Source organism: Marichromatium sp. AB31 (genome assembly GCF_003718685.1).
Classification (GTDB): domain Bacteria; phylum Pseudomonadota; class Gammaproteobacteria; order Chromatiales; family Chromatiaceae; genus Marichromatium; species Marichromatium gracile.
Window position 1 is genome coordinate 1 of record NZ_RHFI01000011.1, and the last position, 56,826, is coordinate 56,826.

Annotated in this window: 44 protein-coding genes, 1 tRNA gene, 2 pseudogenes and 1 CRISPR repeat array (1 of these 48 only partly in view); of the genes and pseudogenes, 23 read left to right on the forward strand and 24 right to left on the reverse strand. The window is 68.8% G+C overall.

Features of this window, described 5'->3' with window-relative positions:
• Window positions 1-344 (forward strand): annotated as a pseudogene (locus EBL84_RS09820) (ABC transporter ATP-binding protein); the annotation flags it as partial.
• A gap of 25 nt (window positions 345-369) precedes the next feature.
• The gene (locus EBL84_RS09825; protein WP_123140649.1) at window positions 370-2,241 is read left to right on the forward strand and encodes a bifunctional UDP-sugar hydrolase/5'-nucleotidase; all 1,872 of its coding nucleotides are present in this window, start codon (window positions 370-372) and stop codon (window positions 2,239-2,241) included.
• Window positions 2,242-2,247: 6 nt separating this feature from the next.
• Here the strand turns inward: EBL84_RS09825 and EBL84_RS09830 are convergent, their stop codons facing one another.
• Window positions 2,248-2,646, reverse strand: coding sequence for a cobalamin biosynthesis protein (locus EBL84_RS09830; protein ID WP_123140650.1), 399 nt, complete (start codon window positions 2,644-2,646; stop codon window positions 2,248-2,250).
• Here EBL84_RS09830 and EBL84_RS09835 point away from each other — a divergent pair.
• Window positions 2,645-4,003 (forward strand): cobyrinate a,c-diamide synthase, encoded by a 1,359-nt coding sequence (locus EBL84_RS09835; RefSeq protein WP_123140651.1) that lies wholly within the window; start codon window positions 2,645-2,647, stop codon window positions 4,001-4,003. The genes EBL84_RS09830 and EBL84_RS09835 overlap by 2 nt on opposite strands.
• Here EBL84_RS09835 and EBL84_RS09840 read toward each other — a convergent pair.
• Both EBL84_RS09840 and cbiE read right to left on the reverse strand, forming a co-directional pair.
• Window positions 3,886-5,373: a GGDEF domain-containing protein gene (locus EBL84_RS09840; protein WP_123140652.1), complete on the reverse strand. Its 1,488-nt coding sequence runs from the start codon at window positions 5,371-5,373 to the stop codon at window positions 3,886-3,888. The two genes, EBL84_RS09835 and EBL84_RS09840, sit on opposite strands and share 118 nt — an antisense overlap.
• Before the next feature lie 54 nt (window positions 5,374-5,427).
• On the reverse strand, window positions 5,428-6,675 hold the full coding sequence (gene cbiE, locus EBL84_RS09845) for a precorrin-6y C5,15-methyltransferase (decarboxylating) subunit CbiE (RefSeq protein ID WP_123140653.1): 1,248 nt from the start codon (window positions 6,673-6,675) through the stop codon (window positions 5,428-5,430).
• A gap of 194 nt (window positions 6,676-6,869) precedes the next feature.
• Between cbiE and EBL84_RS09850 the strand changes: the two genes are divergently transcribed.
• The 4 genes and pseudogenes from EBL84_RS09850 (at window position 6,870) to cobJ (ending at window position 9,405) form a co-directional block, all read left to right on the forward strand.
• Window positions 6,870-7,496, forward strand: a complete 627-nt coding sequence (locus EBL84_RS09850) for a precorrin-8X methylmutase (RefSeq protein WP_123140654.1) — start codon at window positions 6,870-6,872, stop codon at window positions 7,494-7,496.
• Window positions 7,497-7,501: 5 nt separating this feature from the next.
• The gene (locus tag EBL84_RS09855; protein ID WP_123140655.1) at window positions 7,502-8,233 is read left to right on the forward strand and encodes a precorrin-2 C(20)-methyltransferase; all 732 of its coding nucleotides are present in this window, start codon (window positions 7,502-7,504) and stop codon (window positions 8,231-8,233) included.
• Window positions 8,233-8,550: pseudogene (locus tag EBL84_RS17575) on the forward strand (precorrin-3B C(17)-methyltransferase); the annotation flags it as partial. The gene EBL84_RS09855 and the pseudogene EBL84_RS17575, both read left to right, overlap by 1 nt.
• Before the next feature lie 129 nt (window positions 8,551-8,679).
• Window positions 8,680-9,405, forward strand: coding sequence for a precorrin-3B C(17)-methyltransferase (gene cobJ, locus EBL84_RS17580; RefSeq protein ID WP_369957870.1), 726 nt, complete (start codon window positions 8,680-8,682; stop codon window positions 9,403-9,405).
• A gap of 68 nt (window positions 9,406-9,473) precedes the next feature.
• Here the strand turns inward: cobJ and EBL84_RS09865 are convergent, their stop codons facing one another.
• The 4 genes from EBL84_RS09865 to tcuA form a co-directional block, all read right to left on the reverse strand.
• Window positions 9,474-10,238, reverse strand: coding sequence for a cobalt-precorrin-6A reductase (locus tag EBL84_RS09865; protein WP_123140656.1), 765 nt, complete (start codon window positions 10,236-10,238; stop codon window positions 9,474-9,476).
• Window positions 10,235-10,906: a 5,6-dimethylbenzimidazole synthase gene (gene bluB, locus EBL84_RS09870; RefSeq protein ID WP_123140657.1), complete on the reverse strand. Its 672-nt coding sequence runs from the start codon at window positions 10,904-10,906 to the stop codon at window positions 10,235-10,237. The genes EBL84_RS09865 and bluB overlap by 4 nt, the downstream gene beginning before the upstream one ends.
• 509 nt (window positions 10,907-11,415) lie before the next feature.
• A complete protein-coding gene (gene tcuB, locus EBL84_RS09875) occupies window positions 11,416-12,537 on the reverse strand; it encodes a tricarballylate utilization 4Fe-4S protein TcuB (RefSeq protein ID WP_123140658.1) in 1,122 nt (373 codons plus the stop codon).
• Window positions 12,524-13,909, reverse strand: coding sequence for an FAD-dependent tricarballylate dehydrogenase TcuA (tcuA, locus tag EBL84_RS09880; protein ID WP_123140659.1), 1,386 nt, complete (start codon window positions 13,907-13,909; stop codon window positions 12,524-12,526). Before tcuA ends, tcuB begins: the two co-directional genes overlap by 14 nt.
• 185 nt (window positions 13,910-14,094) lie before the next feature.
• Here tcuA and cobM point away from each other — a divergent pair, with 185 nt between their 5' ends.
• The 3 genes from cobM (at window position 14,095) to cbiB (ending at window position 17,331) form a co-directional block, all read left to right on the forward strand.
• Window positions 14,095-14,874 carry a precorrin-4 C(11)-methyltransferase gene (cobM, locus tag EBL84_RS09885; protein ID WP_123140660.1) on the forward strand — a complete coding sequence of 260 codons (780 nt, stop codon included), beginning with the start codon at window positions 14,095-14,097 and terminating at the stop codon, window positions 14,872-14,874.
• Window positions 14,875-15,244: 370 nt separating this feature from the next.
• The gene (locus EBL84_RS09890) at window positions 15,245-16,396 is read left to right on the forward strand and encodes an adenosylcobinamide amidohydrolase (RefSeq protein WP_123140661.1); all 1,152 of its coding nucleotides are present in this window, start codon (window positions 15,245-15,247) and stop codon (window positions 16,394-16,396) included.
• The gene (gene cbiB, locus EBL84_RS09895) at window positions 16,387-17,331 is read left to right on the forward strand and encodes an adenosylcobinamide-phosphate synthase CbiB (RefSeq protein ID WP_123140662.1); all 945 of its coding nucleotides are present in this window, start codon (window positions 16,387-16,389) and stop codon (window positions 17,329-17,331) included. The genes EBL84_RS09890 and cbiB overlap by 10 nt, the downstream gene beginning before the upstream one ends.
• A 282-nt stretch (window positions 17,332-17,613) precedes the next feature.
• On the opposite strand, the gene EBL84_RS09900 is transcribed toward cbiB, so the two are convergent.
• On the reverse strand, window positions 17,614-17,940 hold the full coding sequence (locus EBL84_RS09900; protein ID WP_123140663.1) for a multidrug efflux SMR transporter: 327 nt from the start codon (window positions 17,938-17,940) through the stop codon (window positions 17,614-17,616).
• Window positions 17,941-18,206: 266 nt separating this feature from the next.
• The gene (folB, locus tag EBL84_RS09905) at window positions 18,207-18,569 is read right to left on the reverse strand and encodes a dihydroneopterin aldolase (protein ID WP_062275180.1); all 363 of its coding nucleotides are present in this window, start codon (window positions 18,567-18,569) and stop codon (window positions 18,207-18,209) included.
• Window positions 18,570-18,668: 99 nt separating this feature from the next.
• On the opposite strand from folB, the gene plsY reads away from it, so the two are divergent.
• On the forward strand, window positions 18,669-19,262 hold the full coding sequence (gene plsY, locus EBL84_RS09910; RefSeq protein ID WP_123140737.1) for a glycerol-3-phosphate 1-O-acyltransferase PlsY: 594 nt from the start codon (window positions 18,669-18,671) through the stop codon (window positions 19,260-19,262).
• Between the two features lie 75 nt (window positions 19,263-19,337).
• Here the strand turns inward: plsY and EBL84_RS09915 are convergent, their stop codons facing one another.
• Together EBL84_RS09915 and tsaD are read right to left on the reverse strand one after the other, a co-directional pair.
• Complete coding sequence (locus EBL84_RS09915) at window positions 19,338-20,483, reverse strand: TMEM43 family protein (protein WP_123140664.1); 1,146 nt, start codon at window positions 20,481-20,483, stop codon at window positions 19,338-19,340.
• A gap of 6 nt (window positions 20,484-20,489) precedes the next feature.
• On the reverse strand, window positions 20,490-21,545 hold the full coding sequence (gene tsaD, locus EBL84_RS09920) for a tRNA (adenosine(37)-N6)-threonylcarbamoyltransferase complex transferase subunit TsaD (protein ID WP_123140665.1): 1,056 nt from the start codon (window positions 21,543-21,545) through the stop codon (window positions 20,490-20,492).
• Between the two features lie 194 nt (window positions 21,546-21,739).
• Here tsaD and rpsU point away from each other — a divergent pair, with 194 nt between their 5' ends.
• From rpsU to EBL84_RS09945, 5 genes are all read left to right on the forward strand, one after another.
• On the forward strand, window positions 21,740-21,955 hold the full coding sequence (gene rpsU, locus EBL84_RS09925; RefSeq protein ID WP_005220880.1) for a 30S ribosomal protein S21: 216 nt from the start codon (window positions 21,740-21,742) through the stop codon (window positions 21,953-21,955).
• Window positions 21,956-22,085: 130 nt separating this feature from the next.
• Window positions 22,086-22,529, forward strand: a complete 444-nt coding sequence (locus tag EBL84_RS09930) for a GatB/YqeY domain-containing protein (RefSeq protein ID WP_123140666.1) — start codon at window positions 22,086-22,088, stop codon at window positions 22,527-22,529.
• Between the two features lie 41 nt (window positions 22,530-22,570).
• Window positions 22,571-24,301: a DNA primase gene (gene dnaG, locus EBL84_RS09935; protein WP_123140667.1), complete on the forward strand. Its 1,731-nt coding sequence runs from the start codon at window positions 22,571-22,573 to the stop codon at window positions 24,299-24,301.
• Between the two features lie 73 nt (window positions 24,302-24,374).
• A complete protein-coding gene (rpoD, locus tag EBL84_RS09940) occupies window positions 24,375-26,246 on the forward strand; it encodes an RNA polymerase sigma factor RpoD (protein ID WP_123140668.1) in 1,872 nt (623 codons plus the stop codon).
• Window positions 26,247-26,293: 47 nt separating this feature from the next.
• Window positions 26,294-26,369 (forward strand) — tRNA-Ile (locus tag EBL84_RS09945).
• A gap of 426 nt (window positions 26,370-26,795) precedes the next feature.
• Here EBL84_RS09945 and EBL84_RS09950 read toward each other — a convergent pair.
• Window positions 26,796-27,377 carry a bifunctional 2-polyprenyl-6-hydroxyphenol methylase/3-demethylubiquinol 3-O-methyltransferase UbiG gene (locus EBL84_RS09950; protein ID WP_123140669.1) on the reverse strand — a complete coding sequence of 194 codons (582 nt, stop codon included), beginning with the start codon at window positions 27,375-27,377 and terminating at the stop codon, window positions 26,796-26,798.
• Window positions 27,378-27,452: 75 nt separating this feature from the next.
• Between EBL84_RS09950 and EBL84_RS17095 the strand changes: the two genes are divergently transcribed.
• The 5 genes from EBL84_RS17095 (at window position 27,453) to EBL84_RS09970 (ending at window position 34,546) form a co-directional block, all read left to right on the forward strand.
• A complete protein-coding gene (locus EBL84_RS17095) occupies window positions 27,453-27,608 on the forward strand; it encodes a hypothetical protein (RefSeq protein ID WP_190287931.1) in 156 nt (51 codons plus the stop codon).
• Window positions 27,609-27,909: 301 nt separating this feature from the next.
• A complete protein-coding gene (locus tag EBL84_RS09955) occupies window positions 27,910-29,202 on the forward strand; it encodes an HNH endonuclease domain-containing protein (protein ID WP_123140670.1) in 1,293 nt (430 codons plus the stop codon).
• Between the two features lie 245 nt (window positions 29,203-29,447).
• Window positions 29,448-29,948, forward strand: coding sequence for a GAF domain-containing protein (locus EBL84_RS17315; protein ID WP_305027528.1), 501 nt, complete (start codon window positions 29,448-29,450; stop codon window positions 29,946-29,948).
• A 48-nt stretch (window positions 29,949-29,996) separates the two neighbouring features.
• Complete coding sequence (locus EBL84_RS09965; protein WP_190287932.1) at window positions 29,997-33,365, forward strand: PAS domain S-box protein; 3,369 nt, start codon at window positions 29,997-29,999, stop codon at window positions 33,363-33,365.
• Window positions 33,365-34,546: an EAL domain-containing protein gene (locus tag EBL84_RS09970; protein ID WP_123140673.1), complete on the forward strand. Its 1,182-nt coding sequence runs from the start codon at window positions 33,365-33,367 to the stop codon at window positions 34,544-34,546. The genes EBL84_RS09965 and EBL84_RS09970 overlap by 1 nt, the downstream gene beginning before the upstream one ends.
• 163 nt (window positions 34,547-34,709) lie before the next feature.
• Window positions 34,710-35,742: a CRISPR direct-repeat array (repeat unit 37 nt; unit sequence GTCCGAACCAGAGACCCGATCTAAAGGGGATTAAGAC).
• A gap of 177 nt (window positions 35,743-35,919) precedes the next feature.
• Here the strand turns inward: EBL84_RS09970 and murF are convergent.
• The 3 genes from murF to EBL84_RS09985 are packed head-to-tail and all read right to left on the reverse strand — an operon-like array spanning window position 35,920 to window position 41,410.
• Window positions 35,920-37,272: a UDP-N-acetylmuramoyl-tripeptide--D-alanyl-D-alanine ligase gene (murF, locus tag EBL84_RS09975; RefSeq protein WP_123140674.1), complete on the reverse strand. Its 1,353-nt coding sequence runs from the start codon at window positions 37,270-37,272 to the stop codon at window positions 35,920-35,922.
• The gene (locus tag EBL84_RS09980; protein ID WP_123140738.1) at window positions 37,251-39,791 is read right to left on the reverse strand and encodes a YbcC family protein; all 2,541 of its coding nucleotides are present in this window, start codon (window positions 39,789-39,791) and stop codon (window positions 37,251-37,253) included. The genes murF and EBL84_RS09980 overlap by 22 nt, the downstream gene beginning before the upstream one ends.
• 14 nt (window positions 39,792-39,805) lie before the next feature.
• Window positions 39,806-41,410 (reverse strand): NADH-quinone oxidoreductase subunit L, encoded by a 1,605-nt coding sequence (locus EBL84_RS09985; protein ID WP_123140675.1) that lies wholly within the window; start codon window positions 41,408-41,410, stop codon window positions 39,806-39,808.
• Between the two features lie 795 nt (window positions 41,411-42,205).
• Here EBL84_RS09985 and EBL84_RS09990 point away from each other — a divergent pair.
• Window positions 42,206-47,365, forward strand: coding sequence for a RecQ family ATP-dependent DNA helicase (locus EBL84_RS09990; RefSeq protein ID WP_123140676.1), 5,160 nt, complete (start codon window positions 42,206-42,208; stop codon window positions 47,363-47,365).
• Window positions 47,366-47,774: 409 nt separating this feature from the next.
• On the opposite strand, the gene EBL84_RS09995 is transcribed toward EBL84_RS09990, so the two are convergent.
• The 3 genes from EBL84_RS09995 to EBL84_RS10005 all read right to left on the reverse strand — a co-directional run bounded on the left by EBL84_RS09995 (window position 47,775) and on the right by EBL84_RS10005 (window position 49,789).
• On the reverse strand, window positions 47,775-48,233 hold the full coding sequence (locus EBL84_RS09995) for a hypothetical protein (protein WP_123140677.1): 459 nt from the start codon (window positions 48,231-48,233) through the stop codon (window positions 47,775-47,777).
• 157 nt (window positions 48,234-48,390) lie between these two features.
• On the reverse strand, window positions 48,391-48,831 hold the full coding sequence (locus EBL84_RS10000) for an NUDIX hydrolase (RefSeq protein WP_123140678.1): 441 nt from the start codon (window positions 48,829-48,831) through the stop codon (window positions 48,391-48,393).
• A gap of 22 nt (window positions 48,832-48,853) precedes the next feature.
• Window positions 48,854-49,789 carry a DUF808 domain-containing protein gene (locus EBL84_RS10005; protein ID WP_123140679.1) on the reverse strand — a complete coding sequence of 312 codons (936 nt, stop codon included), beginning with the start codon at window positions 49,787-49,789 and terminating at the stop codon, window positions 48,854-48,856.
• Between the two features lie 127 nt (window positions 49,790-49,916).
• On the opposite strand from EBL84_RS10005, the gene EBL84_RS10010 reads away from it, so the two are divergent.
• The gene (locus EBL84_RS10010) at window positions 49,917-50,387 is read left to right on the forward strand and encodes an SCP2 domain-containing protein (RefSeq protein ID WP_005220913.1); all 471 of its coding nucleotides are present in this window, start codon (window positions 49,917-49,919) and stop codon (window positions 50,385-50,387) included.
• A 101-nt stretch (window positions 50,388-50,488) separates the two neighbouring features.
• Here EBL84_RS10010 and EBL84_RS10015 read toward each other — a convergent pair whose 3' ends face one another.
• From EBL84_RS10015 to EBL84_RS10040, 6 genes are all read right to left on the reverse strand, one after another.
• Window positions 50,489-50,986, reverse strand: coding sequence for a universal stress protein (locus EBL84_RS10015; RefSeq protein WP_082805985.1), 498 nt, complete (start codon window positions 50,984-50,986; stop codon window positions 50,489-50,491).
• On the reverse strand, window positions 50,983-52,383 hold the full coding sequence (locus tag EBL84_RS10020) for a TRAP transporter large permease (protein WP_123140680.1): 1,401 nt from the start codon (window positions 52,381-52,383) through the stop codon (window positions 50,983-50,985). Before EBL84_RS10020 ends, EBL84_RS10015 begins: the two co-directional genes overlap by 4 nt.
• Window positions 52,380-52,925, reverse strand: a complete 546-nt coding sequence (locus EBL84_RS10025) for a TRAP transporter small permease (protein WP_062273467.1) — start codon at window positions 52,923-52,925, stop codon at window positions 52,380-52,382. The genes EBL84_RS10020 and EBL84_RS10025 overlap by 4 nt, the downstream gene beginning before the upstream one ends.
• 179 nt (window positions 52,926-53,104) lie before the next feature.
• Window positions 53,105-54,118 (reverse strand): TRAP transporter substrate-binding protein, encoded by a 1,014-nt coding sequence (locus EBL84_RS10030; RefSeq protein WP_123140681.1) that lies wholly within the window; start codon window positions 54,116-54,118, stop codon window positions 53,105-53,107.
• 626 nt (window positions 54,119-54,744) lie between these two features.
• Window positions 54,745-56,106 (reverse strand): sigma-54 dependent transcriptional regulator, encoded by a 1,362-nt coding sequence (locus EBL84_RS10035; RefSeq protein WP_005220922.1) that lies wholly within the window; start codon window positions 56,104-56,106, stop codon window positions 54,745-54,747.
• Window positions 56,103-56,826: the final stretch of an ATP-binding protein gene (locus tag EBL84_RS10040; RefSeq protein ID WP_123140682.1), read on the reverse strand. It continues 1,145 nt past the right edge of the window; the window shows 724 of its 1,869 coding nt (coding positions 1,146-1,869); its start codon lies off the right edge, out of view — the gene reads right to left on this strand; it ends in the stop codon at window positions 56,103-56,105. Before EBL84_RS10040 ends, EBL84_RS10035 begins: the two co-directional genes overlap by 4 nt.

The window sequence follows — 56,826 nt, forward strand, 5'->3', positions numbered from 1 at the left end:
ATCTCAGGCTGGCGCGCGCGCTCGCCGTCGAGGCCCCGCTGCTGCTCGCCGACGAGCCGATCGCCGCCGCCGACCCGCGTCATCAGCTCCGCATCATGGAGCTGTTGCGCGCACACTGCGCGCGCGGCGCCGGGGTGGTGCTGGTGCTCCACGACCTCACCCTGGCCAGCCGCTTCTGCGATCGCCTGCTGCTGCTCCACCAGGGGCGGGCGCTGGCGCAGGGGCGGCCCGGAGAGGTGCTCGACGCGGCCAATCTGCGCGCGGCCTATGGCATCGAGGTGCTGGGCGGTAGCCACCAGGGCGAGCCCTATCTGATCCCCTGGCGTTGTCTCGACGATCACTGAGCCGCCGACGCGGCGGGAGCTGGACATGCGTATTCATCTGCTGGTGCTGGTCCTGTGCCTGTGGGGCGGGGCGGCGGTCGCGGACGACCGGCTCCGCATCCTCCACATCAACGACCACCACTCCCATCTCGACCCCGAGCCGGGCGCGCTGGATCTCGCCGGACTCGACGACGTCGAGGTCGAGATCGGCGGGCTCGCCCGGGTCGCGGCGCTGATCGCCCGCGCCCGCGCCGCCGACCCCGAGGTGCTGGTGCTGCACGCCGGTGATGCCATCACCGGCACGCCCTATCACAGCCTGTTCGGTGGCGAGGCCGATGCCGCGGCGATGCGTGCGATCTGTTTCGACGCCTTCGCCCTCGGCAACCACGAGTTCGACGGCGGCGATGCCGGACTCGCCCGCTTCCTGCGCGCGCTCAATCCGTCGGCTGGCGCGGGCTGCCGCACCCCGGTGCTGGCGGCCAACGTGGTGCCTGCGCCCGGCACCCCGCTGGCGCCGCGCGGCGAGGCGCCGCTGATCGACTCGCACGTGGTGCTCGATCGCGGTGGCGCGCGGATCGGCATCGTCGGGCTCGACATCGCCGGCAAGACCCGGCGCTCGTCGAGCCCGCTGCCGAGCACCCGTTTCCTCGACGAGCGCGAGACGGCGCAGCGCGAGATCGACGCGCTCACCGCCCAGGGGATCGAGCGCATCGTGCTGCTGACCCACTACCAGTACGCCAACGATCTGGCGCTGGCGCGTGCGCTGCGCGGGGTCGACGTGATCGTCGGCGGTGACTCGCACAGCCTGCTTGGCGACGGCCTCGCGCCCCTCGGGCTGAACCCGGTCGGTCCCTATCCGAGCCGGGTGCATGATCTCGACGGCAATCCGGTGTGCGTGGTCCAGGCCTGGCAGTACGCCGCTCTGGTCGGCGAGCTGGAGGTGGTGTTCGATGCCGCCGGACGGGTGCGCGCGTGCACCGGAACCCCGCGTCTGCTGCTCGGCGACACCTTCAGCCGCGACGGCGCGCCGCTCGACCCCGAGGTCGAGGCGCGGGTGCGGGCGCAGGTCGCGCGCACCCCGGAGCTTGTGCCGATCGCGCCCGACCCCGCGGTGGCTGCGGTGATCGCCCGCTATGCCGATCAGGTGAAGGCGCTCGGCAGCCAGGTGGTCGGCGAGGTGAGCGAGGATCTCTGCTTCGAGCGCATCCCCGGCGAGGGCCAGAGCGCGCGCTGCGACCGACGCGCCACCCAGCTCCACGGCGGCGACATCCAGCAGCTGGTCGCCCAGGCCTATCTGGCGCGTGGTGCGCACGCCGACGTCGCGCTGCTCAATGCCGGGGCGGTGCGTATCGATCTGCCCGCCGGGCCGCTCACCCTGGCCGATGTCTATCGGTTGTTGCCCTTCGGCAACACCCTGGTCGAGCTGGAGTTGAGCGGGCGCGAGCTGCGCGCGCTGCTCGAAGGGGCGCTGGCGAGTTTCCTCGACGGTCCCGGGTCGAATGGCGCCTATCCCTATGCCGCCAACCTGCGCTGGACCCTGGATCTCTCGCGCCCGGCCGGCGAGCGGCTCTCGGCGCTGAGCTTCCGGCGGCGCGGCGAGACCCACTGGCGCCCCCTGGGCGAGGACGACCGACTGAGCCTGATCACCAACAGCTTCCTCGCCGCCGGTCGCGACGGCTACGAGGGTCTTGCCGCCATCGTCGGGCACGACATCGGCACCACCGACGCCCAGGTCTTCATCGAGTATCTGCAGCGTGATCTCGGCGGCGCGGCCCCGGGCGCGGCGCTGCTCGCCGTGCCGCCCCGGGTGAGGCCGCTGCCCTGCGCCGAGTACAGCACCCAGCGGTTGATCGGGCGCGACGGCGACGCGCGTCGTGCGGACCCCGAGGTGCCTGCGGTGTGCGCGAGCGCGGGCTGAGTCGGCTCAGTCGGCGCAGCCGGCGATCGCCAGGGTGAAGGCCTTGCCGGCGGGGTCGCGGTGGATCTGGCGGGGGAGCAGCAGCCGACCGTCGCCAGCGGCGAGCAGCGCCGCGGCCTCGGCGACGCTCGGCGTGGCGACCGCCGTGGCGACCCGCGCCGAACCGCCCGGCACCTCGACGGCGGCCAGTCGCGCGGCCGCGAAGCCCTGCAGCGGCCAGCCGCGCGCGGTGGCGAGTGCGCGCAGCGCGGGCTCGGCGCACTTGTGATCGAGGCTGGCGATGGCGCGCACCTCGATCGCGCCGAGTGGCCCGAGCGCGGCGTCGATGGCAGACTCCAGGCTGGCGCGCGCCACGCCGCGCTGGAAACCCACCCCGATCGTGATCGCCCGTCCGGATTCAGCCATGTCGAACGCCCCCGTCCATCACTGTCCCGCACTCTTCCTCAGCGCCTGCTCCTCGGGGCAGGGCAAGACCACGCTGGTCGCCGCGCTGGCGCGTCATCATCGTCGTCAGGGCCGGCGGGTGCGGGTGTTCAAGATCGGGCCGGACTTCCTCGACCCGATGATCCACGCCCGCGCCAGCGGCGCCGAGGTCGAGCCGCTCGATCTGTGGATGGTCGGCGAGACGGCCTGCAAGGCCAAGCTCCATGCCGCCGCCGGCGCTTCCGACCTGATCCTGGTGGAGGGCGCGATGGGGCTGTTCGACGGCACCCCCTCGGGCGCCGATCTGGCCGAGTGCTTCGGGCTGCCGGTGGCGGCGCTGATCGATGCCCGCGGCATGGGCCAGACCTTCGGCGCGCTGGCGCTGGGGCTGGCGAGCTACCGCCCCGGGCTGCGCTTTGCCGGGGTCGCGGCCAACCAGGTCGCCAGTGCCCGTCACGCCGAGATGATCGCCGCCGGGATGCCCGCAACCGTGCCCTTCCTCGGCGCGCTGCCGCGTCTGGCCGAGGCGGCGCTGCCGAGCCGTCACCTGGGACTGGTGCAGGCCGCCGAGATCGCGGATCTCGAACGTCGTCTCGACGCCGCCGCCGAGCGGATCGCCGACAGCGCCCTGGCGCGCCTGCCCGAACCGGTCGCCTTCCACGCCCCGGCGGCGATCGAGCCGCCGCCCCGGCTGCTCGCCGGGCGCCGGATCGCGGTGGCGCGCGATGCGGCCTTCTCCTTTCTCTATGCCGACAACCTGCGCCTGCTGGAGACGCTGGGCGCCGAGGTCGTCTTCTTCTCGCCGCTGGTCGATGCCGGGGTGGAGGCCGATGCCGTCTACCTGCCCGGTGGCTACCCGGAGCTGCACCTCGACCGGCTCGCTGCCAATCAGGCCATGCACCGGGCGCTGCGCGCCCATGTCGAGGCCGGGAGGCCGCTCTACGCCGAGTGCGGCGGCATGCTCTATCTGCTCGAGCGGCTGGTCGACAAGGCCGGTGACGGCGCTCGGCTCGCCGCGCTGTTGCCGGGCGAGGGGCGGATGCAGCAGCGTCTTGCCGGGCTGGGGATGCAGGCGCTCGGCGGGCTGCGCGGTCACAGCTTCCATCACTCGACGATGCAGGGCGCGCCTGCGCCGGTGGCCTTCGGCACGCGTCAGCGCGACGGCGCCGAGGGCGAGCCCTTCTATCGTCACGGTTCGATCCGCGCGAGCTATCTGCATCTCTATTTCCCCTCCTCGCCACGCGAGGCCGCCGCGCTCTTCCTCCCCGATGCGGGCGACGCGGCGGGCGCGATGGCGCCGTCGCTGACCCGGTCGCGGCCCTCGCGCTTGCTGCGATAGAGCGCGCGATCGACGGCCTCGATCAGGTCGTGCTTGTCGACCGCTCGGGGCTGTCCCTCGGTGCTGATGACGCCGAGGCTGATGGTGAGTCGCAACCGCTCGCCGGGCACCTGGAACTCGTCCCTGGCGATGTCCCGGCGCAACCGTTCGGCGAGCGCCATCGCCTGCGCACGTCCGGTCTCGGGAAGGATGACGAGGAACTCCTCGCCGCCATAGCGCGCGAGCTGGTCGGTCTCGCGGATCGCCTCGCGGCAGCGCCGGGTGAGGATGCGCAGCACCTGGTCGCCGGCCTGGTGGCCATGACGGTCGTTGACCTGCTTGAAGTGGTCGATGTCGAGCAGGATCAGCGATAGCGGGCGTTCATAGCGCGCGGTGCGCGCCAGCTCGGCGTCGAGCAGCTCCTGCATGTAGGCGTGGTTGTGGGCGCCGGTGAGTCCGTCGCAGCGCGAGCGGGCGAGCAGCGCCTTCTGTTCGAGCAGGGCGGCGATGATCGGGCGCAGGGTGATGACGGTGAGCAGGTAGATCGCCGTGGTCGAGGCGAGTATCGCGACCAGGAGCGGCAGGATCTGGCGTTCGATCGGACGCGCGTGCTCGGCATCATCGACGATCAGCAGGATGCGCCAGTCGGGGTAGCGTTCGAGCCTCTGCTGCCTGATGGTGAAACCGTCGGTCGGGGTAGCGGCGTCGAGATGCTGCATCAGTGCGGCGCTCATCCGTGGTGTGATCTTCTGTGTCGAGCAGTAGCTGCTGCGTACCTCGCCGAAGATCAGGGCCAGCCCCACGCCGGGTCGGGTCTGGCGATCGACGGCCTCGTGCAGCCGTTGATCGTGCATCACCAGTAGATCGGTGCCGATGCGTCGGCCCGTCGCGTCGTGCAGTGGTGAGCAGTAGTACAGCCGGTGTCGCGCCTCGTCCGCCGCGAGCAGTTCGATACGGTCGTCCGGGGCGGTCGAACACTTCTGGTCATAGAGCGCCGGCACCGCGACGCCCGCGCTGTAGAGACGGCTGCCGTCGGGGGCGTAGCGGGCCACCGAGACCAAGTCCTCATGGGCGCCGATGGCGTCGGCGAGCTTGGGCCGGCTGAAGGCGACCAGCGCCTCGCGATCGATCTCGTCGCGCAGATAGGCCGCCTGGCGCGCGCGGATGGCGCTGCGGCTGGCGACCTGGCGGGCGATGTTGCGCTGGTCGTCGAAGATACTGTGGATCAGTGCGCTGCTTTCGGTGAGCTGGAAGGTGATGCGCTCGTCGTGGATGTACTCCAGGTGCTTGATCAGCGGGCGCATGCCCAGCAGATAGAAGCTCGCGACCAGAAGGGTCACGGCGAGCCCGACGATGACATAGATGTTATGGATGTTCTGGCGGTGTTGCATCCCGGGCTTCGGCTGTTGCTGATGCCGCTCCGGCGCATGTCGGCCGGACCTGGTTTATTGCTCGGGCTTGATCGCGCTCAACAGGGTCACCGGCATCGCCGTGCGCCAGCCGTCGAAGGCGCCGAGCGGGCTGGCGTGGGCCACCGAGATCCGTGTCAGCTCGCCGCCGATGCGCCCGCGCAGCTCGACCAGGAAGGCCTCGCTCTGCAGGGTGACGGCATTGGCCACCAGCCGTCCGCCGGGTTTGAGCGCCGCCCAGCAGCGCTCGGCGACCCCGGCGCGGGTCAGGCCGCCGCCGATGAAGATCGCATCCGGCGCCGCCAACCCGTCGAGCGCCTCGGGCGCGCGTCCGGCCACCAGCATCAGGTCAGGCACCCCGAGCGCCTCGCGGTTGGCGGCGATCAGCGCCTGACGTTCGGCGTTTGCCTCGATGGCGATGGCGCGCGCCCTCGGCTCGGCGCGCAGCCACTCGATGCCGATCGAGCCGCTGCCGGCGCCGACGTCCCACAGCAGCTCGCCGGGCAGCGGTGCGAGCCGCGCCAGGGTCGCCGCGCGCACGTCGCGCTTGGTGAGCTGGCCGTCGTTGGCGAAGGCCGCGTCGGGCAGCGCGCCGCGGCGTGAATACGACTGCCTGCCGGCGTCGGCACGGCACTCCAGCGCGATCAGGTTGAGCCGGGCGCACTGCTCGATCGACCAGTCGGTAGCGCGTCCCTGCAGGCGACGCTCGACCGGACCACCGAGGTGCTCGAACACCGTCAGCCGACTCTCGCCGTAGCCGCGCGCCGTCAGCTCGGCGGCGAGCGCGGTCGGGGTCTCGCCGTCGGCCGAGAGCACCAGCAGCCGCGCCCCCGGGGCGAGGTGCAGGTTGACCCGGGCGAGCGGACGACCGTGTGCGGGCACCACGGTGATCTCGTGCAGCGCCCAGCCGAGCCGGGCGGCGGCGAGCGAGACCGAGGAGGGCGCCGGCAGCACCCGCAGCGCGGCGGCGCCGAAGCGTGCCGCGAGGCTCGAACCCGCACCGTAGAACATGGGGTCGCCGCTGGCGAGCACGCAGACCGCTCGTCCGCGCAGCGCCTCGAGCTGGGGGTAGGCGTCGCTGAAGGGGCTGGGCCAGGGGCGCAGTTCCTGCTCCGATCGCGACTCGATCAGGCCGAGATGACGCGCGCCGCCGAAGATCACCTCGGCCCCGGCGATCGCCGCGCGCGCCGCCTCGCCGAGCCCGGCGAGTCCGTCCTCGCCGATGCCGACGACGGTCAGCCAGGTCGAGTTGAGAGGGGCGCTGGCTGGGGTCGGGTCGGTCATCGCAGGCTCGGTCGGTCGGGGTGGATTGCAGGGTGGCGCCGGAGTGGCCGCCCGCTGGCGCAGGCATTATAATCAATCTTTTGCTGAACATGCCTCCCTCTTCCCCCAGGCAGACCACCCTCGGCCATGGCTTGTTCGTCGGGATCCACCGCGACCCCGACCCCTCCCGTCTTGCCGCTCGATAGAGATTTGCGATGATCGAATACAACCGCGACGCCCACGACATCTACCGCCAGTCCTTCGCCATCATCCGTGCCGAGGCGAACCTGGCACGCATCCCCGCCGACCTCGAGAAGGTCGCGGTGCGCGTGGTCCATGCGTGTGGCATGCCCGACGTGGTCGAGGACCTGCTGTTCTCCGAGGGCGCCGGGGCCGCCGGGCGCGCCGCGCTCCAGGCCGGTGCGCCCATCCTCTGCGACAGCCGCATGGTCTCCGAGGGCATCACCCGGGCGCGGATGCCCGCCGACAACCCGATCATCTGCACCCTGCAGGATCCGCGCGTGCCGGAGCTGGCACGCGAGCTGGGCAACACCCGCACCGCCGCCGCGCTGGAGCTGTGGCGCCCGCACCTGGAGGGGGCCGTGGTGGTGGTCGGCAACGCCCCGACGGCGCTGTTCCGTCTGTTCGAGATGCTCGATGCGGGCGCGCCGCGCCCGGCGCTGATCCTCGGCTTCCCGGTCGGCTTCATCGGCGCGGCCGAGTCCAAGGAGGCGCTCGCCGCCGACAGTCGCGGCGTGCCCTATATCGCCCTGCGCGGGCGGCGTGGCGGTAGCGCCATGGCGGTGGCGGCGGTCAACGCGCTCGGCAGCGAGCACGAGTGAGCGACATGGGCAAGGGCCGTCTACTCGGCCTGGGCATCGGCCCGGGCGACCCCGAACTGCTCACCCTCAAGGCGCTGCGCCTGTTGCGCGCCGCGCCCGTGGTGGCCTACTACATCGGCAAGGGCAAGCGCGGCAACGCGCTCGCCACCATCGAGCCGCATCTCTGCGAGACCCAGGAGCGCCTCGCGCTGGTCTATCCGGTGACCGGCAAGCGCCCGCCGCCGCCCTACGACTACGAGGGGGTGATGCGCGCTTTCTACGACGAGTCGGCCGCGCGCATCGCCGATCATCTCGACGCCGGGCGTGATGTCGCCGTCGCCTGCGAGGGCGATCCCTTCTTCTACGGTGCCTTCATGTATCTGCACGACCGCCTCGCCGAGCGCTATCCGGTCGAGGTGGTGCCGGGCATCTGCTCGGTGATGGCCAGCGCCTCGGTGCTGCGCACCCCGTTGGTCTATCGCGACCAGTCGCTGCAGGTGATCGCCGCCACCCTCCCGGAGGCGGAGCTGGAGGCGCGGCTCGCCGGGGTCGAGGCCGCGGCGATCATGAAGCTCGGCAGCAACTTCGCCAAGCTGCGCCGGGTGCTCGAACGCCTCGGCATCGCCGAGCGCGCGCGCTATGTCGAGCGCGCCACCATGGACGGCGAGCGTGTGCGGCCCTTCGCCGAGGTCGAGCCCGAGCAGGTGCCGTACTTCTCGATGGTGCTGATTCCCGGCGAACGCTGGCAGGGGGCATGATGGAACGGATCGAACAGGGACCGCTGCTGCTGGCCACCAGCGCGCGTGGACGGGTGACGGCCGGACGTATCGCCGCCGCCTGCGACGAGATCAACCCGCACCCGTGCGCGTTCTCGACCGAGGCCGAGCAGGGCTGCGACGAGGCGCTGCGCGCGAGCTATCGCGCCGGGTTGCCCTGCGTGGTGCTCGGCGAGGTCGGTGCCGTGGCGGTGACCCTGGCGCCGCTGCTCGATGCCCGTGGCGATCACGCCGGTGCGGTGGTGGTGGTCGCCGAGGACGGCTCGGCGGTGGTGCCGCTGCTCGGCGCGGCGCGTGGCGCCGACGCCCTGGCCGAGCGCATCGCCGAGGTGCTCGGGGTGCGCGCGGCGATCACCGCCGTCGAGCCGTCGCGCCCGCGTCCGGGCCGCCTCGCGGTGGTCGGGCTGGGACCGGGCGCGCACGCGCTGATGGCCCCGGCGGCGCGGCTCGAACTCGACCGGGCGCAGGACATCATCGGCTACAACACCTATGTCGAGATGGCCGGTCCCTTCCGCCCCGATCAGGTCATCCACGGCTCGGACAACCGCTGCGAGATGGATCGCGCCCGCGCCGCCTTCGCGCTGGCCGCCGAGGGGCGGCACGTGGTGGTGGTCTCCTCCGGCGATCCCGGCGTCTTCGCCATGGCCACGGCGGTGCTCGAGGCGCTCGACGAGCACGCCGAGCCGGCCTGGCACGCGGTGGAGCTGGCAGTGGTGCCGGGGATCTCGGCGGCGCAGGCCGCCGCCGCGCGCATCGGTGCGCCGCTCGGTCACGACTTCTGCATCCTCTCGCTCTCCGACAACCTCAAGCCGTGGTCGCAGATCGTCCACCGGCTGGAGCTGGCCGCCCGCGCCGATCTGGTGATCGCCTGCTACAACCCGATCTCGCGGGCGCGGCCCTGGCAGCTCGGCGAGGCGCTGACGGTGCTGCGCGGGGTGCGTGACGCCGACACCCCGGTGGTGCTCGGTCGCGACGTCGGTCGTCCCGCCGAGCGGGTGCGGGTGACCACCCTGGGCGCGCTCGACCCGCAAGAGGTCGATATGCGCACCGTGGTGATCGTCGGCTCCTCCCAGACCCGTCACTTCAGTGCCCCCGAGGGGCGTGACTGGGTCTATACCCCGCGCTGGTATCCGCAGCCTGCCGAGCAGGACTGAACCTGCCAACGGCAGACGTCGCCGCTGCGGGCGGCGTCTGCCTCCAAGCGATCGCTTTCAGTGACCGCTCAGCGCTCGGGCGGGTGGTCGAGCTTGCGTTCGAGCCAGGCGAGCGCCTCGTCGACCCGCGCCACCGTGGGGCGTTGCGGGCGCGGCGGGCGGCGGCGCATCACCACCTCGATGCCGCGTTCGCGCGCCGCCGTGAGCTTGGCGGCGGTAGCGGTGCCGCCGCTGTTCTTGCAGACGATGGTGTCGATCCGGTGGGTGTCGAGCAGGTCGCGCTCCTCCTCCAGGCCGAAGGGGCCGCGCGCGAGCAGCAGCTCGGCGTCGGCGAAGGGCGGCATGGGGTCGGGCGCGCTGACCGCGCGGATCAGGAAGTGGATGTCGTCGAGTCCGGCGAAGGGCGCAAGCTCCTGACGACCGAGCGCGAGCAGCACGCGTCGTGCGCCGCGCGCGCGCAACCGGGCGCGCGCGCCCTCCCAATCGTCGGTCTCGAACCACTGGTCGTCGGGCTGCGGCTGCCACGCCGGGCGCTCGATGCGCAGCAGCGGCACCGCGGCGGCGGCACAACCGGCATGGGCGTTCCAGCCCATCGCCGCGGCGAAGGGGTGGGTGGCGTCGATCACCGCATCGGCCTGGACCGTCAGCAGGAAGTCGGCCAGCCCCTCGGCGCCGCCGAAGCCGCCGACCCGGGTCTCGCCGGCGGGCAGCCTGGGGTTGTCGGTGCGTCCGGCCAGCGAGTTGATCAGCCGGATCCCGGTGCGTCCCGCCAGCGCCTCGGCCAGCGCATAGCCCTCGGTGGTGCCACCGAGGATGATCACCGTTGCCCTCATCGTGCCTGTCCGCCCTGCCAGCGCTCCTCGTGGATCAGGCCGTCGAGCGCGGCGCGCTCCAGCCAGCCGGCGCTCTCCAGCTCCGGGCGTTCGTGGAAGAAGCGCACATAGCCGACGCAGAGATAGGCGATCACGTCGATGTCCTCGGGGATGGCGAGGATCTCGCGCAGCCGCTGGTGGTGGATGATGCTCACCCAGCCGACGCCGATGCCCTCGGCGCGCGCGGCGAGCCACAGGTTCTGGATGGCGCAGACGCTGCTGTAGAGATCCATCTCGGGGTTGGCGGTGCGCCCGATCACCACCGGGCCGTGACGGCTGCGGTCGCAGGTGACGCAGATCCCCAGCGGGGCCTCGAGGATGCCCTCGAGCTTGAGGCCGCGATAGGTCTCGCGCGATGCGGGATCGAACTGCTCGGCGGCCTCGGCGTGGGCCTGGGCGAAGGCGGCCTTGATCTCGGCGCGGGTGTCGCGGTCGCGCACCACCACGAAGTCCCAGGGCTGCATGAAACCGACGCTCGGCGCGTGATGGGCGGCGGCGAGCAGACGGCGCAACACCGGCTCCGGGACCGGGTCGGGGAGGAACTCGCGGCGCACGTCGCGCCGCGAGAAGATCGCCTTGTAGACCGCCTCGCGTTCGCTGTCGGTGAATGCCCATTGGTTGTGCGCCAAGGCTCTGTCCTCCTTATCGTGCTGTCGTGGTGGGAGGCCGGATGACGGTTCGATGACCGCACGGCGCGCGGATTATACCCGGGGCGGGGCGCGGGTGCGGCGATGACGCGCGCGATCCCCGCGCGCAAGGGGCATGGGTCAGTTCGGCGGCCGCCAGTCGCCAGCAGCCAGCCGCCAGCCGCCAGCCGCCAGCCGCCAGCCGCCAGCCGCCAGCAGGCGCGCTGATCAGACGGCGGTGCGGACCCGCGCCGGTCGCGACCTACGCCAACCTTACCCCCTCACTCACTTTGCGCGCTTCGCGACTTTGCGGTTCGAGCCAGCCTCCAGCGATCAGCATCCAGCCTCCAGTCGGGGAGACTGGTGTGCATGATCGGCGGTTGACGGGAAAGACAGTATCTTAGCGGTTCAAGCATCCCCGGCCGTGCGCCGAACCTTGCCAGTCATGCGCGCCGGCGCTCCCCGCTGGGGGCTGTCAGCTGGCGGCTGGCGGCTGGAAGCTGCTCCGCGGTTCAAGCATCGCCGGCCGCGCGCCGGACCCGCCGACGCCTCGCTGCGGCTTCGCGCAGCAGGGCGAGGGCGCGGTAGCCGCCGTGGACGAGCTTGCTGTAGGGGATGAGCAGGAAGAAGGCGATCACGGTGGCGAGGTGGAGCGCGAGCAGTATGCCCATCGCGGCGGTGGCACGCCAGCCGAGCAGCGCCAGACCGCTGAGTGCGACGGCGGCGAGCAGTGCGAGCAGCGCGGCGTCGGCGCCACGGCTCGCGCTGGTGCTCGGTGTCGGATCGGCGCGCAGGGTGAGCCAGGCCAGACCGAGGGTGGCGACCGTCATCGCCAGTCCGCCGAGGGTGCCGAGTACCACCGGCAGGCTCCACCAGGGGTAGGGCGCCTGCAGCCCGAGCAGATGGTGGTAGACGGTGGCGATCGTGGTCGCGGCGAGACAGCCGAGCAGCCCGAGCAGCAGGGTGTGGTGCAGCCGACGGCGCCAGTGCGAGGGGCGGTCGTCGAGGTCGTTGCAACCGGGACCGCCGCCGCGCAGGTTGCGCAGGGTGACGAGGTCGGCGAGCGCGCCGCGCCAGTCGCGCCAGCCCGGTAGCGGCTCGCCGGCGCTCGTGCCCTCGCGCCACACCCGGCGCAGCGACACGGCGACGGCCAGCAGCGACCAACCGAGCGGCAGCGCCGCGAGCAGGCTCATCCAGCCCCAGGGGATCACGGCATAGAAGGCACCGGGGCCCTGGTGCGCGGCGAACAGTACCGCATGCGGCACCAGCGTGAGCACCGCGCCGAGTACCAGCACGATGGTCGCCAGCGCCACCAGCAGCGCGCTCGCCGGGCCATCGACCAGCAGCCGCGCCAGCGGGCGCGGCCAGGCGTGGCGCACATAGGCGTGGTGGCGCAGCGCGGTCAGCGCCCGGGGGACGTTGACCGCGAAGGGGTGCGGCGGCGCGTACTGGCAGGCATAGAGACAGTTGCGACAGTGGTGACAGAGGTGGGCGAGGTGTTCGAGGTCGGTGTCGGTCAGCGCCGGGCGCAGCCGCGCCGACTCGAAGACGTCGCAGAAGCCGTTGCAGTAGCCGCAGGCGTTGCAGATGGCGAGCACGCGCCGCGTCTCGGCGCGGGGGTCAGTTGAGGACATGGTTCGCCGCCTCCTCGCCGGCGATGCGCCCGAACACCATGCCGATGGCGAGCGCGAGTCCGGAGACATAGCCGCGCGGGATCAGGTTGGGTTGCATCGCGACCCCGGCGGCGAACAGGTTGGTGGCGACCCCGCCGCGCGTCAGCCGCACCCGGGTGTCGGGGGCGACGGCGAGGCCCTGGTAGCCGAAGGTGATGCCCGGGCGCATCGGGTAGGCGGCGAAGGGCGGGGTGTCGAGCACCCGCGCATGGCCGCTCTTGGGCGGCTCCAGCCCCTCGGTGTGGCCGTCCTCCGCGGTCTCGCCCGGGCGCACGGCGGCGTTGTAGGCGGCGAGGGTGGCAACGAGCGCCGCCGGGTCGAGCCCGAGGCGCACGGCCAATGCCTCCGGGGTCGGGGCCGTGATCGGTGGGTAGAGCGAGGGTGGGGCGCTCTGCCACGCCGGGGTGTCGAGCACCAGATAGGCGACCTGGTCGGGGCAGTCGATCAGCCGTTGGCCCCAGCGGGCGTAGCGGGTCGAGGCGGTGTCGCCGCCCTCGTCGAGAAAGCGTCGGCAGGCGCTGTCGACGACGATCCCGGCGGGCATGCAGCGCACCCGGGTGACGATGCCGCCGTCATCGACCGGCGAGCGCCCGTCGATCGCGACCAAGTGGGCGCGTCCCGGGTCGCCGATCGGCTCGGCGCCCTGTTCGAGCAGGCGCAGCAGCGCTCGGCCCTCGGAGTAGGGGGTGCCGCGATTGAGGATGCCGACGGCGCGCGCCCCCCAGTGCCGGGCGAGCCAGTCGCGGTTGGCGTGGGGGCCGCCGCTGCAGAGGATCAGCGCACCGGGGGCGAGGTGCAGGGTCGCGCCGTGCGGGTCGCGCACGCCGACCCGCCCGACCCGCTCGCCGTCCAGGCCCGGGTCCTCGAGCGCGTACTGGTAGTGGATGGTGACGCCGAGCCGTTCGGCCTCGGCATAGAGCGCGTTGAGCATCGCGGTGCCGCCGCCGAGCAGGAAGGCGGTCTTGCGCGAGGGCGGCAGCACCCCGCCGGCACGCGGCTGCAGCGCCACCCCGCAGCCGCCGAGCCACGCGGGCAGGTCGGCCGAGCGCTCGACCAGCAGCCGGGCGAGCTGCGGGTCGGCCCCGCCTTCGGTCACCCCTTGCAGGTCGGCGAGGAAGGTCGCGGCCGGATAGGGACCGCTCGACAGCGCGTTGGCGGTGTCGTGGGCATAGCGGAAGTTGCGCGCATGACGGGTGTTGCCGCCGCGTCGGGCGCGGGGCGCCCGTTCGAGCAGGGCCACCCGGGCGCCGGCGCGGCGTGCGCTGATCGCCGCGCACAGCGCCGCGGTGCCGCCACCGGCGACGAGGACGTCCGGGGTCGGGTCGGGGGTCATCGCTGCAGGGGACGGGTGGTGGGGCAGGGCCGCCCTAGCGGGCCGGGCGCGGGTGGTTTGACAAGGGGTGACATGGGTTACAAGAATACTCGGCTTTGGCCTTGACCATACGAGAGGACCGCGCCCCATGCAACCGACCCCATCCCTGATCCGCGCACGCGTCGCATCGCGCAGGAGCCGAGCCCATGGGTAAGGTGTGGTTCGTCGGCGCCGGACCGGGCGCGCCCGACCTGATCACGGTGCGCGGTACCCGGCTGCTGGCCGAGGCCGATGCCATCCTCTACACCGGCTCGCTGGTGGCCGAGACCGCGCTGCAGTGGGCCTCGCCGGAGTGCGAGATCGCCGACTCCAAGTCGATGGACCTGGCGCAGGTCACCGAGTGGCTGCTCGATCGCGCCGCGCGGTGCCAGACGGTGGTGCGTCTGCAGACCGGCGACCCGACCCTCTACGGCGTGGTCGCCGAGCTGGCGCGCCCGCTCGACGCCGCCGGGGTCGAGGTCGGCATCGTCCCCGGGGTGTCCTCGGCGATGGCCTCGGCGGCGGCCGCCGGCGAGTGCCTGACCCTGCCCGAGGTCACCCAGACGGTGATCTTCACCCGCGTCTCCGAGCGTACCAAGATGCCCGAGCGCGAGCACTTCGCCGGGCTCGCCGCGCACGGCTGCACCCTCTGCATCTTCCTCTCGATCGAGCGCATCGAGTCGATCGCCCAGACCCTGGAGGAAGCCGGTTGGTCCGCCGATGCGCCGGTGGTGGTGGTGCACAAGGCGACCTGGCCGGGCGAGGAGCTGGTGCTGCGCGGCACCATCGCCGACATCGCCGCGCGCTGTCGCGAGGCCAAGGTCGAGCGTCAGGCGCTGATCCTGGTCAGCCCCGCGCTCGGCGCTCGCCAGCACGCCCCGCGTGCCACCTCCAAGCTCTACGACGCCAGCTTCCCGCGCCGCTTCCGCCCGGCGCGCGAGGATTGACTGTGAACCGCAAAGGCGCAAAGGACGCGAAGCAGAGAAGGGCGTGATGGGCTTCCAGGGGGCAGTCGACAGTGTGGCGGTTCATCCTTCCGATGACTGTCTCGCGATGCACGCGTCCACTGGCGGCTGAGGGCTGATTGCTTACCCGGTGGTAACCAAGGTCATTTCGCGCGTCACTTGATTGCAGGGGGCGCGGTCGGACCATCCTCGGCCATCGCCGCTGTTCATCGGCCTTTTTCGCCAAGCATGCCGCGCCTTATCCGGCCCGTCCGGCTCATCTTTGCGCCCTTCGCGGCTTTGCGGTTCAATCCCGCTGGCCGCCGAAGACCTTTCCTTGCCCCCACGATTCAGCCACTCTCAGGTCCCGCCCATGTTGCTCGAAGAGACCGATCGTTATCAGCTCCATCGTCGGGGCCGCTATCTGTACGCCGCGCTGGCGCGGCCGCACCGGGTGCTCAGTACCTGCCGGATCAACGGCGGGCTGCGCGAGGACCTGAGCCATGTGGCCAACCACCAGGGCTGCGAGGGCGTGGCGCACGATCCGCGCGGGGCCACCGCGGTCGACGAGGGGCCGGGTGGCTATCATGTGCGCGCCTGCGAGGATGCCGGGTTGCCGCCGTCGCGCACCGCGCTGATGGCCACCGCCGCCAACATGCAGTGCGCGGTGCTCGGGCGCGCCGCCGAGGGCGATCTGGCGGTGACCGTGGCCGCCACCGCCGGGGTGCTCGGTAACGCCACCCGTGCCGGGGATCGCGCCGGTTGGGTGGAGTGCGAGGAGGGCTGTCGGGCACGCGGTGCCGCGTCCGAGACCGCGCCACCCGAGCGTGGCGCCGGTACCATCATCACCCTGGTGTTCATCAATCAGCCCTGTACGCCCGCCTGTCTGGTGCGCGCCGCGACCCTGGTGACCGAGGGCAAGAGCGCGGCGGTGCTCGATCTACGTGTGCCCAGCCTGCAATCGAGCGCGCTGGCCACCGGCACCGGCACCGATCAGCTCGCCATCGCCGCGCCGCTGGCGCGCGAGGGCGAATGGGAGCGGCAGTGGGCCGGTGGGCACAACCTGCTCGGCGAGCTGCTCGGGCACGCCACCCATCAGGCGGTGACCCGCTCGCTGCTGTTGCAAAACGGGCTCTGTCCCGAGCTGCGGCGCAACCTCTGCGGCGCGCTCGGACGTCACGGTTGCGACGAGCAGGCGCTGTGCCGCGCCGCCGAGCGCTGGTTGGCGGCGGATCTCGCCGAGGTCTTCGCCCGTAACCTGCAGGCGCTGGTGCACGACCCGCTGAGCGCGGCGGCGGCCTTCGCCCTGGCCGAGGTGCTGGACCTGGCCCGCGACGGGGTGTTGCACGCCGAGGTCGCCCGCGAGGCGGTGCTCAACCAGGCCGCGCAGCTCGGCGCGGCGGTGGCGGTGTGTCCGGATGCCTTCGTGGCGCTGCGCGAGCGTCTGCTCGCCGAACCGGGGCTTGCGCCCGCCGAGCTGGCGGCACTGGCGGTGGTCGAGGGGTTTGCGCGCAAATGGAACTGACCTCTTCCGTCGCGCTGGTCCTCGGCGCCTGTCTGCTCGATGCCCTGCTCGGTGATCCGGTCTATCGTCTCCACCCGGTCCGGCTGATCGGCGCCTGGATCCAGACCTGCGAGCGCGTGCTCTTCGCGCGTGGGCTCGATGGCTATCTCGGGGGCGTGCTGCACTGGCTGCTGGTGGTCGGCGGCGCGCTCGGGGTGTGGTGGGTCGGCCATCTCGGGTTCGCTGCGCTGCACCCGGCGCTCGCCTTCGGCTGGGACCTGTTCATCGCCTACAGCCTGCTCTGTACCCGCGACCTGCTGGGGCAGGGGCTGCGGGTGCTGCGCGCGCTCGATGATCTGCCGGCGGCGCGACGGCACATGGTGATGCTGGTCGGGCGTGACACCGACCGGCTCGATCGTGCCGGGATCGTCCGCGCCACCATCGAGAGCCTGTCGGAGAATCTCACCGACGGCGTGCTCACGCCGCTGTGGGCCTTGTGTCTGTTCGGGGTGCCGGGGCTGGTGGTGGTCAAGGCGATCTCCACGCTCGATTCGATGATCGGTTACAAGAACGATCGCTATCGTCGCTTCGGCTGGGCCGGGGCGCGCTCGGATGATGTGGTGCACTGGCTGCCGGCGCGCCTCTCGGTGCCGCTGATCGCGCTCGCCGCCGCGCTGTTGCGCGGCCATCCCCGGCTGGTGTGGCCGGCGCTGCGCTATCGCACGCTGCTGCCGAGCCCGAACTCGGGCTGGAGCGAGGCGGCTTGCGCCGGGGCGCTGCGGGTGCGGTTGCTCGGTCCGGTGTGGTACGGCGGCGTGCTGATGGGCGAGGCCTACATCGGCGATCCCGACTGGCCCGCCGACCTCGACGGTGCCGACCTGCGCCGCGCGCTGCGGCTGATCCTGGTCGCCGCGCTGCTGGCGCTGGGGTTCGGGGTGATGGTGGTCGCGAGCTGAAGACGAATCAGCCGCCAGCCGCCAGCCGCCAGCGGATTGAACCGCAAAGCCGCAAGGAACGCGAAGGGGAAAGTGACCAGCTATCAGTCGCCAGCCTCCAGTCGGCGTCCTCACTCAGCGACCGTCGCAAACGGCAAGCCGCGTAGGATGGGCAAAGTGCAACGTGCCCATCTTCACAAGCTATCCGCCTCTTCGCCGGGCACGCTGCGCGTTGCCCGGCCTACCGCACTGGAGGCTGATAGCTGGAGGCTGGCGGCTGAAAGCCGGCGGCTCGCCTCCCCCTTACTCCGGCGAGACCAGCTTGAGTCCGACGATGCCGATGACGATCAGGCCGACGAAAAAGAAGCGGGCGAGGGTGGCCGGTTCGGCGAACAGCCAGATGCCGATGGCGAAGGCGCCGACGGCGCCGATGCCGGTCCAGATTGCGTAGGCGGTGCCGATCGGGATGTCGCGCTGGGCGAGCAGCAGCAGTGCGCCACTGGCGACCATGCAGGCGGCCGCGAACAGGATCCAACCCCAGCGCATGCCCTGATCGGTCATCCCGAGCTTGAGTCCGACCGGCCACCCCCATTCGAACATGCCGGCGATGACGAGATAGATCCAGGCCATTTTGGTGTCGCGTCTCCGTGATGCGTGGGTGGTGAAATCAGGCGAGTTGGCTCTGTGCGAGCCGTGAAGTAGGAGCCGCCAGCCGCCAGTGGCCGTCTGCCCTCACGCGGCTCGGCTTTCTTCGCGTCCTTTGGGTCTTTGCGGTTCAATCTCCTGGCGGCTGGCGGCTGGCGGCTGGCGGCTGGCGGCTGGCGGCTGGCGGCTGGCGGCTGAAAGGCTGATCGCTGGAGGCGCTTCTCTCCAGCACGTTCTTGGGTCTCAGCGGCTCAGCCGTTCTGACGCGAGCCGCGCTCGATCTCGATGCCGACGTCGATGCCCACGCCGATGGCGCCGGGTTTGTTGATGCGCAGTCGTACCCAGGGGATGCCGAACTCCTCGCGCAGCACGGCGGCGCAGCGCTCGGCCAGGGTCTCGATCAGCTCGGCGCGGTTGTCGGTGACCTCGCGGCGGATGCGGCGGGCGACGGCGTCGTAGTCGAGGGCGTCGTCGATGTGGTCGGTGGCGGCGGCGCGGGCGGCGTCGGTGGCCAGCTCCAGGTCGAGGATCAGCGGGCGTGGCTGCGCCTTCTCCCAGTCGTGGATGCCGATGACGGTGTCGACGCGCAGGCCGCGGATGAAGACGGTGTCCATGACAGGCTCCGGTGGCGGCGAAAAGCGAGAGAGGATACGCTCCCGCGCCGGTACGCGCGAGGCTTGACCTGTGGCGGCATCCCGGGTCCAATGCGCGCCATGATCATATCCATCCTGCTCATCATCGTCGCTTATCTGCTGGGCTCGCTCTCCAGCGCCATCATCGTCTGCCGTCTGATGGGGCTGCCCGATCCGCGTACCCAGGGCTCGAACAACCCCGGCGCGACCAATGTGTTGCGCTTCGGCGGCAAGAAGGCCGCCGCCATCACCCTGCTCGGCGACAGCCTCAAGGGGCTGGTGCCGATGCTCGCCGGGCACCTGCTCGGACTCGACCCGCTGGCGCTCGCCGGGGTCGGTCTGGCCGCCTTCATCGGCCATCTCTACCCGGTGTTCTTCGGCTTCAAGGGGGGCAAGGGGGTCGCCACCGCGCTCGGCGTGCAGTTCGGCCTCTACTGGCCGATCGGGCTCTGTGTCGCCGCGGTGTGGCTGTTCGTCGCCAAGGTGCTGAAGATCTCCTCGCTCTCGGGGCTGATCTCGATGGCGCTGGCGCCGCTGTTCGTATGGCTGTTCTGGGACGAGAAGCCGCTGATCGGTATGCAGCTGATCATCACCGGGCTGCTGATCTGGCGTCACCGCAGCAACATCCGCAACCTGCTCGAAGGCACCGAGGGACGGATCAGCGCGGGCGACTGAGTCGTTCGCCGCCGCCCAGCTGTCGCGCTCACCACGAACGCGCCGCCTGCCGATGCAGGCGGCGCGTTCGTGCGTTCAGGCGGTGGTGCTGGTCGCGGCCTGTCGTGCGCCCTTGCGCCACTGTCCGGCGCCGAGCACGGCGAACAGCAGTGCGGCGACCAGCAAGGCGCCGCCGAGCAACGGACGATGTGCGATCCAGGCCAGGGCGATGACCAGGCTGCCGGTAGCCAGTGCGAGCAGCGCCGCGACCAGTCCGGTGGCGAAGCCGACCAGGCTGCCGAGCATCGGGATCAGGTCGGCGATGACCTTGAGCGGCGCGAGGATCAGCGCCAGGCCGATCCACAGCGCCACCACGCCGCCCACGCGCAGCCCCCAGGTGAGCAGGGCGTTGGCGCTGTGGGCGTGCTCGAACATGGTGATGGCGTCGATCTGCCCCGGCTCGAGCAGGGCGATGGTGCCGTGCTTGAGTCGCGCGGTGACCAGGGTGTCGCCCTGCTGGCGCCCGATCGCGCTGATCTCGCCATCGGGGTCGACCACCCGGAAGCTGACTCGCAGGTCGCCGACCTCGGGGTTCGCCGGTGTGCCCTTGTAGAAGCCGCTGCCGTCGCTGACGAAGCCCGTCGGTGCCTCCTCGGCGTCGACCGGGAGCGTCCGCGCGCCGCCGATCTGCGAGACGAACGCGGGTGCAAGGCGAAAGGCGCCGAGGGTCACCCGGTCGGCCTGCCACTGCTCGCTGGTGTAGGGCATCGTCGGGTTGTGGTGCCCCTCGGGGTGACGGAAGCCGTTGGAGTCGATCGGTTGGCTCGACCAGGTGCGCTGGTAGCTGTAGGTGGTCCGCGTGGTCTCGCCGCCGCCGAGTTCCTTGACCGTTTCCGATTCGCGCTGCTCGCTCCACTGATACATCTCGACCTGGCGCTCCAGGCGGATCGCCGGGACCTCGATGGCGAAGATGGGGTCGCGCAGCCGTGCATCGGTGTGGGTCGTGCCGCTGAGATGGACGAGTTCGCCATCATTGGCCGGATCGACCGGTGTGGCGGCGATCGCGACCACGGCCTCGGCGCCGGCATCGAGGGTACGGGTGCGATCGATCGCGCGTCCCTCGTTCCACCACAGCAGCGAGCTGGCGACGACCACCAGGATGAGGCCGAAGAGGATGCCGGTGAGCGCGCCGCCGATGCGGCTGAACCAAGAGCGGTGGGTGGTCTCGGTGAAGCTGTCCATCGTGCTCTATATCTCCGTTTCGATGGCAGGGGTGAGCGGTGCGAGCTCTTCCATCGGCCAGCGCGCGCGGGGTTTGAACAGCAGCGGCTCGCTCGCGCCGGCGGCGAGACGCTGCCAGCCGGCATAGGCGATCATGGCGCCGTTGTCGGTGCAGAGTTCGGGGCGGGGGTAGTGCGCCTCACAGCCCTCGGCGGCGAGCGCCTCACCCATGCGTGCGCGCAGCCTGCGGTTGGCGCTGACCCCGCCGGCGAGCACCAGGCGGCGGCGCCCGGTCTCGCGCAGCGCGCGGCGACACTTGATCACCAGGGTGTCGACCACCGCCTCCTCGAAGGCGCGGGCGATGTCAGCGCGGGTCTGTGCGTCGATGCTGCCGCCGCTTTCCGCCTCGGCCTCGCGCAGGGTGTTGAGGGCGAAGGTCTTGAGGCCGCTGAAGCTGAAGTCGAGTCCGGGCCGGTCGGTCATCGGGCGCGGGAAGCGATAGCGCGTCGGATCGCCCTGCTCGGCCTCGCGCGAGAGCGCCGGTCCGCCGGGGTAGGGCAGACCGAGGATCTTGGCGGTCTTGTCGAAGGCCTCGCCGGCGGCGTCGTCGAGCGACTCGCCGAGGATGCGGTAACGTCCCACCCCGGTGACGTCGACGAGCTGGGTGTGTCCGCCCGAGACCAGCAGGGCGACGAAGGGGAAGGCGGGGGCCGAGTCCTCCAGCAGCGGTGCGAGCAGGTGCCCCTCCATGTGGTGCACGCCCACCGCCGGCACGCCGAGCGCCCAGGCGAGGCTGCGCCCGAGCGCGGCGCCGACCAGCAGCGCGCCGATCAGCCCGGGGCCGGCGGTGAAGGCCACGGCGTCGATGTCCTCGCGCGTCAGTCCGGCCTCGTCGAGCACCTCGCGGATCAGCGGCAGCGCCTTGCGGACATGATCGCGCGAGGCCAGCTCGGGCACCACGCCGCCGTACTCGGCGTGGATCGCGATCTGGCTGTAGACCGCGTGGGCGAGCAGACCATGCTCGCCGTCGTACAGGGCGACGCCGGTCTCGTCGCAGGATGTCTCGATACCTAACACACGCATGCCGCAATGGCCCTCGAACACTGGAATCGCAAACGGTTTAGTATACGCGCTCGGGCCCACAGGCCCCGGTCCCCTGGCGAGGTTTCTCGCCGGGGTGTATGTGCTTTCGTCTTTGCAATCGACTCGGGGTTCTCGTAAAATCCCCCTTCTTTGTATTGCCCAATCAACCCACTTGGAGCCATAAAGGACAATCCATGCCCAGCGTTCGCGTCAAAGAAAACGAGCCGTTCGAGGTCGCCATGCGACGTTTCAAGCGTTCCTGCGAGAAGGCAGGGGTGCTTGCTGAGGTCCGCCGTCGCGAGTTCTACGAAAAGCCCACCTCCGAGCGCAAGCGCAAGAAGGCTGCGGCCGTCAAGCGCCACCAGAAGAAGCTGCAGCGCGAGGCACGTCGCTGGGAACGCCCGTACTGAGGTTCCATCCCCGGCGTATCCCTGACCGAGGTCGACGGACCGGCGCCTGTCTCGCCCTGTCGGTTCCGTTGCGCGTCCAGAGCGAAACGATCTCGGCCTGACCCCATCCCTCAGGCTTCCTGAAAGACACATGCTCAAGCAGCAAATCCAAGCGGATATGAAGTCCGCCATGAAGGCGGGCGACAAGGACCGGCTCGCGGTGATCCGGCTGATCATGGCCGCGGTCAAGCAGCGCGAGGTCGACGAGCGCATCGAGCTCGACGACGCCCAGGTGCTGGCGGTGCTCGACAAGATGGTCAAGCAGCGTCGCGACTCGATCGATCAGTACACCCAGGCCGGTCGCGACGACCTGGCCAGCGGCGAGCGCGCCGAGGTCGAGATCATCCAGACCTATCTGCCCGCGCAGCTGACCGAGGCCGAGATCGCCGCCTGTATCGACGAGGCCGTCGAGACCACCGGTGCCGCCGCGATGAGCGACATGGGCAAGGTGATGGGCGTGCTGCGCCCGAAGATCCAGGGGCGTGCTGACATGGGCGCGGTGAGCGCGCTCGTCAAGCAGCGGCTCGGGGGCTGAGTACCGGATCGTCGCGCGCCTCCGGGCGTTGGCATCCGCGCATGGCTGGCAAGATCCCTCCGGAGTTCATCGATGATCTCCTCACGCGCGTCGACATCGTCGATGTCATCGGCGCGCGGGTCCAGCTACGCAAGGCCGGAAAGGAATTCCAGGCGCGTTGTCCCTTCCACGAAGAAAAAAACCCGTCCTTCACCGTCAGTCCGGCCAAGCAGTTCTATCATTGTTTCGGCTGCGGCGCTCACGGTACCGCCATCGGGTTCCTCATGGAGCACGATGGTCTGCCGTTTCGCGAGGCCATCGACGAACTGGCCCGGCTCGCCGGTGTCGAGGTCCCGATCGAGGGCGGGGAGCAGGTGCGCGGGCCGGATCACGGCCCGTTGTTCGCCCTGCTCGACGAGGCCGACGGGTTGTTTCGCCGCCAGCTGCGCGAGCACCCGCAGGCCGCGCGGGCGATCGATTATCTCAAGTCGCGTGGGTTGAGCGGCGAGATCGCCGCCCGTTACGGTATCGGTTTCGCGCCCGGGGGTGGAGATTTCCTGCTCTCGCGTCTGGGGCGTACGCCTGAGCGCTGTCGCCAGCTCGTCGACTGCGGTCTGATCGGCGAGCAGGACGGGCGGCGCTACGATCGCTTTCGCGATCGCATCATCTTCCCGATCCGCGATCGGCGCGGTCGGGTGATCGGGTTCGGGGGGCGGATCCTCGGTGACGGCCGCCCCAAGTATCTGAACTCGCCGGAGACGCCGCTCTTTCACAAGGGCCGCGAACTCTACGGACTGTTCGAGGCCCAGCGCGGTGTCCGGCGCGGGCTCGAGCGGGTGCTGGTGGTCGAGGGCTATCTCGACGTCATCGCCCTGGCGCAACACGGTATCGACTGCGCCGTGGCGACCCTGGGGACCGCGACCACCGCGGACCATCTGCAGCGCCTCTCGCGCACCGCGCCCGAGTTGGTGTTCTGCTTCGATGGCGACCGCGCCGGTCGCGACGCGGCCTGGAAGGCGTTGGAGACCACGCTGCCGCTGGCCAGCGGCAGCCAGACCCAGCGTTTCCTGTTCCTCCCCGAGGGCGAGGATCCGGACACCCTGGTGCGCAAGGAGGGCGCCGAGGGCTTCCTTGCCCGGGTCGAGCAGGCGACGCCGCTGTCGCAGTTCCTGTTCGACCAGCTCACCGCCCAGGTCGACATGACCACCATCGATGGCCGGGCGCGGCTCGCGCCGCTGGCCCGGCCATTGATCGATCGGGTGCCCGCGGGGGTCTTTCGTGACCTGCTCGAGCAGCGCCTGAGCGAGCTGGTCGGGCTGGAGCGGCGCGCGCCCTCGTCGCGACGTCGAACATCGCGGGCGCCGCGTCAGAGCGCGCTGGAGCAGCAGCGCCCGAGCCGTACCGCCTGGGCCATCGCGCTGCTGCTCAATCACCCGTCACTGATGGCGCGGGTGGACGAGCTGCCGACGGACTGGCGACGCGCCTCGAATCAAGGGGTCGGAATCCTCGTGGAGTTGCTTGAAACCATTCGGCAGCACCCAACTCTCACCAAGGCTGCGTTGATCGAGCGCTGGCGTGATCACCCGCACTTCGATTATCTGCAGCGCCTGAGCGTACATCCGTTCCTGCGGCATGTCTCCGAGGAGGGCGCGGGGCCGGAGTTCGACGGGGCGCTGGAGCGGCTCGGTGCCGAGGTCCGCAAGCGCGAATGGTTGCGCAGCCTCGACGACAAGCTGCGTGCACGGGTCGGGCGGGACTCGGATGATCCACGCACTCATCGCGATGACTCATAACTTTGTGATTTTTCGTGCTACAATCGGAAGTTTGCTCAAAAGCCGCCTTCCGCAGCATTAGTCAAGGTATCCCATGGACCAAGAACATCATCAGTCGCAGCTGAAGCAGCTGATCGCCAGGGGCAAGGAACAAGGGTTTCTGACCTATGCCGAGGTCAACGATCACCTGCCTCCCGGTATCGTCGAGGCTGAGCAGATCGAAGATATCGTGCGCATGATCAACGACATGGGGATCATGGTCCATGAAACCGCGCCCGACTCCGATGACCAGACCCTGAGCGATTCTGCGGTCTCCGACGACGAGGCTGCGGAGGCTGCGGCGGCGGCGCTGGCCTCGGTCGACAGCGAGTTCGGTCGCACCACCGATCCGGTGCGGATGTACATGCGCGAGATGGGTTCGGTCGAGCTGCTCACCCGCGAGGGCGAGCTGATCATCGCCAAGCGCATCGAGGACGGCCTCAACCAGGTGCTTGCCGCGCTGTCGGTCTATCCGCGTGCAGTCGAGCGCCTGATCGAGCTGTTCGACCAGGTCGAGCGTGAGGAGAAGCGCCTGACCGATGTCATCTCCGGCTTCAACGACGCCACCGATGACGAGCCGGCCACCCCGGTCCAGCACGGTCAGTCAGCCCAGCAGAAGGACAAGAACAACGCCGCTGCCGACGACGACGCCGATCACGATGGCGACGCCGACGATGACGACGACGACGAAGACGACACCCCGGTCGACACCGGCCCCGATCCTGAGGATGCGGCGCGCCGCGCCAAGCTGCTGCGCGAGCACTTCGCGGTGATGCGCGAGGCGCTGGAGCAGTACGGCCGCGACGACGAGCGTTCGCGCAAGGCGATGGCCGAGACCTCCGAGGTCTTCCTCCAGTTCAAGCTGGTCGCCGCGGTGTTCCAGGAGCTCGCCGAGCTGCTGCGCGGCACCATCGAGCGCATCCGCGCCCAGGAGCGCCAGATCCAGTCGCTCTGCGTGCGTCAGGCAGGCGTGCCGCGCAAGGCCTTCATCGAGGGCTTCAGCGGCAACGAGAGCAGCCCCGAGTGGCTCGACAAGCTGCTCGCCAGCGGCAAGCCCTATGCCGCGCGTCTCGAGCCCCTGGCCGCCGACGTGCGTCGCGCCCAGCGCAAGCTCCAGGACCTCGAGCGCGAGAACTTCCTCACCATCACCGAGGTGAAGGACGTCAACCGCAAGATGTCGATCGGCGAGGCCAAGGCCCGTCGCGCCAAGAAGGAGATGGTCGAGGCCAACCTGCGACTGGTGATCTCGATCGCCAAGAAGTACACCAACCGCGGGCTGCAGTTCCTCGATCTCATCCAGGAAGGCAACATCGGCCTGATGAAGGCGGTCGACAAGTTCGAATACCGTCGCGGCTACAAGTTCTCGACCTACGCCACCTGGTGGATCCGTCAGGCGATCACCCGCTCGATCGCCGACCAGGCGCGCACCATCCGCATCCCGGTGCACATGATCGAGACCATCAACAAGCTCAACCGCATCTCCCGTCAGATGATCCAGGAGATGGGCCGCGAGGCCACCCCCGAGGAGCTGGCCATCCGCATGGACATGCCCGAGGACAAGGTGCGCAAGGTGCTCAAGATCGCCAAGGAGCCGATCTCCATGGAGACCCCGATCGGCGACGACGAGGACTCGCACCTCGGCGACTTTATCGAGGACGCCGGCGTCGTCTCCCCGGTCGACTCGGCCACCTCCGAGGGGCTACGCGAGGCCACCCAGAACATGCTCGCCAGCCTCACCTCGCGCGAGGCCAAGGTGTTGCGCATGCGCTTCGGCATCGACATGAACACCGACCATACCCTCGAGGAGGTCGGCAAGCAGTTCGACGTCACCCGCGAGCGCATCCGCCAGATCGAGGCCAAGGCCCTGCGCAAGCTGCGCCACCCGACCCGCTCGGAACGCCTGCGCAGCTTCCTCGACGCCGACTGATCGGCTATCCTTTCGACCCGCCCATCCGCGGCGGGTCAGACCCCATCGGGCCGTTAGCACAGCGGTTAGTGCAGGGGACTCATAATCCCTTGGTCGTAGGTTCGAATCCTACACGGCCCACCAACTCTGACATCCCCGGATCGACGACGAAGGCAGTCGTCTGAACCCTACACAGCAGTCAGTGACGACTTCGAGACGGCTCGACGTGAAGGTGCCAGGTGCGCGCCGAGACCGACGAGGAGGCCGACAGTGGTCATGGATGCTGTGAGGTGCGTCGATGCCGGGTCGACGACGACCTCGCTTTGCCTGCTCCAGCTCACTGGACGAGACTGCACAGCGTCGCCATGGTCGAGGCCGAGTGCTACCTCGGCGAGCAAATCTGCCGCGAGTTCGGCTACGACATCACCCGCCTCGCGCACGACGCTCGTCAGCGCTGCCAAGCGGTGCACCGACACCGGGGGTGGAGAACCGCCTGCATTGGGTAGTCGATATCATTTTCAGGATGACTGCTGCGTCTGGCCCTATCATGTCCCGCTAAACTTCAACACCTTACGGATGTCGTAGCAGCGCATTCAGCCAGTATTCAGACTCCCGCCCCGGTCGCCGATCGGCCGTTGTCCAGACCTCCACAGTCTCCAGTTCCTCGGTCTCGGACACCAGTGTTGCAAGCCTATCCTCATCGAGATCGGTGAATCGTCGACCGTTGTGCTCATGCTCGCCCGTGCCGTACTTGAACGAGGCATAGAGCACACCGGCAGGTTTGAGCGATCGCGCGAGTCGATACAGGGCGGCAGGCAGCTCGGTCAGCGACACATGCAGCAAACTCGCACAGGCCCAGATGCCGTCGAAGGTTGCAGACCATTCGATCTCCTGGAAGCGGCGAATCTCGACATCGATCCCGCAATGGGCGGTGGCGAGGGTGGCCAGGGTCGGCGAGGCATCGAAAGCGGTCACGGTATAGCCGCGTTCCAGGAAGGCGCGGGTATCACGGCCAGAGCCGCATCCGGCATCGAGCAGTCGCCCGCCCGGCGGGACATGAGCGAGAAAGCGTGCGTAGAGCGGCTCCATGTCGACGTCGTGCGTCGCGGCGAAGAAAGCGCTGGCATGGGTGTTGTAGTAATCAAGAGTCATGCGGGGATTGTGTGCGCGCTACAACTGCGCGTCTAGATGACGCCGCCCCGGAACCGCCATCGGCCTTGCGGCCCCATGTCTCTGGAACTCGCCCGCGATCGCATCGAATACCTCGCCGAATCATGGCCACTCGGGATTTCGAGAGGGTCTTGTGCGTTCGACGGCTTTCTCGCGGCGGCTGCCAAGACCATCGACGAGACCGCCGAGCCGCTCCCCTACGCCATCGGCTGACGATGGATGCCTGTTGGGTCAGTATGCTCGCCCCCTCGTGGGGGAGGTGCCCGACACTGGAACACTTGCCTGAGCACGACATCCCAAGCTGGGCCGAGGTCACCGTCCCCGAGTTGGCCCGCTCGCTTCAATGTCGAGACCTTGACGCTGGCCCTTCTGGATGATGGGATGCTGGGGACATTGCCCCTCGTTTGGGTTTCGCCAACCTGGAAGGTGACCAGCTGGCCATGATGGAAGAGACTTGGCGCTCATCGAGCGCCTGCATCGATGCGCTGCTCAGGTCGATAGGGTACGCCGAAGCATGATCGATCCGATCGGGAACAACTCGCTACCTCCCGCACCCGACCTCGACATCAGCGCGCTCTCGGCATTGTTCCGGCACACCACGAACTCTTACAAGTTCGTTTTCTTCCTCGCGCTTCTGGATCTGCTCAAGCGTCACCGCTTCGACGCTGAACGGCCTTATACATACGATGAACTCACCGTCGAGATGCTGGTGATCGCGTGGTATCCGCACACCTTCTTCAAGCTGTCGTTCGGCGCTCAGGATACGATCGCGCAGAAGCTCGATGGGCTAGAGCTGGACTTGGGTCGCGCCAATCAAAGCGTTGTGGATCACAAGGCACTGCGTGCAGCCTTGGAAGCGGCTTCGCTCAAGGACGCCGGGCGGCTGATGGAGTTCGTCCCCTATCGTCTGCTGGCTCCCTTCCTTGAACCGCACTTGCAGGGCGTCGATCGCGGTGCCTGGATGGTGTTCGAGCGCGCCATGCCCGCGATCACCAATGCCCACTTCGAGACGGCACGTCCACTCTACCGCTTCGATAGCGACGACTATCAGCACTGCTCGGCCATACGCTGGCATCCAGCCTGGGTGGCCTATTTGGAGCGACACTGGTCGATCATCAAGAGCTGGGCGGCGTGGCGCTGGCTGCACTACATGCAGCGGCGCAATCCAACCACGCCGAGTCTGTCGAACAAACTCTTTCCTCCGGCCAAGCGCGAGGCGCTGACCAAGCAGACGAAGTATTGGCGCGGGATCCTGGAGCAGGAGACCGATCCCCCGCTGACCTGCATCTATTCCGGTGAGCCGCTGACTGCCGCGAGCTTCGCCCTCGATCACTATCTGCCGTGGTCGTTCGTGGTTCACGATCAGCTCTGGAACCTGATCCCAACCCCGTCTGCGGTGAACTCGGCCAAATCCAACCGGCTCCCGAGCGTTGACTATCTGCCGGGCTTCGTGTCCTTACAGCATCGCGGTTTGTTGATCGCCCGCCAGTCGCTCGGCGAGGCGCGCTTCGGCAAGGTGGTCGAGGACTATCTGGCCGATTTGCATCTACCGTCGCTGGAAGCGCTGTTGGACTTCGATCAACTCCAGAATGCCTACGCGCGCACTCTCGGTCCTCTACTGACTCTGGCCACCAACCAGGGCTTCATTCCCGACTGGCACTACAGGTCCCTGAGTGTGGACCCCATGACTGCCCCGAGTGTGGTGGCCCTCCCGCACCCGATGCGCCTGGAAGCGGCGACCGATCAGGTCGCCGACAGTCAGGATCTCGGGCACGCGCCCCCGCCCTCAGCGCTTTGCCCATCCTGATCGACGAAACCATCCCGACCGAAGCGCTCATCAACATCGTTCCCGGATTGCACGATCTGTTCGTTCATCACTTCGGGTTTTCAGTGCTCTGAGGCTTCCCCCGCCCCCCATCGCCTCCGGCTTGGCTTCCCCCCCCACTGCCACCATCCCTGTAGCTACGGTTGCATCACGCCGTTGACCGAGGGTCGCTGCGTGTCGTGTGCCTGGGCCGAGCGGGGATCGTCATGGAGGTCAAGCGGGGGATTATGAGCGAAGACAGCAACGAAGCGGATCGTCTGGCCGCGCTCGCGCGCTACGGTCTGCTCGATACGCCGCCCGAGGAAGGGTTCGATCGGTTGACGCGGGTCGCGGCCTTTCTGTTCTCGGCGCCGATCGCGCTGATCTCGCTGGTGGATCGGGATCGACAGTGGTTCAAGTCGGCCTGCGGGCTGGCCGGGCGCGAGACCCCGCGCGAATGGGCCTTCTGCGCGCACGCCATCCGGGGCACGGAGGTGATGGTGGTGCCCGATGCTACGCGCGACCCGCGCTTTTGCGACAACCCGCTGGTGACTGGGCCGCCGCACATCCGTTTCTACGCCGGGGCGCCCTTGCTCACCGCCGACGGCTTCGCGCTCGGCACCCTGTGCGTGATCGACGCCACGCCCCGCCCGGGGATGTCCGGCGGGCATCAGTTGATCCTGCGCGACCTCGCGCGCCTGACCATGGATCTGCTGGAATTGCGTCAGGTGCGTGGCGGGATCCATTGATATCGCCCGGATGAATCTGGGACGAGCATGACAGAGGGGCAGGGGGCGATGCCTGATCGAGCTGACAGCGCGTTCACGGTCGCCGGTGGTCGTGCCGGTGGTCGTGTCTTGCTGCCGAGGGCAGTCGGTGTCGGTGAGGTCTTCGCCCTGCGTGGTTATCTGATCGCCAGCCTGGCGATCATCGCGCTGTTGCTGAGCGCCAGCTTTCTCGTCCTCTCCGAGGGTTTGCGCGAACTCGAGGGGGCGAGCCGGGTGGTCAATCTCTCGGGGCGACAGCGGATGCTGGTGACCCGGGTGGATGCCCTGATGACCCGGCTGCCGCTGACCGAGGAGCCGGGGCAGGTGAAACGCCTGCACGATGAACTCGCGGCCAATCTGGCCCAGCTCGAACGGGTGCATCACGCGTTGATCGACGGCTCCGCCGAGTTGCGGCTGGCGCGCGCGGAGAGTCACGCGGTGGAGGCCATCTATCACGAGCTGCCCTATCGGCTCGATGACGCCATGGTGCGTTATCTTGCCCGGGTGCGCGAGTCGCTGGCATCCGGTCTCGGCGAGCGTGGCGGCACAGGGGGCGTGCTCCCGGAGCTGTGGGCGTTGCGCAATGAGGTGGTGCTCGGGCTCGAGGCGCTCACCAAGCAGTTCGAGCAAGAGGTGACTGATGGCGTCCGCGCGGTCCGTTGGTTCGGCGTGGCACTGTTTCTCTCGCTGCTGCTGTGTCTGATCGGGATCTGGCATTTCAGCTTCCGCCCGATGGCGCGCCGGATCATGCGCGAGCGCGAGCTGCTGCGCGGTATCACCGAGCACGTCGCCGAGGGCATCATCACCGTCGATGCCGAGGGTCGGGTGCGTTCGGCGAACCCGGCCGCGGCGCAGATCTTCGGGCGCACGGCGAGCGCCATGGTCGATCACGATGTCCAGACGCTGATCCCCGGCCTGGCCCTGGACGATGTCGATCTCTCGTGCGAGATGCGGGGGCGTCGGGACGACGGCAGCGAGATCCCGCTCGAGGTCTCGCGCAGCGCCATGCACGCGGCCGGTCTGCGGCTGTCGATCTGCGTGGTGCGGGATGTCTCGGTGCGCCATGATGCCGCGCAGGCGTTGCGCATGGAGCGCGCGCGGCTGCAGACCTTCGTCCGTCATACCCCGGCGGCGGTGGCGATGTTCGATCGCGAGATGCGTTATCTGCTGTGCAGCGAGCGCTGGCGCATCGATTACGGGCTCGGTGATCGGGCGTTGCTCGGCCACTGCCATTACGACATCTTCCCCGAGATCCCGGAGCGCTGGCGCGCCATCCATCAGCGTTGTCTGAAGGGGCAGATCGAGCGTTGCGAGGAGGACCCATTCACCCGGGCCGACGGTACGGTCGATTGGGTGCGCTGGGAGATCCACCCCTGGTTCGACGGCGAGTCGGTCGGCGGGATCATCATGTTCACCGAGGTCATCACCCCGCGCAAGCTGGCCGAGGCCGCGCTCAATCTGCGCGACCGCGCGATCGAGGCGGCCAGTTGCGGCATCCTCATCACCGATGCGCGCCGCGCCGACAACCCGCTGGTCTATGTCAATCCCGAGTTCGAGCGCATCACCGGCTATCGCGCCAGCGAGGTCGTCGGTCATAACTGCCGACTGTTGCAGGCCGGCGACTCGGATCAGCCCGGTGTGGAGACGCTCCGGGAGGCGCTCGGCGGGCGGCAGCCGGTCACGGTGTTGCTGCGTAACTATCGCAAGGACGGCAGCCTGTTCTGGAACCAGATCTCGCTCGCACCGGTCTTTGACAACGACGGCGAGTTGGTCCATTTCGTCGGTATCCTCACCGACGTCACCGAGCGCATCCGTGCCGAGGAGGCGTTGCGCGAGAGTCGCGAACGCTATCGCTCACTCTATAACGACACCCCGGTGATGCTCAGCTCGATCGATGCCGAGGGTCGGTTGGTGGCGGTCAGCGATTACTGGTTGCGCAAGCTCGGTTATACCCGCGAGGCGGTCATCGGTCGTCCGGTGGTCGAGTTCCTCACCGCGGCGTCACGCCACTTCTACACCCAGCAGGCATTGCCGATGCTGGTGCGTCAGGGCAGTTGCGAGGGGGTAGCCTATACCCTCGTGCGTCGCGACGGCACGCCGCTGGAGATCGAGCTCTCGGCGATCGCCGAGGTCGACGCCGAGGGGCGGCTGGTGCGCGCCCTGGCGGTGATGAACGATGTCACCGACAAGAAACGCACCGAGGACGAGTTGCGTCAGGTGCAGAAGCTCGAGGCGATCGGTCAGCTCACCGGTGGCATCGCGCACGACTTCAACAACCTGCTGGCAGTGGTGATGGGCAATCTGCAACTGGTCGAGCGCCGGGTACGCGATAACGACCGGGTTCGCACCAACGTGCGCAACGCCCTGGAGGCGACGGCCAGGGGCGCCGAGCTGACCCGGCAGTTGCTCGCCTTCGCTCGTCGTCAGCCGCTTGCGCCCCGGCTCACCAACGTCAATACGCTGGTCTCGGGGATGACCGACCTGCTGCGGCGCACCCTCAGCTCGCAGATCGAGGTGGAGCTGCGGCTGTGCGAGCGGATCGCGCCGGTGATGGTCGACCCCGTGCAGCTCGAATCGGCCCTGCTCAACCTGGCGATCAATGCCCGCGATGCCATGCCCGAGGGCGGACGCTTGCTGATCGAGACCGACAACATCGAACTCGACGCGCGTTATGCCGCCACCCATCCCCAGCTCAATGCCGGCGAGTTCGTGATGATCGGCATGACCGACACCGGTGCCGGTATCCCCCGCGAGATCCAGGGACGCATCTTCGAACCCTTCTTCACCACCAAGCCCGCCGGTCAGGGCACCGGACTCGGGTTGAGCATGCTCTATGGCTTCGTGCGCCAGTCGATGGGCGATCTCCAAGTCTACAGCGAGCCCGGACAGGGGGCGACCTTCCGCATCTATCTGCCACAGGCCAGCGACGACGATCAGGAGAGTGGGGCCTGGCGCGCCGGTGGTGCCCGGCGGGCGCTCGTCCGTCATGGCCGGGGTGAGCTGATCCTGCTGGTCGAGGACGATCGCCGGGTGCGCGAGACCCATACCGCGCTGTTGGCGGAGCTCGGCTATCGGGTGATGAGCGCCGAGGATGGCGAGCAAGGCTTGGCGTTACTGCGTGCTAACCCAGAGATCGCGCTGCTGTTCTCCGACGTCGTCATGCCCGGCGGTCTCTCCGGTCCCGAGCTGGCCGAGCAGGCGTGCGCCCTGCGTCCGACGTTGCCGGTGCTGCTGACCTCGGGGCATCCTCGCGACCATCTGGCCGGCACGCTCGGCGCGCACCCCTTCATCTCCAAGCCGTTCTCGGAGCGCAAGCTCGCCGAGGTGCTGAGCACGCTGCTCGACCCGGAGGGCGGCGCCATTGTCGAATCGGTCAATTCAGCGAAGGATGATGCTTGATGAGGCATAGCGAGCGACTTCTCGTCGTCGATGACACCCCCGGGGTGTGTGATCTCATTCGCGACGTCGCCGAGGACCTGGGCTACGAGGTTCAGGTGGTGATGTCTCGCGATGACTTCGAGACGGTGTTCACGGCGATCGATCCGACCCTGATCACCCTCGATCTGCAGTTCCCCGGTGGCGACGGGGTGGAGATCCTGCGTTATCTCGCCGACCAGGGCTGCGCGGCGCCGATCGTCGTCATCAGCGGCTTCGACACCCGCGTGGTCAGCTCGGCGATGCGCATCGGCCAGACCCACGGGCTGCGGATGCTCGGCTCGCTCAGGAAGCCGTTCTCCATCCAGGATCTCGAAAACCTGATCGCGCCGATCGGCGTGCGTACATTCAAGCCCGGCGCGGCGGATCTGCGCGAAGCGCTCGATCAAGGCGACATCCTGCCTTTCTTCCAGCCCAAGGCCTGTCTGGTGCACCCCGGTGGCCCGGCCATCTGTGAGGCCGAGGCGCTGGCGCGCTGGCAGCATCCGCAGCATGGTCTGATCGAGCCGGCGCAGTTCATCCCGCTGGCCGAATCGACCGGGATGATCCTGCCGCTGACCTGGACCATGGTCGAGCAGAGCGCCCGCCAACTGGTGCAGTGGCGGGCTGAGGGGCTGCACCTGTCGGTCGCGGTCAATATCGCCCCGGCGGTGATCCAGGACCTCGACTATCCCGACCGCCTCGCGGCCTTGGTGGAGCGCGCCGGCGCCTCGCCCGAATGGTTCACCCTGGAGGTCACCGAGTCCGGGGCGATGCGCGACTCGGAGCGCGCCATGGACATCCTCACGCGGTTGCGGCTCAAGGGCTTCAATCTCTCCTGCGACGACTTCGGCACCGGTTACTCGTCGCTGGTGCAGCTCTATCGCATGCCCTTCTGCGAACTCAAGATCGATCGCTCCTTCGTGGTCGACTGCATCGACCAGCCAGAGGCGCGGGTGATCATCCGTGCCAGCATCGAACTCGGCCACAACCTCGGCCTGACCGTCTGCGCCGAGGGCGTGGAGACGCAGGATGTGTTCGATTATCTCCATGCCCAGGGCTGCGACTCCATCCAGGGCTATCACGTCGGCTACCCGGTGCCGGCGACCGACCTGCCCGAGCTGGTCCGCGAGGCCTCGCGCCGACTGCTCGAGATCGAGTCTTGAGTGGGACGGTGGACAGCGGGCATCGGGTCGCTTACCTTGAGTCCCTCGGACCCTTGGCGCAGCCCCCGGAGAGCCACGCGTGCACGTCAACTTTTCGGTTGCCGGAATTTTTGCGAACCACCCTTGCAGGTGCTTGTTTGGAAAGCCTTTCTGGCAACTGGCAGTCCGAACCAGAGACCCGATCTAAAGGGGATTAAGACGTCAGCACCGGGTAAGCCCGGCCGCCCTCGGCCGTGTCCGAACCAGAGACCCGATCTAAAGGGGATTAAGACTCCTTGTACCGATCCCATGCTAGCCGCTTGGCGAAGTCCGAACCAGAGACCCGATCTAAAGGGGATTAAGACCCCGCAGGGCCTGCGCGATCGATCCGTCTGGCCGTCCGAACCAGAGACCCGATCTAAAGGGGATTAAGACCGGCCGCGCACTCGAGGCACGCGCTCAGGTTGCGTCCGAACCAGAGACCCGATCTAAAGGGGATTAAGACACTCTCTCATGGCACCGTGCACAGTGCCGGGGTTGTGTCCGAACCAGAGACCCGATCTAAAGGGGATTAAGACCTGTTGCGCTTTTCATTGCGATCTCCTGGTTGTCGGTCCGAACCAGAGACCCGATCTAAAGGGGATTAAGACCTTTTCGACGCGCGCCATCAGGCGCGCCCGCGCTGTCCGAACCAGAGACCCGATCTAAAGGGGATTAAGACCTCGGCGCGAGCGCGCCGCATGAGCGGGATGAATCGTCCGAACCAGAGACCCGATCTAAAGGGGATTAAGACTTCTTGGCTTCCTTGGCCCCCTCGAAGGGGGCCGTCCGAACCAGAGACCCGATCTAAAGGGGATTAAGACGATTTCGCCCGGGGCCAAGGTTGCCGGAACTGCCGTCCGAACCAGAGACCCGATCTAAAGGGGATTAAGACGAGCTCCATGGAGTAGGCGCTCTCAAGGGCTCCGTCCGAACCAGAGACCCGATCTAAAGGGGATTAAGACGTTTGCCATGGTCATAGTCTCCGGTTGGCTGGTGTCCGAACCAGAGACCCGATCTAAAGGGGATTAAGACAGGGTCACCGCCCCAATGCGGACCTCGACCCGATGTCCGAACAGAGACCCGATCTAAAGGGGATTAAGACAGCGGGTCGTGCTCTTCGAGCTGCATGACGACCTCGGTCCGAACCAGAGACCTGATCTAAAGGGGGTTAGGACACGACCTGCTCGCGCAGCGCGCGTTGCTCGGTGGTCCAAACCAGAGGTCAGAGATGGCAGGTCTATCCGTGAACACTCCCTGCTTGTGCGCCGCCCCTGGGCGGTTTTTTTCTGTCTGGACGTGATCGAAAGGGGCCGGGAGACGGGTCCGTCTGACTGTCGGCGAGGGTGGGATGGTCAGTCGCTGGCAGGGAAAGCAATGCGCTGACTCAGCTCCTCGACCAGCCGGTCCAGCGCCATCGCGCGTGATCCCTTGACGAGGATGCAGGTCGCTGGATCGGTGTCGGCGAGGATCCGTGCCGCCAGTGCCGGCGGTTGACTGCAATGATGCTCGACCTGGGCTGGTGGTGTGGGTGCGGCGGTGGCGGCGAAGCCGGGGCCGATGAGGATGCAGCGCTCGGCGCTGGCGGCGGCGAGGGCGGCGATCTCGCGATGGGCGGTGGGCGCGTGCGCGCCCAGCTCGTGCATGTCGCCGAGCACGGCGAGGCGTGGGGCGGGGCAGGTGCGCAGCAGCGCGAGCGCGGCGCGCATCGAGTCGGGGTTGGCGTTGTAGCTGTCGTCGATCAGGGTCGGCCGGTCGGGGGTTGCGGCGAACAGGACCCGGCTGCGCCCGGGTAGCGGCTGGGCGGTGTCGAGCGCGACGCGGATGCGGGGCTCGGCGATCCCCAAGCGCCGTGCGACGGCGACCGCCGCCGCGGCATTGAGCTGGTTGTGGACACCGGGCAGCGCCGCTGCGACCAGCCCCGCTTCGGGGGCGAAGCGCGCGATCTGGTTGCGACAGGCCGGTGGCTCGATCGCCAGCCAGGGGGGCGCCGGGAGCAGCGCCAGGGCGTCCGGGGCGAGCTGGTCGAGCAGCGCGAACTCCTCGCGCGCGACGCCGGCCAGATCACCGAGGAAGGCCAGATGTTCCTCGCCGATGCTGGTGATCACCGCGAGATCGGGCTGGACGAGTGCGCCGAGCGCGGCGATCTCGCCGGGGTGGTTGGTGCCGATCTCGCAGGCGACGAAGTCGTCTCCGGGGCGTGCCGCGAGCAGGGTCAGCGGCACCCCGATGTGGTTGTTGAAGCTGCGCGGGCTCTGGGTGCCGGTCAGGCCACCGGCGCTCAGCAGCTGGTGGATCAGGTGTCGGGTGGTGCTCTTGCCGTTCGAGCCGGAGACGCTGATCACCCGGCAACCGGCGGCGCGCAGACGCGCGCGCTGGGCCATGGCCAGTCGGTGCAGCGCTCCGAGGGTGGAGTCGACCGCGAGCAGCGCCAGTCCCAGCGGCGGGTCGGGCGGGGCGCGCTCGACGATGGCGAGCGCGGCCCCCGCGCCGGCGGCCTGGGCAAGAAAGTCGTGGCCGTCGTGTCGTACCCCGTCGATGGCGACGAACACCTCGCCTGGGCGCAGTCGCCGTCCGTCGATGCCGAACCCGGCGAGCGGTCGCGCGGCGGGCATCGGGCCGAGCCAGTGTCCCGCGACCACCCCGGCGAGATCCGCCGGGGTCCAGTGCGCCGCGCTGGGCGTGCTCAGTGCGACTCGACCGTGCACCAGTCCCCGTCCTCCGTCCGTCGGGCGCAGTCGCCGCTCGACTCGATGCGGAACAGGTGCAGCCAGCCGTGCTCGACCAGCTCGCGCACCAGGTCGTGGCGCGCGATCACCGCGTCGATCTCGCTCTGCGGCGCCTCGATGAACACGCTCAGCCGGATCGGCTCGTGGATCCAGCGTCGGCCGTCGTGCAACGACTGCAGCGGCAGCCCCACCCGTAGGTCGCCGCCGTTGCCCTCGATCACGCCGATGGCGCCGCCGACGACGTTGTGCAGCACCTTGTTGCCACTGCCGAAACGGCGGTTGTCGACGCAGGAGGCGTAGTACTGGAGGTTGATCCAGCTGGCGACCACCATCGGCGCGGTCATGATCAGCTCCAGGGTCGCGAAGCCGTGATCGGCGCGCCAGTCGTAGTCGTGGAGGAAGGCGCGGCCACCGAGGTCGAGACCCTGGGTGCGCGTGCGTGGCGCGGCGACGAAGCAGGCGTTGCCGGCCAGCCCCCACTCCGGGCGCACCTGCGACCAGTCGCGGGCGCGGTGCTCGACCCGTCTGGTCAGCGCCCGACCCTCGCGTCCACCGAGTCCGAGCAGCGTGGCGCGTTGCAGCCGGGTCAGCTCGCCGGCCTGATCGAGCCGACTGCCGAGTTCGGCCAGTTCCTCGGCATAGTCGGCGGGGAGTCGCTGGTGGTCGAACAGCCGGATGCGGTCGGTGGTGGTGTCGTGGAGCGCGGGCAGGAACCAGGTGTCCTGCGGGATCGCGATACCGCGCTCGGCGAGTCCCGCGCGGACCTCCGGGGTGTTGAGCAGCGCCGCCACCACGCGGGCGTTGGTCTCGCCGCTCTGGCCGCCGCAGGCGCCGCAGTCGAGCCCGGTGGCATGGGGGTTGTTGACGCTGCTGCTGCCGTGTCCGACCAGCAGCACCAGTCGGGCGAAGCTGGTGGTCAGCGACATGCCGCGGAGGATGCCTTCGGCGAGTGCGACACGCTCGGCCTCGGGGATGCCGAGTGCGTGATCGGCATGAGGGTGGCCACAGGGTGCGAGGCTGGGGGCGAGGCGCGCGGCCTGCTCGGGGTCGAGCCTGGGATCGTCCGGGGCCGGCACCGGGCGGCTCCAGCCGAGGCTGTCACCGATGAGCTTGGGCGCGTAGAGCCAGAAGCCGGCGGCCTCGACGAAGGAGAAGCACGAGGCCGCGCCCATCTTGAAGGTCTTCCACGCCTTGCCGATGCCGAGCCGTCGGTGCTGGGCGGCCAGCGCCTCGGCTTGCTCCTCGGGTTCGGCCTCGTGCAGCTCGGAGCAGACCCGGTAGCGCGGCGCGAGCAGCACCGGGAGCTGCGGGCGTGCTCGATCGGCGCCGAACGGCTGGTGGGCGATGGGGGCGCCGAAGAAACCGGCGAAGCCGAGGGTCTGGACCCGGGGGCAGACGGTTTCCAGCGCGCGGCGGATCACCTCGGAGCGCACGTCGATGCAGAAGGCGGCCTGGAGCGGCGGGCGGGTGGCGGGCGTGCTGTGGCGGTGTGCGCGCAGTCGCGCGATCAGACCGCGTTGATAGGCCAGCTCCTGGGCGCACAACAGCACCCGGTCGATGGCGTCCTCGGGGTCGGGCGCGTCGGGGTCGCCGGCGCGTCGTTCGAGGTCGGCGCAGAGCGCGTGCCAGCGGGCGGCGAGACCGGGGCTGGCCTTGTGCTCGTAGACCAGGACCTCCCAGGCCAGACGGATGGCGAGCAGCGCCTCGATGTGGTCGTCGCTGCCGCCCTCGAGTTCGGCCTCCCAGCGCAGCAGCCGGGTCCAGGCCGCCCAGCCGCCGACATCGAGCAGCGCGGCGTGGAGATAGTCGGCCCAGGCCGCCTGGGGGATGCCGAGCCGTCCCAGGGCCGCGCCGATACAGGCGCGCGGCGCCTCGGGCAGGGCGCGCACCCGGGCGCGGATGCCGCTCTGGCCCATCATGTCGGCGCTGTAGTCGAGCGCGGCGAAGGCGCGCCAGGCGTCGTAGAGCCGCATCCCCGACCAGGGGTGCTGCCAGGTCGCCTGGCCCATGTCGAAATAGGCTGCGCAGTGATGGCTGATGCGGTCGATCACGAATTCCGACCAGTCGTCGGCGTCGAGTTCGTCGACCAGCGCGGTGATCAACGGCACCCCGGTGCGTGGCGCGCGCTCCCGGGTGAGCGCTGCGCGCAGTTGCTCGGGGGTGAGCGTGCTGGCGCAGCGTGCGGCGGCCTCGACGAGGTCCTGCTCGCCGATCTCGCCGCGCTCGAGCCGCTCGCGGAAATAGCCGCGCGGCATGTACATCCGCACCCCGGCGATGCGTCGCAGCAGATCCCCGGCGTGGTCGAAGTCGAGCGCGCGCAGCCCGTGGAAGGGGTTGACCGCGACGAAGCGGTCGAGCGGCCAGAGCGGGGCGATGCGCGCGCAGGCCGTCTCGATCGCTTCGATCAGGTCGTGCTCGCCGGGACCGGGTGTCTCGGCATCGAGTGGCAGTTGGCCGGCCATGCGTGGCTCCGGGGTGTGCAGGTCATTGGGCTTCATCTGAGATCCCTCCATCAGGCCGTGACGGTCGCCGGACGCGGCGGCCACAGTCGGGTGATCAGTCGAGTCACCAGGATGTCGACATAGAGTCCGTTGTAGAGATGGATCTGGATCGCCTGGCGCAGCGGTCCGTGCAGTCGGGTGAACAGATGCTGGAGCAGCAGCAGGCCGACGAAGACGGCGACGATCGCCAGCGCGGTGAGGGTGCCGAGCCGCGCGGCGGCGACAGGCAGTGCCATCACGTCGTCATTGATCGCTAGCTCGAACAGTCGGTGCAGCCCGAAGTAGCCGACGCAGACCAGGGCGCCGATCAGGGTCGCGCGCGGCAGCAGCGCCGCCTCGGCGCCGAGGCGCAGCGCCTGCAGCAGCAGTTGGGCGACGGCGACGGTGACGATCGCCCCGGCGACGAGCAGCGCCGGTTGGTGGCCTGGATCGATGCCGAAGGCCAGCGCGGCGAGCAGCGCCATCAGCAGCGCCCCCTGGAAGGCGACCAGCCACTGCCAGGGCGCGAGCGGAGCCTGGGCGAGCTGCGGCGTGGGGGCGCGGAAGCCGTCGACGCTGCTGCCCGAGGCGAGGAAGGCGTGCGCCTTGTAGAGCGAGTGGGCGACCAGGTGGAGCAGCGCCAGGCTGTAGAGCCCGAGCCCGGCCTCGAGCAGCATGAAACCCATCTGCGCCGAGGTCGACCAGGCCAGCGAGACCTTGATGCTGGTCTGGGTGAGCATCACCAGCGAGGCCACCACCAGGGTGACGAGCCCGATCAGCGCGAGGGCATCGAGCGCCGCCCCCGAGAAGGACATGATCGGGCTCATGCGGATCACCAGGAAGGCACCGGCATTGACGATCCCGGCGTGGAGCAGCGCCGAGACCGGGGTCGGCGCCTCCATCACCTGCAACAACCAGCCGTGGAAGGGGAACTGGGCGCACTTGAGCACCGCGCTCAGCACCACCAGCCAGGCCGCCCACTGCAAGGGCGCCGACAGCGGTCCGAGATGCCCGGCCATGGCCGCGTGCAGCCCGGCGAACTCCAGGGTGTGCAGCTCGGCGCCGATCAGCACCACCGCGATCAACAGGCTGACATCACCGATACGGCTGAAGACGAACTTCTTGTGCGCGGCGAGCTGCGCGCCGGGACGCTCCGGGTAGAACAGCAGCAGGCGGTGCAGGCTCAGGCTGGTGGCGATCCAGGCGAGCGCGAACAGCAGCAGGTTGCCGGCGACGATCAGGGTGAGGATTGCCGCCAGGGTCAGCAGCAACCATTGGTGGAAACGCCCCTCGTCGGGGTCGCCGGCCATGTAGTTGCGCGCATAGCGGGTGACCACGGCGCCGACCAGCGACACCAGACAGAGCATGATCGCGGTCACCCCGTCGAGATAGACCCCGAGCCCGAGGCCGCCGAACAGCGGTACCGGCAGCGAGAGCAGGGTGACCGACTGCGCCGGGCCGAAGCCGTGCCCGATGAGCGCGACCAGCGCCAGCGCGAAGGCCGTCCAGGCCGCCAGCCCGGAGAGCCGGGCCATCCCGGGCCCGGCCTCCCGCGCGCGCAGGCCGGGAAGCGCCCCGGCGGTCCAGAGCACGGTGGGCGCGAGCAGGGCGGCGAGGGTGGAGAGCGTGAGCGTCATACCGAATCCTCCCGACTGAGCAATCCATGGGCGATGTACTCAGGGTAGGTCGGTCATCCCTCCTTAAAAAATCGATCTTTTAGCTGATTTGTATCGATTTATTTCGATGAGTCAGCGTTTGCGCTGAGCGATCGACAGGGAAGTGAACCGCAATGACGCGAAGGGTGGGCAACGATCGTAGGGTGGGCAAAGCGCAGCGTGCCCACCGTGCGCCAGCCGCCGGGGGATCGAACCGCGATGACGCGAAGGACGCGAAGGGATTTCGCAAGGTGGACAAAGGCACCGTTGTTCCAGGATGGCGTCCCGCGCCCCGCCGCCAGCTTGTAGTTTGGGTTGCCGTCGGCAACCCAACACCGGCGCCGTTGCCCGATGATGGCGCGCCGATGCCGGGTGACACGTCCACGGGCGTTCCCAGCTCGTCGACTGAGCGGTGCGCGGACGGGACGTCAAGCCCGGGTTGATCGCAATCTCTTCGGATCGAATCCCCCCAACCCCCTTTGACCAAAGGGGGCTTTCAAGCCCTTTGCGTCCTTCGCGTTATCGCGGTTCGATCTTCTGGCGGCTGGCGGCTGGCGGCTGGCGGCTGGCGGCTGGCGGCTGGCGGCTGGCGGCTGGTGGGCACGCTGCGCTTTGCCCACCCTACAAAAAGCCTTCGCGTCCTTCGCGTCATCGCGGTTCAATCTTCTGGCGACCGATCTTGCATCGGTCGCGATCTGCGTCTAACGTCCACGGTTTGCGGCGCGCCCGGTGGTTGGCGGTCGAGGATGCAGGATTCGAGCAGGAGCTGGGCGTTCGGTGGATGGGTTGATCGTCGACCTCGAGGTGGTTCCCGCAGGCGACGAGGCGCCTGCCCGGATCTTCAAGATCGGTGCGCTGCGCCAGGGGTCCGGCGAGACGCTGGAGCTCGACACCGACGGCTGTCTCGATGCCGCGCTGCGGCGCCTCGATGCCCTGGCCGAAGGGGCCGACTGCGTGCTCGGTCACAATGTCCTCGACCACGACCTGCCGCTGTTGCGTGCCGCCGCCCCCGATCTGAGGCTGTTGCGCCTGCCGGTGATCGATACCCTCAGGCTCTCGCCGCTGGCCTTCCCCCAGGACCCCTATCACCAGTTGGTCAAGGACTACAAGGCCGTTGCGGCGAGCCGTAACTCGCCGCTGGCCGACTGTCGCGCGACCGCGGCCCTGTTCGACGCCGAGACCGAGGCCCTCGCCGCGCTGGGCGCGCGCCGTCCCGTGTTGCTCGACTGCTATCAGACCCTGCTCACCGAGCGCGCCGACGGCGGGCTCGGCGCCTGGTTCGCCGGCCTGACCGGGCACGCGCCACACGCGGCGGACTGGTTGGTCGGGGCGCTGCGCGGGTTGCTCGTCGACGAGACGACAGAAGCGGGTGTCCGGGTCTGTCCCGCCGCGCTGGAGACACTGCTCGCCGGGTTGGTCATCGACACCGAGCGGCGCTGGTCGCTGGCCTATGCGCTGTCCTGGCTGCTGGCGGGTGCGGGCGAGGCGGTGCTTGCGCCCTGGGTGCGCCATCAGTTCCCCGTCACCGCCGAGCTGATCGCGCGGCTGCGCGACACCCCCTGTGGCGATCCCGCCTGCGCCTATTGCGCGCAGGTCCACGACCCGAGGACTCAGCTCCGGCGCTATTTCGGTTTCGAGGATTTCCGCCGCGAGCCCGAGGGCGGCAGCCTGCAACACGATCTGGTGCTCGGTGGCATGCGCGGCGAGTCGCTGCTGGCGGTGTTGCCCACCGGTGGCGGCAAGTCGCTCTGCTACCAGCTCCCGGCGCTCAACCGCTATCAGCGCAACGGCGCGCTGACGGTGATCGTCTCGCCGTTGCAGTCGTTGATGAAGGATCAGGTCGACGGGCTGCTGGCGCACAACCTGCACTGCGCGGCGACGCTCAACGGCTTGCTGACCCTGCCCGAGCGTGCCGACGTGCTCGATCGCATCCGGCGCGGCGCGGTCGGACTCCTGCTGGTCTCGCCCGAGCAGTTCCGCAACCGCGCCTTCCGCGCCGCCATCGCCCAGCGCGAGGTCGGTGCCTGGATCTTCGACGAGGCGCACTGTCTGTCGAAGTGGGGCAACGACTTCCGGCCCGACTATCTCTATGTCGCGCGTTTCATCCGCCGCTTCGGCGGCGACGATGCGCCGGTGGCGCCGATCGGTTGTTTCACCGCCACCGCCAAGCCCGATGTGCTGGAGGACATCCGCGCCCATTTCACCGAGGTGCTGGGGATCGGCTTCCGCGACCTGATCGGCACGCCCCGACGCGCCAATCTCGACTACGGGGTGCTGCCGGTGGGCGCCGCCGAGAAGCCGGTGCGCATCCATCAGCTGCTCACCGAGACCTTTCCCGAATCCGACTCACCCGGCGGCGCCGTGGTGTTCGCCGCCAGTCGGCGCCATGCCGAGGAACTGGCCGAGTTCCTCAGCGGGCAGGATTGGGACTGTCGGCACTTCCACGCCGGGCTGGCGCCGAACGCCAAGAAGGACATTCAGGACGCCTTCAAGCGCGGCGCGCTGCGGGTGATCGTCGCCACCAACGCCTTCGGCATGGGGGTCGACAAGCCCGATGTGCGGCTGGTGGTGCACGCCGACATCCCCGGCTCGCTGGAGAACTATCTGCAGGAGGCCGGACGTGCCGGGCGCGACCAGCAACCGGCGCGCTGCGTGCTGCTCTACGATCCGCAGGACATCGAGACCCAGTTCGGGCTCGCTGCCCGCACCCAGCTGAGTCTGCGCGACATCCAGCAGATCCTCCGTGCGCTGCGCCAGATCCACGGGCGGCGTGGCGATGCCGCCGAACTGGTGGTCAGCAGCGGCGAGATCCTCCAGCACGCCGCGCTCGATGCCGGGTTCGACGCCGATGCCGATCACGCCGAGATAAAGGTGGTGACCGCGCTCGCCTGGCTGGAGCGCGCCGCGCTGCTCGAGCGCGATGTCAACGAGACCCGCCTCTTCCCCGCGCGGCTGCACGAGCCGGATCGCGCGCGCGCCGCCGCCCGTCTCGACCGGGCGGGATTGCCGCGCCGCCAGCGCGCGATCTTCGACACCGTGCTCGACTGTCTCTACGCCGCCGCGGCCGATGCGCGGATCGACACCGACGCCCTGGCGCGGGCGACCGGGACCAGCGGTGAGGAGGTGACCGGGGTGCTGCGCCAGCTCGAACAGCTCGGGCTGGTGGACAACGACACCCAGCTCACGCTGTATCTGCGTCATGGCGTCAGTGGTGCGGCGAAGGGGCGCCTGGAGCGCTGTCTCGCGCTCGAACAGGCGCTGTTCGCGCTGTTGCCGGAGCTTGCCCCGGATGCCGACCAGGGCGAGTGGCAGGACCTCAATCTGCCCCGGCTCACCGCGCGACTGCGCGAGGAGACCGGGCAGCACGGGCTCAGCCCGCCACGGGTGCTGCGGCTGTTGCGCGGGCTCGCGCAGGATCGCGATGGCGACAGTCGCCAGCCCGGCGCCTTCGAGCTGGATGCCTTCAGCCGCGACCATCTCCGATTGCGGTTGCGCGGGCGCTGGGGCTGGACGCGGATTCACGCCTTCGGCGAGCGCCGGCGCGCGCTCGCGGCGACCTTGTTGCGTTTCCTCATCGCGCGGGTCCCCGAGGGGGTCCGGCGCAAGGACGTCTTGGTCAGCACCACCTTCGGTGAGCTGCTCGGCTGCATCGAGGGCGATGCGGTGCTTGCTGCCACCCTGTGCCCGGAGCAGCGCCGCGCGGCCATCGAACACGTGTTGCTCTATCTCCATCAGCAAGAGGTGCTGGCGCTCAATCACGGCATGACGGTGATGCGTCGGGCGATGACCATCGAACTCGCATCCGAGCGCACCGATGGCTACCAGCGCAAGGACTACGATCGGCTCGATGCCCATTACCGCGAGCGCCGCTTCCAGATCCATGCCATGCGCGAGTATGCCGAGCGCGCCCTCGACAGCGGCATGGAGGCGGCGCGGACGCTGCTGGCCGACTATTTCAGCCAGTCCCGCCAGGCCTTCCAGCGTCGCTACTTCGCCGGCAAGGCCGAGGTGTTGAAGTTGGCCACCAGCGAGGCGTCGTGGCAGGCGATCGTCGAGCCGCTCAACGCGATCCAGCGCGGTATCGTCACCGCCCACGACGATCGCAACCGGCTGGTGCTCGCCGGGCCGGGCTCGGGCAAGACCCGGGTGGTGGTGCACCGCATTGCCTATCTGCTGCGGGTGTTGCGGGTGCCGGCGGCGAGCGTCATCGCGCTCACCTTCAACCGTCACGCCGCCAACGAGATCCGCCGGCGTCTGTTCGACCTGGTCGGGCGCGATGCCTGGGGGCTGACGGTGCTGACCTATCACGCCATGGCGATGCGCCTGACCGGCACCAGCTTCGAGCGGCGCGACAGCGTCGACGAGGCCTGCCTGGGCGAGGTGCTCGACCGCGCCGCGGCGTTGCTCGAGGGCGCGGTCGAGGTCGACGGCGAGGACGATCTGCGCGAGCAGCTGCTGCGCGGTTATCGCTACATCCTGGTCGACGAATACCAGGACATCGACGACCGTCAGTACCGTCTGGTCAGTGCGCTGGCGCGGCGGCGCGCCGAGGGCGAGCAGGACGCCGGGCTGTGCATCCTCGCCGTCGGCGACGACGACCAGAACATCTATGCCTGGCGTGGTGGCAACAACCGCCACATCGAGCGCTATCGCGAGGAGTACGACGCCGAGATCGCCTATCTGGTGGAGAACTATCGCTCCAGCGGCGCCATCGTCGCCGCCGCCAACCGGCTGATCGCGACCAATCCCGACAGGCTCAAGGAGGCGCACCCGGTGCGGGTCGATGCCGCGCGCGAACAGGCGCCGTCGGGCGGGCGCTGGGCGGGGCTCGACCCCGTGGCGGCGGGGCGGGTGTGTTGTCTGCGTCTGCCCGAGCACGACCGCGCCAGCGGTAACCAGCAGGCCCAGGCCGCGCTCGGCGAGCTGCGCCGGCTGCTCGCGCTCGAGGGCGAGGGCGAGTGGCAGGGCTGTGCGGTGCTGGCGCGCAGCCATCGCCATCTGCGCCCGCTGCAGGCCTGGTGCGAGCGCGCCGGGGTGCCCTATCACCTCGCTGCCGAACAGGGGCGGGCGCTGCCGCTGACCCGCGAGCGCGGCTTCCTGCGGGTGATCGACGCGCTGCGCGCTTTGCCTCGCGAGCAGGTGCTCGATGCCGCCGCAGTACGGGCGCGGATCGCGACGCTGGTGCTCGATCCGCGCTGGCGGCGCTTCTTTGCCGAGGCGTTGGTGGCGCTGGCCGGCGAGCTCGGCGATTGCCAGCTCGCACCGGCGACGCTGATCGACTGGCTCTACGATCATGCCCGCGAGATCCGCCAGCAACCGCGCCCCGGGCTCTTCCTCGGCACGGTGCACGCGGCCAAGGGGTTGGAGTTCCGCCATCTGGTGCTGCTCGACGGTGATTGGCGCGCGGCGCCCGAGGCGATCGATGAGATGCGCCGACTCTATTACGTCGGCATGACCCGTGCCCGCGAGACCCTGACGCTGTGCGCCATCGGCGCGGGGAACCCCTGTCTCGATGCGCTCGGCGAGGGGGTGTTCGAGCGCCAGGTGCGGCTCGCGCACGCCCCCGAGCTGGAGGTGTGTTATCAGCCGCTGGGGTTGCAGGAGATCGACCTTGGCTATCCGGGGCGCCAGCCCGCAACGGCACCGATCCATGCCGCGATCGCCGCGATCGCGCCGGGCGAGCGGTTGTTCCTCGATTCCGAGGGAGAGCGGTATCTGCTGCGCCGCGCCGACGGTCAGGTGGTCGGGCGGACCGCGCGCGCCTTCCGGCTGGGGCTGGTCGATCCGGTCTGCGAGGTCGTCGCCATCATCCGTCGCGAGGCCGAGGACAGCGAGCCGCAATTTCGCGGCAAGCTGCGTTGCACGCGCTGGGAGGTGGTGGTGCCGCGGCTGATCGGTCGGCCGCGGAGGCGGGTGGCGGCGCTGGCGGCGGGTTGATCGCGCGGGGCAGCAGGGGCGGCGTACCGCGCCGGTCGGTGTCTCAGGGTTGCGGCGTCATGCCCATGCCGCCGGGGGATTGAACCGCGATGACGCGAAGAACGCGAAGGGTTTGAAAGTGTTGGGTTGCCGTTGGCAACCCAACCTACTTTGATAGATGGAAGCTGATTCGAACCGTCATGACACGCGGGCCTGAAAGCCCCCTTTGGTCAAAAAGGGGGGGATTCGATCCGAAGGGATTCCGAACAACCCCGCCTCGACGACCTGTCTCTCAGATCACGTCTTCGCCAGCACGCGGTGGGCACGCTGCGCTTTGCCCACCCTACGAACCTCCTTCGTGTCCTTCGCGCCATTGCGGTTCAATCCCCCGGCGGCTGGCGGCTGGCGGCTGGCGGCTGGCGGCGCTGACCTATCCGTTGCGGGTGATACGGATGCTGAAGTCGATGCGCTCGCCGCGTCGTGCCGAGGCGCGGGGCTGGAAGGGGCGGATCAGCCAGACGGTCGGGGCGGTGGCGGTGAGGGTGGCGGTGCGGCCCTCGAACTCGCCGCGGAAGACCGCGGTGCCGCTGCCGTCGGCGGCGTCGTGGACGTTGAAATAGACGTTGCTGCTCGCGCTCTCCAGGGTGATCTCCAGACGCTCGCCGGGTGCGCTGCGGATGGCGTAGGCGGGACTGGCATAGCCGTCGATGCGGCCTTCGAGGCGTAGTGGCTCGGCGCCGCCGGTCTGGACCTCGACCAGGGTCTCGTCGGGACCGAGCAGGCGGGGGATGGCGGTGTCGGTGAGGTCATCCTCGGTGGTGGGCATGCCGGTGCAGGCGACGAGGAGCGCGAGCAGTGGCAGGGTGGCGAGATGGCGGATCGGGCGCATACAGGTGCTCCTGGTGATCGGTTAACAGGGCTTGATGTTGACGCCCTGGCGATCTCGATCAAGTGGTCTGTTCACCCAGGCTGTACCGTCACGAGGTGCCGAGCGGCTCGGTGCTTGCCGGTCTGGTCGTGGCGCCGTCGGATTGTGTGACGGTGGATCAACCCAGGCGTGGCGGGGGCAGGGTGCCGACCAGGCGGAAGCGGCGATAGTCGGTGAGGATCTCGGCGTGATCGAAGGCGAGACGCTCGGGGAGTTCGTCGGGATTGAACAGCTCCACCCCCTTGGCATCATCACGGGCCTCGGGTTCGCCGCTGGCGGTGGCGATATAGACCGCGCTGGCGGTATGAGCGCGCGGGTCGCGCAGTGGCGACGAGTAGACGCCGAGCAGTGCGTGCAGCTCGACCTGCAGCGCGGTCTCCTCCAGCGCCTCGCGGACCGCGGCGCGCTCGACCCGCTCGCCGGGATCGACGAAGCCACCGGGGATGGCCCAGCCGTGGGGCGGGTTGCGCCGCTCGATCAACACGATCGGACGCTCGGGTCGGTCGACCAGCTCGATGATGACGTCGACGGTGAGTAGCGGGGTGACGGGTGCGGGCATCGTTGACCTTCCTGGGTTGGGGCTATGCGCGACGCAGCCGACCGATGGCCTCGACCACGCTGAGTACCAGGGCGCCGGCGAGGATGCCGATCAGGGCGTTGATCAGCAGCGGTACCAGGGTTGCGAGCGGGGCGCCGAGCACGGGCAGCCCGGCGAGGACCTCGGCGAGATGGTGGAGCGGTTCGCCGATGATCGGCAGGCCATGGACGAGGATGCCGCCGCCGACCAGGAATATGGCGATGGTGCCGACGATCGACAGCCCCTTCATCAGCCGTGGCGCGGCGCGCAGGATGGCCTCGCCGAGTCGGCGTCGCGCGCTGGCGAGTGCCCCCTCGCCGCCGCTGCGACTGAGATAGAGCCCGGCGTCGTCGAGCTTGACGATGGCCGCGACCAGGCCGTAGACCCCGATGGTCATCAGCAGCGCGATGCCGGCGAGGACCAGCACCTGGGTGAGGAAGCCGGCCTGCTCGACGGTGCCCAGGGTGATGACGATGATCTCGGCCGAGAGGATGAAGTCGGTGCGGATGGCGCCGGCGATGCGTGTGCGCTCGACGGCGGCGAGATCGGTCGCGGGGTCGGCGAGGGCCTGTTCGAGTTCGGCCTCGTGCGTCTCGCCCTTGGGGTTGCCGTGGAGACGGTGAGCGACCTTCTCGAAGCCCTCGTAGCAGAGAAACAGCCCGCCGAGCATCAGCAGCGGCATGATCGCCCAGGGGGCGAGTGCGCTGATCAGCAACGCGGCCGGGACCAGGATCAGCTTGTTGCGCAGCGAGCCCTTGAACACCGCCCAGACCACCGGCAGCTCACGCTCGGCGCGCAGCCCGTGGACCTGTTCGGCGTTGACCGCGAGGTCGTCGCCGAGGACGCTCGCGGTCTTGCGCGCCGCGACCTTGGTCAGCAGCGAGACGTCGTCGAGCACGCTGGCGATGTCGTCGAGCAGGGCGAGCAGGCTGGTGGCCATGGTGACGGGTCTCCCGGTGGCGAACGGCCAAAGTGGCTATTTGACATGCGTCATTCGCTTGTGTCGAGAGAGCAGCGAAAATCCAATGTTAATCTGATAAAAGTTCTTGATAGAGATCACTACCACCATGTCGTCTGTCCTTCCCCCCCGTCTGCTGCGCCCGCTCTCCCTGCCGCTGCGCCTGATGCCGACGACCTTTCACAGCCGCGCGCTGGCGCGCATCCTCAATCAGGTGATGAAGGAGGCGATCGCCGATGGCGAGCTCGACTTCCTCGAGGGGCGTCAGGTCGCCATCGAGATCGCCGACATGGGCGTGCGCTATCGCCTCGGCTTCGAGAATGGCCGCATCCAAGGCTACGGCGAGCAGCGCCCGGCCGATGCCAGCATCGCCGGCGACACCCGCGAGTTCATGATGCTGGCGGCGCGTCAGGAGGACGCCGACACCCTGTTCTTCCAGCGTCGGCTGCGGATGTCGGGCAGCACCGAGCTCGGTCTGTATCTGAAGAACTTCCTCGACGCCTTCGAGCCGCCGGAGCGCTGGCAGCCGCTGACCCGTGCGATCGATCGCATGGCCGGGGTGCGCTTCCCCGGTCACTGAGCCGATGCCGCTTCGGCGCAGATGAAAACGCCCCGTCAGGCCAAGCCTGACGGGGCGTTTTCGTTGCGATGCCGTCCTGGCGCCGTCCCTGGCGCGTCCTCTCAGTGGTTGGGCACGATCAGCACCGGGATCGGGCTGTTGTGCAACACCTTGCGAGCGGTCGAGCCGATCGCACCCAGGCCCATCTGTGCATGGGTGCGGGTGCCGAGCACGATCAGATCGGCCTCGCGCGCCTTGGCCACCCGCAGGATCTCCTCCGAGGGCAGGCCGCTGGCCACTTCCAGCGCCTCGACGATCTCCGACTCGGCGTTGCACGAGCCGGGGACCTCGGCGCAGTACTTGGCCAGGCGCTTGTGGAGGGTGGCGAGCACCTCCTTGAGCACCTCCTGCTCGTGCTGCTTGCGGTTCATGTCGGGCAGATAGGCGCCGACCACCGTCTGGCCGGTGCTGCCCATCGGCTCGACCACGTGCAGCATGGTGATCCGCGCGCCGGTGCTCTTGGCCAGTGCCACGGCGTTGTGGAAGACCGGACGGGTGTGGGTGCCGAAGTCCGATGCGTAGAGGATGTGCTGATAGGTCGGCATCTGGTTCGTCATCATTTATAACCCTGCAATTGGTCGATGTATTCCGGCAGGAACAGCGAGATCTGCGGGATATAGGTGATCAACATCAGGAAGCCAAGGAGCAGCAGCATCCACGGCAGCACCGCCTTGATGACCCAGCCGATGCTCTCGCCGGTGATGCCGGCGGTGACGAACAGGTTGAGCCCGACCGGCGGCGTGAGCATGCCGATCTCCATGTTGACGACCATGATGATACCGAAGTGGATCGGGTCGATACCGAGCTGCATGGCGATCGGGAAGAGGATCGGCGCCATGATCAGCAGGATCGCCGAGGGCTCCATGAAGTTGCCGGCGATCAGCAGCAGGATGTTGACCACGATGAGGAACATCCACGGCTCGAGGCCCCACGCGACGATCGACTCGGCGATCTGGTGCGGGATGCGCTCGGTGGTCAGCACATGGGCGAACAGCATCGCGTTGGCGATGATGAACAGCAGCATGATCGAGACCTTGGCCGCATCCAGCACCACCTTGCGCACCTCGGGGTGGGCGAAGCTGGTGGCCAGCGCCGTGGGTACCTGCCAGGTGTTGCGCCCGAGCATGCGGAAGAAGCCCTCGCCTTGGTAGCGCCAGGGCACGGTCTTGAGCGGACCCATGTCACGGTAGCCGATGACCGCGACCAGGAAGGCATAGACCGCAGACACCGCCGCCGCCTCGGTGGGGCTGGCCACACCGCCGTAGATCGAGCCGAGCACGATGACGATCAGCAGGATGCCGCCGGAGGCGCTGAAGGCGGCGCGGAAGATCTCGCGGAAGCCGGGCCAGGGCTGCGAGGGCAGCTTCTTGATGCGGGCGACGATATAGATGGCGATCATCAGGATCAGGCCCATCATCAACCCGGGGATGAAGCCGGCCATGAACATGCGCGCGGCCGAGACCTCGGTGGCCGCGGCATAGACCAGCATCACGATCGAGGGCGGGATGAGGATGCCGAGGGTGCCGGCATTGGTGATGACGCCCGCGGCGAACTCCTTCGGATAGCCGGATTTGACCATGCCGGCGATGACGATGGTGCCGATGGCGGCGACGGTCGCCGGCGACGAGCCGGAGACGGCGGCGAACAGCATGCAGGCGAGCACCGAGGCCATTGCCAGACCGCCACGGATGTGTCCGACCACGTCGGTGGCGAACCGGATCAGGCGTTTGGCCACGCCGCCGGTCGAGAGGAACGCCGAGGAGAGGATGAAGAAGGGGATCGCCAGCAGGGTGTAGTGCCCGGAGAGCGCCTCGAACAGCTTGAGCGCGATCGAGGCGAGCGAGTCGTTGGAGAACAGCAGGATGGTGGTGATGCTGGACAGCCCGAGCGCGATGGCGATCGGCATGCCCAGCAGCATGCAACCGAACAGCAGCAGGAACAGGGTTGCAGTGGTCATTTATCGGCCACCTCGCGCTTGAGTTCTTCGGCCAGGTGCATGCTTTCCTCTGCCTCGTTGGTCTGGTGGAAGCCGGTGGCGCGACCGGTGGCCACGGCCCACAGCAGCTCGAGCAGTCGGATCGAGAGCATGGTCAGTCCGATCAGCAGGATGCTGTCGGCGATCCAGGTCTGGACGGCGATGTCCTCGAGTTCGATGCCGATCATCTTCATCTTGCCCAGATAGATCCAGGCGCCGTAGATGAACAGTCCGCAATAGGCCAGCGCGAGCAGGATGGCGAGCGCCGAGATCAGCCGCTGGACGGGCGGCGAGAACAGGCGCACGAAGGCGTCGACCCCGATATGGGCGCCGACCTTGAGGCCGTAGGAGACGCCGAACAGGACGAACCAGGCCGACAGGTGCAGGGTGGCCTCCTGGCCCCAGGAGACGCCGGTGCTGAAGCCGAAGCGCATGACGACCTCGGCGAACACCAGGAGGGTCATCGCCACCAGCAGCAGCGAAATGATGGCCTCCTCGGTCTTGTTGATGAAGCGCAAGAACATGGTCAATGACGCTCGAGTTGAATGAAGGTGGTCAGATTGAGGGTAGACACTGGCGCGCCGCTTGGCACGCAAGGTCGGGCCGTCGATGATGCGATGCGCCCCGCGGGCGGGGCCGCGGGGCGCGCTGATTGAGCCTGACGTGACGACCCGTCCTGGAGGTCAGGACAGGTCGGCGGGGCTCAGTTGCCGCGGTTCGAGGCGTAGGCGGCGTCGATCAGCTCGGCGCCGATCTCGTCCTCGAACTCCTCCCACACCGGCTTCATCGCCTGCAGCCACTGGGCGCGCTCCTCAGGCGTGAGGGTGATGATCTCGGTGCGACCGGAGTCGACGATCTTCTGGCGATAGTCGAGGTCCTTCTCGCGGGCGACCTGGTTGCCGTAGGCCACCGCCTCGTCGATCGTGGCCTTGAGTTCGGCACGGAGATCGTCGGGGAGACCGTTCCAGAACTCAGCCGAGGTCACCACCATGTAGTCGAGCAGACCGTGGTTGGACTCGGTGATGTAGGGCTGCACCTCGAAGAACTTCTTGGTGTAGGTGTTCGACCAGGGGCTCTCCTGACCGTCGATCGCGCGGGTCTGGAGCAGGGTGAAGACCTCGGAGAAGGGCTTCTTCAGCGGGGTGGCGTCGACCGCCTTGAACTGCGCCTCGAGCACCTCGGAGGACATGATGCGGAACTTCATGCCGGCGGCGTCCTCGGGCACGCGCAGCGGCTCGTTGGAGCTGAACTGCTTGAGGCCGCTGTGGAGGTAGCCGAGACCGATCAGCCCCTTCTTCTCCATCGAGCTGAGCAGCTCCTGACCGGCCTCGCTCTGCTGGAAGCGATCGACCGCGTCGAGGTCCTCGAACAGGAAGGGCAGGTCGAAGAGGGCGAGCTTCTTGGTGTAGCGACCGAACTTGGAGAGTGCGGGCGCGGCCAGCTGCACGTCGCCGAGCTGCATCGCCTCGAGCACCTTGTCATCGCCGAACAGCTGCGAGTTGGGGTAGACCTCGACAACGACGCGGTCGCCCATGCGCTCTTCAACCAGCTCCTGGAGCTTCAGCGCCATCTGGCCCTTGGGGGTGTTCTCGGCCACGACGTGCGAGAACTTGATCACGATCGGATCATCGGCGGCGCTGGCGCTGGCGGTGCCGGTGACGAGCGTGGATGCGGCCGTGATCGCAGCCAGGGAGAGTGCGGCTAAGGTCGGTTTCATCAGTTCCTCCGCAAGAGGCCCCGCCTTTCTGGTCGGGGTGGGTTAGCGGGCCGCCCGGTGGGCGGCGGTTTTTCACTCAAGTGCCGGTCTGTTCCAGGGCGGGCGTCCTGCTGGCGCTGTCGGCTCGGCAGGGTTCGCCCTCGGGAAGAGTAGCGCGGGTCTCGGCGCTCTTCGCGCCCATCCGTGGCGCAGACACCTCGTGCCGTTCTGTTCAGAGCGGTCGATGGTGTCCCATGTTCCTGATTGTGAAGGCCTGTTTTCCCGCTCGCCTTCCTGTCGGATTCACTCCGGGCCCCGGGGCATGGCCGTCCCCGCCGAGGCGGGAGTAGCCGTTTCGCACGAGAATGGGTGATGTCTCGCCGATCCAGTTGGATCGAGCGCCACATTAAAGCAATTCGTGGGCCAGGTTTTTTCAGCGCCGGGGCGGTGCCATTTCGGTGTTCCCTGACTTTCGAATATTACTTTTTTCTTTCAGCAGGTTGCGCTGTGTGTGCGCTGCTCGGCGGGGTGATGTCGCGGGGCGCTGTCGACGATTCCACGGCTGGCGCGTGGCGGGGCGTGGTGGAGTGGGTGGAATCCCACCCATTGCGGGGTGAGCGGCACGGCGGATATCCGCCGATCCGTGCTCAGTCCTTGTAGTCGTCCTTGTCGAGTCCGTGCTTCTGCATCTTGTCGTAGAGCGTCTTGCGGGGGATGCCGAGGGTGGTCATGGTGTCCTTGATGCTGCCCTTGTTGGCCGCCAGCGCCTGGACGATCAGGCTGCGCTCGAAGCACTCGACCTGGGTCGGCAGGGTCTGCGGCAGGCCGCTGTCGGGGTCGCCGGCGAACAGGGTCTCGAGCGACCAGTCGTACTGTTCGCCGATCAGCACGTAGCGCTCGGTGAGGTTGCGCAGCTCGCGCACGTTGCCGGGCCAGTCGTGACCGAGCAGACGGCTGATCTGGTCCTGCTCGGGGAAGGGCGCGTCGCGCTGGAAGCGGTCCTGGGCGACGAGCAGGAAGTGATGGAACAGCAGCGGGATGTCCTCGCGCCGCTCGCGCAGCGGCGGGATGTGCAGGGTGAGCACGTTGAGCCGGTAGTAGAGGTCCTCGCGGAAGTCGCCGGCGGTGGCCGCCTCGCGCAGGTCGATCTTGGTCGCCGCTACCACGCGGAAGTCGAGCGGGATGAGCTGGTTGGAGCCGAGCCGCTCGATGGTGCGCTCCTGGAGCACGCGCAGCAGCTGCACCTGGGCCGGTGCGGGCATGCTCTCGATCTCGTCGAGGAACAGGGTGCCCTCGTGGGCGTGCTCGAACTTGCCGATGCGCCGCGCCTTGGCGCCGGTGAAGGCGCCGGCCTCGTGACCGAACAGCTCGCTCTCGATCATGCTCTCGGGGACCGCGCCGCAGTTGACCGGGACGAAGTTGCGGTCGCGGCGGTTGCTGTGCTCGTGCAGCGAGCGCGCCACCAGCTCCTTGCCGGTGCCGGTCTCGCCGAGGATCAACACGTCGGCGCCGGTGTCGGCGATCTGCGAGATGGTCGCGCGCAGTCGGCGCATCGCCGGGCTGTGGCCGATGATGCGTGGACCGAGCGCGGTGTTGGCCATCAGCTCGACGCGCAGGTTGCGGTTCTCCATCACCAGGGCGCGCTTGTCGAGTGCGCGCTGCACGGTGTCGAGCAGGCGCTCGGCGGGGTAGGGCTTCTCGATGAAGTCATAGGCCCCGGCGCGCATCGCGTTGACCGCGGTGCTGATGTCGCCGTGACCGGTGATCAGGATCACCGGCAGGTCGGGGTCGATGGCCTGAGCCTGGGCGAGCAGTTCGAGTCCGTCGATCCCGGGCAGGCGGATGTCGGTGATCAGCACCCCGGGCCAGTCGCGACTGAGCAGCGGCAGGGCACGCTCGGCGCGGTCGAACACCTGGGCGGTGAGCCCGGCGAGTTCCAGGGTCTGGCGGTTGGCGGCACGGATGTGTTGCTCGTCGTCGACGAAGATGACATGTGGCGATTGACTCATTCAGGGCTCTCCGCAGCCGGCAGGCGCAGTTCGAAGCAGGCGCCCGCGCGGGCGGGCTTGGCCACCAGCGCGCCACCCATCTCGGTGGTGATGCGCGAGGAGATCGCCAGCCCCAGCCCGAGCCCGTCGCCCGCGGCCTTGGTGGTGAAGAAGGGCTCGAAGATCACCGCCAGGTCGGACTCGGGGATGCCGGGGCCGGTGTCGCGCACCCAGGTCACCACGGTGTCGCCCTCGCGGCGGGCATCGATCTCGATGCGGCGTTGTTCGGCCTCGGCGATGGCCTGACAGGCGTTGCCGAGCAGATTGACGATGACCTGCTGGAGCAGCACGTCGTTGGCGCGGACCTGCAGATGGTCGGGGATGCGCGCGATCAGCTCGCCGTGACAGCGCGCGAGCATCGGCGTGATGATCCGTGTAGCCCCCTCGATCACCGCCGCCAGTGGCAGTGGCGTCAGCTCGCCCGAGGTCTTGCGTGCGAACAGCTTGAACTGGGAGCCGATCTTGGCCATGCGCTCGGTGAGCGCGAGGATCTGACCGAGGTTGGCCGCGACCTCCTGATGACGCTCCTTGGCGAGCAGCAGCCGTCCATTATCGGCATAGGTGCGGATTGCCGCCAGCGGTTGGTTGAGTTCGTGGTTGATGCTCGCCGACATCTGCCCGAGGGTGGCGAGCTTGGCCGACTGGATCAGTGCCTGCTGGGTCTCGCGCAGCGCCTGCTCG

Excerpts from the sequence above, each read along its gene's own strand:
- EBL84_RS09825 (WP_123140649.1), top strand. The coding sequence starts at position 370 with ATGCGTATTCATCTGCTGGTGCTGGTCCTGTGCCTGTGGGGCGGGGCG.
- EBL84_RS09835 (WP_123140651.1), top strand. The coding sequence starts at position 2,645 with ATGTCGAACGCCCCCGTCCATCACTGTCCCGCACTCTTCCTCAGCGCC.
- EBL84_RS09830 (WP_123140650.1), bottom strand. The coding sequence starts at position 2,646 with ATGGCTGAATCCGGACGGGCGATCACGATCGGGGTGGGTTTCCAGCGC.
- EBL84_RS09840 (WP_123140652.1), bottom strand. The coding sequence starts at position 5,373 with ATGCAACACCGCCAGAACATCCATAACATCTATGTCATCGTCGGGCTC.
- cbiE (WP_123140653.1), bottom strand. The coding sequence starts at position 6,675 with ATGACCGACCCGACCCCAGCCAGCGCCCCTCTCAACTCGACCTGGCTG.
- EBL84_RS09850 (WP_123140654.1), top strand. The coding sequence starts at position 6,870 with ATGATCGAATACAACCGCGACGCCCACGACATCTACCGCCAGTCCTTC.
- EBL84_RS09855 (WP_123140655.1), top strand. The coding sequence starts at position 7,502 with ATGGGCAAGGGCCGTCTACTCGGCCTGGGCATCGGCCCGGGCGACCCC.
- cobJ (WP_369957870.1), top strand. The coding sequence starts at position 8,680 with ATGGCCCCGGCGGCGCGGCTCGAACTCGACCGGGCGCAGGACATCATC.
- EBL84_RS09865 (WP_123140656.1), bottom strand. The coding sequence starts at position 10,238 with ATGAGGGCAACGGTGATCATCCTCGGTGGCACCACCGAGGGCTATGCG.
- tcuB (WP_123140658.1), bottom strand. The coding sequence starts at position 12,537 with ATGTCCTCAACTGACCCCCGCGCCGAGACGCGGCGCGTGCTCGCCATC.
- tcuA (WP_123140659.1), bottom strand. The coding sequence starts at position 13,909 with ATGACCCCCGACCCGACCCCGGACGTCCTCGTCGCCGGTGGCGGCACC.
- cobM (WP_123140660.1), top strand. The coding sequence starts at position 14,095 with ATGGGTAAGGTGTGGTTCGTCGGCGCCGGACCGGGCGCGCCCGACCTG.
- EBL84_RS09890 (WP_123140661.1), top strand. The coding sequence starts at position 15,245 with ATGTTGCTCGAAGAGACCGATCGTTATCAGCTCCATCGTCGGGGCCGC.
- cbiB (WP_123140662.1), top strand. The coding sequence starts at position 16,387 with ATGGAACTGACCTCTTCCGTCGCGCTGGTCCTCGGCGCCTGTCTGCTC.
- EBL84_RS09900 (WP_123140663.1), bottom strand. The coding sequence starts at position 17,940 with ATGGCCTGGATCTATCTCGTCATCGCCGGCATGTTCGAATGGGGGTGG.
- folB (WP_062275180.1), bottom strand. The coding sequence starts at position 18,569 with ATGGACACCGTCTTCATCCGCGGCCTGCGCGTCGACACCGTCATCGGC.
- plsY (WP_123140737.1), top strand. The coding sequence starts at position 18,669 with ATGATCATATCCATCCTGCTCATCATCGTCGCTTATCTGCTGGGCTCG.
- EBL84_RS09915 (WP_123140664.1), bottom strand. The coding sequence starts at position 20,483 with ATGGACAGCTTCACCGAGACCACCCACCGCTCTTGGTTCAGCCGCATC.
- tsaD (WP_123140665.1), bottom strand. The coding sequence starts at position 21,545 with ATGCGTGTGTTAGGTATCGAGACATCCTGCGACGAGACCGGCGTCGCC.
- rpsU (WP_005220880.1), top strand. The coding sequence starts at position 21,740 with ATGCCCAGCGTTCGCGTCAAAGAAAACGAGCCGTTCGAGGTCGCCATG.
- EBL84_RS09930 (WP_123140666.1), top strand. The coding sequence starts at position 22,086 with ATGCTCAAGCAGCAAATCCAAGCGGATATGAAGTCCGCCATGAAGGCG.
- dnaG (WP_123140667.1), top strand. The coding sequence starts at position 22,571 with ATGGCTGGCAAGATCCCTCCGGAGTTCATCGATGATCTCCTCACGCGC.
- rpoD (WP_123140668.1), top strand. The coding sequence starts at position 24,375 with ATGGACCAAGAACATCATCAGTCGCAGCTGAAGCAGCTGATCGCCAGG.
- EBL84_RS09950 (WP_123140669.1), bottom strand. The coding sequence starts at position 27,377 with ATGACTCTTGATTACTACAACACCCATGCCAGCGCTTTCTTCGCCGCG.
- EBL84_RS17095 (WP_190287931.1), top strand. The coding sequence starts at position 27,453 with ATGTCTCTGGAACTCGCCCGCGATCGCATCGAATACCTCGCCGAATCA.
- EBL84_RS09955 (WP_123140670.1), top strand. The coding sequence starts at position 27,910 with ATGATCGATCCGATCGGGAACAACTCGCTACCTCCCGCACCCGACCTC.
- EBL84_RS17315 (WP_305027528.1), top strand. The coding sequence starts at position 29,448 with ATGAGCGAAGACAGCAACGAAGCGGATCGTCTGGCCGCGCTCGCGCGC.
- EBL84_RS09965 (WP_190287932.1), top strand. The coding sequence starts at position 29,997 with ATGCCTGATCGAGCTGACAGCGCGTTCACGGTCGCCGGTGGTCGTGCC.
- EBL84_RS09970 (WP_123140673.1), top strand. The coding sequence starts at position 33,365 with ATGAGGCATAGCGAGCGACTTCTCGTCGTCGATGACACCCCCGGGGTG.
- EBL84_RS09980 (WP_123140738.1), bottom strand. The coding sequence starts at position 39,791 with ATGAAGCCCAATGACCTGCACACCCCGGAGCCACGCATGGCCGGCCAA.
- EBL84_RS09985 (WP_123140675.1), bottom strand. The coding sequence starts at position 41,410 with ATGACGCTCACGCTCTCCACCCTCGCCGCCCTGCTCGCGCCCACCGTG.
- EBL84_RS09995 (WP_123140677.1), bottom strand. The coding sequence starts at position 48,233 with ATGCGCCCGATCCGCCATCTCGCCACCCTGCCACTGCTCGCGCTCCTC.
- EBL84_RS10000 (WP_123140678.1), bottom strand. The coding sequence starts at position 48,831 with ATGCCCGCACCCGTCACCCCGCTACTCACCGTCGACGTCATCATCGAG.
- EBL84_RS10005 (WP_123140679.1), bottom strand. The coding sequence starts at position 49,789 with ATGGCCACCAGCCTGCTCGCCCTGCTCGACGACATCGCCAGCGTGCTC.
- EBL84_RS10010 (WP_005220913.1), top strand. The coding sequence starts at position 49,917 with ATGTCGTCTGTCCTTCCCCCCCGTCTGCTGCGCCCGCTCTCCCTGCCG.
- EBL84_RS10015 (WP_082805985.1), bottom strand. The coding sequence starts at position 50,986 with ATGATGACGAACCAGATGCCGACCTATCAGCACATCCTCTACGCATCG.
- EBL84_RS10020 (WP_123140680.1), bottom strand. The coding sequence starts at position 52,383 with ATGACCACTGCAACCCTGTTCCTGCTGCTGTTCGGTTGCATGCTGCTG.
- EBL84_RS10025 (WP_062273467.1), bottom strand. The coding sequence starts at position 52,925 with ATGTTCTTGCGCTTCATCAACAAGACCGAGGAGGCCATCATTTCGCTG.
- EBL84_RS10030 (WP_123140681.1), bottom strand. The coding sequence starts at position 54,118 with ATGAAACCGACCTTAGCCGCACTCTCCCTGGCTGCGATCACGGCCGCA.
- EBL84_RS10035 (WP_005220922.1), bottom strand. The coding sequence starts at position 56,106 with ATGAGTCAATCGCCACATGTCATCTTCGTCGACGACGAGCAACACATC.